The 57,671-nt window shown below is 39.7% G+C and carries 42 protein-coding genes and 1 riboswitch (2 of these 43 cut by a window edge); of the genes, 22 read left to right on the top strand and 20 right to left on the bottom strand.

All coding sequences use genetic code 11. The features are described from left to right. Both FPK91_RS20310 and FPK91_RS20305 read left to right on the top strand, forming a co-directional pair. On the top strand, positions 1-636 hold the 3' portion of the coding sequence (locus tag FPK91_RS20310) for a CoA transferase subunit A (RefSeq protein WP_144213841.1). The gene continues 78 nt to the left of window position 1, outside the view; 636 of the gene's 714 nt are visible here — the last part of the coding sequence; its start codon lies off the left edge, out of view; the stop codon is at positions 634-636. A gap of 11 nt (positions 637-647) precedes the next feature. Beyond that, positions 648-1,304, top strand: coding sequence for a 3-oxoacid CoA-transferase subunit B (locus FPK91_RS20305; RefSeq protein WP_144213839.1), 657 nt, complete (start codon positions 648-650; stop codon positions 1,302-1,304). Positions 1,305-1,687: 383 nt separating this feature from the next. Here the strand turns inward: FPK91_RS20305 and FPK91_RS20300 are convergent, their stop codons facing one another. The 5 genes from FPK91_RS20300 to FPK91_RS20280 all read right to left on the bottom strand — a co-directional run bounded on the left by FPK91_RS20300 (position 1,688) and on the right by FPK91_RS20280 (position 6,747). Then, positions 1,688-3,226: a S1 family peptidase gene (locus tag FPK91_RS20300; protein WP_144213837.1), complete on the bottom strand. Its 1,539-nt coding sequence runs from the start codon at positions 3,224-3,226 to the stop codon at positions 1,688-1,690. Between the two features lie 678 nt (positions 3,227-3,904). Further along, the gene (locus FPK91_RS20295; protein ID WP_144213835.1) at positions 3,905-4,411 is read right to left on the bottom strand and encodes a hypothetical protein; all 507 of its coding nucleotides are present in this window, start codon (positions 4,409-4,411) and stop codon (positions 3,905-3,907) included. Positions 4,412-4,856: 445 nt separating this feature from the next. Next, on the bottom strand, positions 4,857-5,201 hold the full coding sequence (locus tag FPK91_RS20290) for an FKBP-type peptidyl-prolyl cis-trans isomerase (protein WP_144213833.1): 345 nt from the start codon (positions 5,199-5,201) through the stop codon (positions 4,857-4,859). A 513-nt stretch (positions 5,202-5,714) separates the two neighbouring features. Next, positions 5,715-6,065, bottom strand: a complete 351-nt coding sequence (locus FPK91_RS20285; protein WP_227006638.1) for a hypothetical protein — start codon at positions 6,063-6,065, stop codon at positions 5,715-5,717. A gap of 166 nt (positions 6,066-6,231) precedes the next feature. Then, on the bottom strand, positions 6,232-6,747 hold the full coding sequence (locus FPK91_RS20280) for a DUF1097 domain-containing protein (RefSeq protein WP_144213829.1): 516 nt from the start codon (positions 6,745-6,747) through the stop codon (positions 6,232-6,234). A 479-nt stretch (positions 6,748-7,226) separates the two neighbouring features. On the opposite strand from FPK91_RS20280, the gene FPK91_RS20275 reads away from it, so the two are divergent. Next, on the top strand, positions 7,227-8,567 hold the full coding sequence (locus FPK91_RS20275; protein WP_144213827.1) for a coproporphyrinogen III oxidase family protein: 1,341 nt from the start codon (positions 7,227-7,229) through the stop codon (positions 8,565-8,567). Positions 8,568-8,772: 205 nt separating this feature from the next. Here FPK91_RS20275 and FPK91_RS20270 read toward each other — a convergent pair whose 3' ends face one another. After that, on the bottom strand, positions 8,773-9,294 hold the full coding sequence (locus tag FPK91_RS20270; protein WP_227006637.1) for a TlpA family protein disulfide reductase: 522 nt from the start codon (positions 9,292-9,294) through the stop codon (positions 8,773-8,775). A gap of 292 nt (positions 9,295-9,586) precedes the next feature. Between FPK91_RS20270 and FPK91_RS20265 the strand changes: the two genes are divergently transcribed. Both FPK91_RS20265 and FPK91_RS20260 read left to right on the top strand, forming a co-directional pair. Beyond that, a complete protein-coding gene (locus FPK91_RS20265) occupies positions 9,587-10,483 on the top strand; it encodes an alpha/beta fold hydrolase (protein ID WP_144213825.1) in 897 nt (298 codons plus the stop codon). Between the two features lie 159 nt (positions 10,484-10,642). Beyond that, positions 10,643-12,433 (top strand): acyl-CoA dehydrogenase C-terminal domain-containing protein, encoded by a 1,791-nt coding sequence (locus tag FPK91_RS20260; RefSeq protein ID WP_144213823.1) that lies wholly within the window; start codon positions 10,643-10,645, stop codon positions 12,431-12,433. 106 nt (positions 12,434-12,539) lie between these two features. Here the strand turns inward: FPK91_RS20260 and FPK91_RS20255 are convergent, their stop codons facing one another. Further along, positions 12,540-13,118: a thymidine kinase gene (locus FPK91_RS20255; RefSeq protein ID WP_144213822.1), complete on the bottom strand. Its 579-nt coding sequence runs from the start codon at positions 13,116-13,118 to the stop codon at positions 12,540-12,542. 305 nt (positions 13,119-13,423) lie between these two features. On the opposite strand from FPK91_RS20255, the gene FPK91_RS20250 reads away from it, so the two are divergent. Beyond that, positions 13,424-15,565: a M3 family metallopeptidase gene (locus FPK91_RS20250; protein WP_144213820.1), complete on the top strand. Its 2,142-nt coding sequence runs from the start codon at positions 13,424-13,426 to the stop codon at positions 15,563-15,565. A 124-nt stretch (positions 15,566-15,689) separates the two neighbouring features. On the opposite strand, the gene FPK91_RS20245 is transcribed toward FPK91_RS20250, so the two are convergent. The 3 genes from FPK91_RS20245 to FPK91_RS20235 form a co-directional block, all read right to left on the bottom strand. After that, the gene (locus FPK91_RS20245) at positions 15,690-17,246 is read right to left on the bottom strand and encodes a Na+/H+ antiporter NhaC family protein (protein ID WP_144213818.1); all 1,557 of its coding nucleotides are present in this window, start codon (positions 17,244-17,246) and stop codon (positions 15,690-15,692) included. Between the two features lie 76 nt (positions 17,247-17,322). Beyond that, positions 17,323-17,543: riboswitch (Lysine riboswitch) on the bottom strand. Between the two features lie 650 nt (positions 17,544-18,193). After that, entirely contained in the window at positions 18,194-19,117 is a 924-nt protein-coding gene (locus FPK91_RS20240; RefSeq protein WP_144213816.1) for an electron transfer flavoprotein subunit alpha/FixB family protein, read from the bottom strand. Between the two features lie 2 nt (positions 19,118-19,119). Next, entirely contained in the window at positions 19,120-19,869 is a 750-nt protein-coding gene (locus FPK91_RS20235) for an electron transfer flavoprotein subunit beta/FixA family protein (protein ID WP_144213814.1), read from the bottom strand. A 459-nt stretch (positions 19,870-20,328) separates the two neighbouring features. Between FPK91_RS20235 and FPK91_RS20230 the strand changes: the two genes are divergently transcribed. From FPK91_RS20230 to FPK91_RS20200, 7 genes are all read left to right on the top strand, one after another. Next, positions 20,329-20,736, top strand: a complete 408-nt coding sequence (locus tag FPK91_RS20230; RefSeq protein WP_144213812.1) for an H-NS histone family protein — start codon at positions 20,329-20,331, stop codon at positions 20,734-20,736. 136 nt (positions 20,737-20,872) lie between these two features. Further along, on the top strand, positions 20,873-21,268 hold the full coding sequence (rcsF, locus tag FPK91_RS20225) for an Rcs stress response system protein RcsF (protein WP_144213810.1): 396 nt from the start codon (positions 20,873-20,875) through the stop codon (positions 21,266-21,268). Between the two features lie 73 nt (positions 21,269-21,341). After that, complete coding sequence (tsaA, locus tag FPK91_RS20220) at positions 21,342-22,079, top strand: tRNA (N6-threonylcarbamoyladenosine(37)-N6)-methyltransferase TrmO (protein ID WP_144213808.1); 738 nt, start codon at positions 21,342-21,344, stop codon at positions 22,077-22,079. Positions 22,080-22,087: 8 nt separating this feature from the next. Beyond that, positions 22,088-22,702 (top strand): acyltransferase, encoded by a 615-nt coding sequence (locus FPK91_RS20215; protein WP_144213806.1) that lies wholly within the window; start codon positions 22,088-22,090, stop codon positions 22,700-22,702. Positions 22,703-22,837: 135 nt separating this feature from the next. Continuing rightward, the gene (locus FPK91_RS20210) at positions 22,838-24,553 is read left to right on the top strand and encodes a proline--tRNA ligase (protein WP_144213804.1); all 1,716 of its coding nucleotides are present in this window, start codon (positions 22,838-22,840) and stop codon (positions 24,551-24,553) included. A gap of 184 nt (positions 24,554-24,737) precedes the next feature. Beyond that, entirely contained in the window at positions 24,738-25,868 is a 1,131-nt protein-coding gene (locus FPK91_RS20205; protein ID WP_144213802.1) for a patatin-like phospholipase family protein, read from the top strand. A gap of 8 nt (positions 25,869-25,876) precedes the next feature. After that, the gene (locus FPK91_RS20200) at positions 25,877-26,296 is read left to right on the top strand and encodes a copper resistance protein NlpE (RefSeq protein WP_158638104.1); all 420 of its coding nucleotides are present in this window, start codon (positions 25,877-25,879) and stop codon (positions 26,294-26,296) included. 219 nt (positions 26,297-26,515) lie between these two features. On the opposite strand, the gene FPK91_RS20195 is transcribed toward FPK91_RS20200, so the two are convergent. After that, a complete protein-coding gene (locus FPK91_RS20195) occupies positions 26,516-27,052 on the bottom strand; it encodes a YfaZ family outer membrane protein (protein WP_144213798.1) in 537 nt (178 codons plus the stop codon). 316 nt (positions 27,053-27,368) lie between these two features. On the opposite strand from FPK91_RS20195, the gene FPK91_RS20190 reads away from it, so the two are divergent. Continuing rightward, positions 27,369-27,857 carry a glutathione peroxidase gene (locus FPK91_RS20190; RefSeq protein ID WP_144213796.1) on the top strand — a complete coding sequence of 163 codons (489 nt, stop codon included), beginning with the start codon at positions 27,369-27,371 and terminating at the stop codon, positions 27,855-27,857. Positions 27,858-30,634: 2,777 nt separating this feature from the next. Here the strand turns inward: FPK91_RS20190 and FPK91_RS20185 are convergent. Then, positions 30,635-32,425 (bottom strand): M1 family metallopeptidase, encoded by a 1,791-nt coding sequence (locus tag FPK91_RS20185; RefSeq protein ID WP_144213794.1) that lies wholly within the window; start codon positions 32,423-32,425, stop codon positions 30,635-30,637. Positions 32,426-32,580: 155 nt separating this feature from the next. Beyond that, a complete protein-coding gene (locus FPK91_RS20180) occupies positions 32,581-33,552 on the bottom strand; it encodes a PstS family phosphate ABC transporter substrate-binding protein (RefSeq protein WP_144213792.1) in 972 nt (323 codons plus the stop codon). A 1,012-nt stretch (positions 33,553-34,564) separates the two neighbouring features. Between FPK91_RS20180 and FPK91_RS20175 the strand changes: the two genes are divergently transcribed. Beyond that, entirely contained in the window at positions 34,565-36,370 is a 1,806-nt protein-coding gene (locus FPK91_RS20175) for a protein adenylyltransferase SelO (RefSeq protein WP_144213790.1), read from the top strand. 352 nt (positions 36,371-36,722) lie between these two features. Here the strand turns inward: FPK91_RS20175 and phoR are convergent, their stop codons facing one another. From phoR to FPK91_RS20160, 3 genes are all read right to left on the bottom strand, one after another. Continuing rightward, positions 36,723-38,018 (bottom strand): phosphate regulon sensor histidine kinase PhoR, encoded by a 1,296-nt coding sequence (gene phoR, locus FPK91_RS20170; RefSeq protein ID WP_144213788.1) that lies wholly within the window; start codon positions 38,016-38,018, stop codon positions 36,723-36,725. A gap of 218 nt (positions 38,019-38,236) precedes the next feature. Further along, positions 38,237-38,926 carry a phosphate regulon transcriptional regulator PhoB gene (gene phoB / locus FPK91_RS20165; protein ID WP_144213785.1) on the bottom strand — a complete coding sequence of 230 codons (690 nt, stop codon included), beginning with the start codon at positions 38,924-38,926 and terminating at the stop codon, positions 38,237-38,239. Positions 38,927-39,142: 216 nt separating this feature from the next. Further along, positions 39,143-40,096: a porin gene (locus FPK91_RS20160; protein ID WP_144213783.1), complete on the bottom strand. Its 954-nt coding sequence runs from the start codon at positions 40,094-40,096 to the stop codon at positions 39,143-39,145. Between the two features lie 343 nt (positions 40,097-40,439). On the opposite strand from FPK91_RS20160, the gene rdgC reads away from it, so the two are divergent. Further along, positions 40,440-41,351: a recombination-associated protein RdgC gene (gene rdgC / locus FPK91_RS20155; protein WP_144213781.1), complete on the top strand. Its 912-nt coding sequence runs from the start codon at positions 40,440-40,442 to the stop codon at positions 41,349-41,351. Positions 41,352-41,557: 206 nt separating this feature from the next. Here rdgC and FPK91_RS20150 read toward each other — a convergent pair whose 3' ends face one another. Further along, complete coding sequence (locus FPK91_RS20150) at positions 41,558-43,369, bottom strand: M61 family metallopeptidase (RefSeq protein WP_144213779.1); 1,812 nt, start codon at positions 43,367-43,369, stop codon at positions 41,558-41,560. A 150-nt stretch (positions 43,370-43,519) separates the two neighbouring features. On the opposite strand from FPK91_RS20150, the gene FPK91_RS20145 reads away from it, so the two are divergent. From FPK91_RS20145 to FPK91_RS20125, 5 genes are all read left to right on the top strand, one after another. Then, positions 43,520-45,676, top strand: a complete 2,157-nt coding sequence (locus tag FPK91_RS20145; RefSeq protein ID WP_144213777.1) for a tetratricopeptide repeat protein — start codon at positions 43,520-43,522, stop codon at positions 45,674-45,676. Positions 45,677-45,840: 164 nt separating this feature from the next. After that, on the top strand, positions 45,841-47,397 hold the full coding sequence (locus tag FPK91_RS20140) for a sensor domain-containing diguanylate cyclase (RefSeq protein WP_144213775.1): 1,557 nt from the start codon (positions 45,841-45,843) through the stop codon (positions 47,395-47,397). A gap of 46 nt (positions 47,398-47,443) precedes the next feature. Beyond that, positions 47,444-48,802 (top strand): nucleotide 5'-monophosphate nucleosidase PpnN, encoded by a 1,359-nt coding sequence (ppnN, locus tag FPK91_RS20135; RefSeq protein ID WP_144213773.1) that lies wholly within the window; start codon positions 47,444-47,446, stop codon positions 48,800-48,802. 336 nt (positions 48,803-49,138) lie between these two features. Continuing rightward, positions 49,139-49,897 (top strand): flap endonuclease Xni, encoded by a 759-nt coding sequence (gene xni, locus FPK91_RS20130; RefSeq protein WP_144213771.1) that lies wholly within the window; start codon positions 49,139-49,141, stop codon positions 49,895-49,897. A 27-nt stretch (positions 49,898-49,924) separates the two neighbouring features. Beyond that, entirely contained in the window at positions 49,925-50,404 is a 480-nt protein-coding gene (locus tag FPK91_RS20125) for a DUF3192 domain-containing protein (RefSeq protein WP_144213769.1), read from the top strand. Between the two features lie 73 nt (positions 50,405-50,477). On the opposite strand, the gene FPK91_RS20120 is transcribed toward FPK91_RS20125, so the two are convergent. Continuing rightward, positions 50,478-53,204 carry a S9 family peptidase gene (locus tag FPK91_RS20120; protein ID WP_144214625.1) on the bottom strand — a complete coding sequence of 909 codons (2,727 nt, stop codon included), beginning with the start codon at positions 53,202-53,204 and terminating at the stop codon, positions 50,478-50,480. A gap of 516 nt (positions 53,205-53,720) precedes the next feature. Between FPK91_RS20120 and FPK91_RS20115 the strand changes: the two genes are divergently transcribed. After that, complete coding sequence (locus tag FPK91_RS20115) at positions 53,721-54,731, top strand: isocitrate dehydrogenase (protein WP_144213767.1); 1,011 nt, start codon at positions 53,721-53,723, stop codon at positions 54,729-54,731. 227 nt (positions 54,732-54,958) lie between these two features. Here FPK91_RS20115 and FPK91_RS20110 read toward each other — a convergent pair whose 3' ends face one another. Both FPK91_RS20110 and fusA read right to left on the bottom strand, forming a co-directional pair. Continuing rightward, positions 54,959-55,855, bottom strand: a complete 897-nt coding sequence (locus tag FPK91_RS20110) for a 4'-phosphopantetheinyl transferase family protein (RefSeq protein ID WP_319593227.1) — start codon at positions 55,853-55,855, stop codon at positions 54,959-54,961. 172 nt (positions 55,856-56,027) lie between these two features. Further along, a protein-coding gene (fusA, locus tag FPK91_RS20105; RefSeq protein WP_144213765.1) for an elongation factor G crosses the window boundary here: on the bottom strand, positions 56,028-57,671 show its 3' portion. The gene runs 387 nt beyond the window's last position; only the last 1,644 of its 2,031 coding nucleotides appear in the window; its start codon lies off the right edge, out of view; its stop codon occupies positions 56,028-56,030.

The raw sequence follows: 57,671 nt of genomic DNA, 5'->3' as shown, positions 1-57,671 counted from the left end.
GGTGGCTTTGGCTTGTGCGGTATTCCAGAAGGTCTTATCAACCATATGGTTACCACAGGTGTAAGCGGACTTACCGCGATTTCAAATAATGCCGGCGTTGATGACTTTGGTTTAGGCTTGCTGCTTAAAGAGCGTCAAATAGCCACCATGATTGCCTCTTATGTGGGTGAAAACGCCACCTTTGAACAGCAAATGTTGTCTGGTGAGTTAAATGTCATCTTAACTCCCCAAGGCACTTTAGCTGAAAAAATTCGCGCTGGCGGCGCAGGCATTCCTGCATTCTTTACCGCAACAGGTTATGGCACCCCCATTGCTGACGGTAAAGAAACCCGTGAAATTAAAGGTCGTCACTACGTACTCGAAGAGTCACTAACTGCAGACTTTGCTTTAGTACGCGCGTGGAAAGCTGACACTATGGGTAACTTAATATTTCGCAAAACAGCGGCGAACTTTAATCCAATGATGGCCACTGCGGGTAAAATCACCGTAGTTGAAGCTGAAGAGATTGTTCAGCCTGGCGAGTTAGACCCAAACCATATCCATACCCCTGGGATTTATGTTGATCGCGTTATTCAAGCAAGTTTCGAGAAACGAATCGAGCAGCGCACCGTTAAAAATTCAGACAACAAAGCATAAGGAGCAAGAACATGGCTTTATCAAGAGAACAACTTGCTCAGCGTGTAGCACAAGAAATGCAAGACGGCTTTTACGTTAACCTCGGTATTGGCATTCCCACTCTCGTGGCAAACTACATCCCTGAAGGCATGGCAGTAATGCTGCAATCTGAAAATGGCTTATTAGGTATGGGCGAATTCCCAACTGAAGACACCATTGATGCCGATCTGATTAATGCGGGTAAGCAAACCGTTACCGCTGTAGATGGCGCTTCATTTTTCTCATCGGCAGAAAGCTTTGCCATGATCCGTGGCGGCCATGTGGATTTAACGGTACTTGGCGCTTTTGAAGTCGACGTAAACGGCTCAATCGCCTCGTGGATGATCCCAGGTAAATTGATTAAAGGCATGGGCGGCGCCATGGATTTAGTGGCAGGCGCTGACAATATTATTGTCACCATGATGCATGCCGATAAAAAAGGTAACTCTAAACTTTTACCTGTGTGTGAACTGCCGTTAACGGGTTATGGCTGCATTAAACGCGTCATGACAGATTTGGCCTTTATGGAAATCAAAGACGGCGCATTCCACTTATTAGAGCGCGCACCTGGTGTGAGTGTTGAAGAGATTCAATCTAAGACTGCAGGTAAGTTGGTCGTGCCAGAGCATGTACCAGAAATGGTATTTTAAATTGAATGGTTGATTCAATTTAACTTTAGATAAAAGATTAAAAGCGAGCTTCATTGAAGTTCGCTTTTTTGTTGGTGATTCTGAAGTTTTATGTGATTGCTTAAAGCCACAAAGATAACAGCAAGATCAAGGTCGTGGCGCTTCGCCCACACCAGACCAAAAGGGAGTGGACGGCAACTCCCTCTTGGAACACCCACCCGCTCCAACGAAGTGTCTTCCCTCTGACTACTAAGCAAATTCACTACCGCCTCAGATTCGCCATCCATAGCTCAATCTGAGGCTATGTCGGCGTCCTGCCTCCATCACGTGAATTGACTTAACGTCATCGGACACTTCGAATGGAGATTGTTGAGCCGGCTGACAAAGTTTAGTTAACTATAAAGTTACTCAGCAATTATAAGGACTACACTAGAAGATACTTTCTCAATCAACTTTTTTTTGCTCAGTTCTTTATAAGTATTTGCTTTTATGTAGGCAATATCATGATCTATCAATAAAGAAGCTACATAAGGTATTTTTATTGCGTAATTAACATTTTGCGCAAGGTTACCAGATATTTCTAGTGCTGTATCTTGCTTAAGAGTTGATGTCACTATGCCAATTACATTACCTTGATGATTTATCAATGGACTCCCTGAATTACCAGGTTGAATTGGGGCACTAATTTGATAGAACCTTGTATCACCTTGGGCTCCAGAGTTGGCATTCACAAATCCAAAAGTGGACTTTAACTCACTTCCTTGCATATCTATATTTGGATATCCTAATACAGTGATTTCAGTTCCTCTAGATGTTTTATTTGTAAGCTCTAACGGTAAAGCCATTTCGTCAAAAATCATGTCAACTTTTAAGAGAGCTATATCATTTAACTCATCCTGTTCAACAATCCGTACTGGTAATGGTATTTCTTCATTATCAAGAAATATTGATATATTTTTTTTACCTTTTAAAACATGGCTATTCGTTAAAATATACCCGTCATTTGAAATGATAAAACCAGTTCCAGAAGAAATTAAACTTATTATTTCTTTCTGGTTATCTTCGACCTCAGCGAATGTTGATTCATACTTACTTTTCATTGCTAAAGCTAAAGACAAGGAGCTTTTAGCTTTGGCTGCTGAACGCATTGCTTCACTGGAGATTTTAACTATTTCCATGTTATAGGTTGGTGGAAATGAATACCCCCCATTAAGAACTCCATGTTCATAATTGTTATCAGAAGTTCCTACTGAGTTTTCTACAATAACAAATCCTTTAGGTCTCTCGGATAAAACATCAACAAAACCCTTAAGTGTTTTATTTTTATATATTTCATCATGCCTAGTTTGAACTGTACCGAAAAATAGTTCACCTCCAAACATACCCGAATAATTCTCATCCCAACTAGAATACTTTTTATGCATAGTACCCTTTCCGATTCCGGTTTCAGGATCATATTCAACCGAGTAAAACACTTGTTCTGGTTCATTATTTTGATTGAACTGTACATAATTTTGAGTCAGATTAACTAGTTTTCCATTTTCTCTAATTTGTGTACCCAACACAGAAAAGTTAGCTCCTTTAATTCCTGTATAGTACAAGCCTGTAGATATTCCTTTATCGAAAAAGCTAACCAAGTACCCTTCAATTGAACCAAGATCAAAAGTAACTTTTCCTAAGCCAAATGCCTTACCATCTACACATTTTCCGTCCCATGTAATTGAAAGAACTGTAAAGTCGATTGCCTTATCTATATGTTCCTCTGCAAGGATTTGGCATTCTTGTGTTTTATTTTCTGGTTGAAGCCACTTAGGCTTATATTCAATATCTTGCTTTAAATCTTCATTTATTTCGGGAAAAACAAAAGTCTTTAGATTGTTTCCATTAGATTGGCACCCAAAAGAAACATTAATAGCAAGTAGCAACAGTATTTTTTTCAACATTAAATTAATCTTTTCTTATTCAAAATTATGGAACAAAAATCGAAAGTCCATTTCCACAATAGTCACCGAATCAATGACTTTTATTGATTAATAATGTATCAAACCATATTGTTATAGGCTCAGTATTTAGTAATTAAAAGTAGATTTACCCCTTTAATAAGCACACAATCGTACAATTTATCTACTTAACACCAAAGCTAAAGCGTATATTAACAATAAGTAAACAATTTAAATAAGTAGTAAATGCTGATCAAACTTCCACTATCCAGCATCATATGAAGTCGAAATCTAAATAATCTCCGTTGGAAGTGTCTGAATGCGTTAAGCTAATTTACGTGATGGAGGCAGGACGCCGACATAGCCTTAGTTGAGCCATGGATGGCGAATCTGAGGCGGTAGTGAATTCGCTTAATTAAGCTTGAGGATCAACACTTCGTCGGAGCGGCATGGGTGATCCAAGAGGGGGATTGCTGTTGTTTCCCCTCTTGGTCGGGTGTGGGTGGATAACCCACGATTTTGACTTTAGCAACCGTCAGGTTGTAATCAATTCAATCAAAAAATCAGCCACTAAAAAAGGAAAAATAACGAGGATGTCACTGTCGAATTAGACTAGATAACCTCCGTTGGAAGTGTCTGAATGCGTTAAGCTAATTTACGTGATGGAGGCAAGCCATTGCATTAATCATAAAGAGCTTGCTGATATGTTGAATCAAAGCCAACTAATAATTTTTCGACATAAAGTAGATTAAGCTCATTTGGCTTGAAATTTTTCCCCGTCGATATTTTGTCTCTGTACTTAATAAGAGCTTCTTTATCTCGCATTAAAAATGCAATATTCGCATTCACAAAGTCATTCCACATTAAAGGAAAATCATCCAAATTTTCCTCAATATCGATGACAGAGTTTGCATAAACAATTGCAGCTTCATATTCACCATTAAAGGCTTTCATTTGCGCTAGATGCCACCTTAAAGAACTTTTTTGGGATTGATTAGCAATGATATATAACTCTAAAAGTTCAGCAGCTTCTTTAAAGCAAAACATCTTCTCAAGTGGACGAAAACCGTTATTCTCAGTTTGATCGAACTCTTCATATGTAAAAGCTAATTCATTTTGAATTTTGCTTTTTAGCAAAAGTTCACATTCATTAGCAAGTAAATCACTGGAGGCAATCAGCACTAACATGATAATTAATCTTTTAAGCATAAGTTTGAACCATATCCTTTGCTTCATAAACTTAACAATATGATAAGACTATAGAATATTCACATTAGAGTAAACTAATTAGAAAATCTCCAATTTCACCTGCTGATTCAATGATCTCCGTTGGAAGTTGCTGAGGGCGTTGGAGAAAATAGCGTGAGCCAGACATGGATGTCTGGCTAGCTTTCGTTTGGCCATGGATGGCCTATCGAAAGCGTCAGCTATTTTTCGAATAAGACCGAAGGTGACAACTTCGCCGGAGCAGCATGGGTGATCCAAGAGGGGGATTGCTGTTGTTTCCCCTCTTGGTCGGGTGTGGGTGGATAACCCACGACTTTAGCAACCGTCAGGTTGTAATCAAATCAAAGTAAACTAATCCAATCGCTACAATGCCGCTGATTAATATCAGCAGTTAAACGTGCTGATATTAATCATCACGGGTTAACACTTCTAATAATTCAATTTCAAAGAATAAATCAGAATTAGGCGGGATTTTATCGCCAATTTTGCGCTCGCCGTAACCAAGATGAGCAGGAACTGACAGTTGGCGTGTTCCGCCTACCTTCATTGGGTTGTCGCCAATAATACCTTGATACCAACCTTTGATAACACGTTTAGCGCTGATCACCACTTGAAATGCTTCTGAACTATCAAATACGCTGCCATCGGCTAATTTACCGGTATATTTACAGGTGATTAGTGCACCTTTTTCTGCGGCTTTGCCTTCACCAACCGTGATGTCGGTAATATTAAGTTCTGCAAGGGAGGTCATACGAATGCCTTTCTATAAAAATAATGCCGATATGATAACAGCAAACCGGCATTATCCTGATGCTAAAAATAACTAATAGAATCCATAAATAACATGGCCATATATGGACGATCTCGGTGAGTCGAGATAATGCTCTGCTCACCCAATAATAACTGTGGCAGAGTAACCTTAACCATAACTCCAATTGAAACTGCTGATTAAACGTTCTGCATTGGAAGTGAACGTATTCGTTAAGCATGGGGTTTAACACTTCCACCGGCATGGGATTACTGCTGTTTCCCCTCTTGGTCGGGTGTGGGTGGATAACCCACGACGTAGACTTAATGTGGCGAAACGCCACGACCTTGATTTTAAATGTAGCGAAACTGATGTGGTCAAGTAATCCTGTAGGCATATACCAAGATGACATCAAAATTCAGCCACAAAAAAGGGAATACCAATGTATTCCCTAATTCAGCCTCTGCGGGTGAAAACCCATGACTTTAGCAACCGTCAGGTTGTAATCAATCGAACCTAGAAGTGGTATCTCACTCCACCAATGGCTTCTAATTCAACTTTCACATCAGACAACAGATACAAAGTCGGTTGCGCTTCAATAAAGAAAGTAAATTGTTCAACCCGAGTATGAGCACCAAATACTGCTCTCGCACCTAATTGCACATCATCTTTGTTCGAATCAGCAATTTTACCGCCAACACCCCAATAAAAATTTGGGTTACCTTTAAAATTAAAGGTTTTATCCATGGTAAAAGAGAGGTTGTCAAAACCGACACCGATTTTATAATCGTCTATTTTGACATTAATACCTGAGTCGCTACCGACCATGAAACCGACTTGTGGTGCAGCAATTACAGATGAACTCATTAACGTAGTCAATGCAATTAGAAGGAGGATAGTTCTCATGTTTTACCTGGCTAGATATGTAAAAGCCGCCATGCTAGCGACTTTGTATATTAGAGTAAAACGAATTGATGATGACAGCGCTAACGGATCAATTATTTAGTGAAAATCATCATTTTTAATAACAGTTTCATAGCTCTTTAGCTTCATTTTCAGCAACGTCAGCTGCATTACTACTTGAAAACAACCCTTGAAATTTAGGGGTAATGCTAATCAACTGAGCCGTTAATAAGCTCATACTGTAACCTAATACCGCACCCATGAGTAATGGTGGGATAATCGCAGCGATATCCGCTCCCATGGCAAAAGTGATACAACAACCAATAAACGCACCGGGGATAAAAGCGAGCTTTTTATAACTTGCCTGCAAACACATAGCCGCTGTAGCAATCCCGGTAAAGGTATAGCCTAATAATGGTGACACGAAAAAACTACTGCCAGAAATAATCAGCCAACCCCAGAATACGCCAGATAAATTAGTGCTCATGGCCATAAACATGCCTTTTATGCCAGATTCTGTTTGAGCAAAAAAAGTGCTACAACTTAGAAATCCAATCCAAGTCACTAAATGAAATACATCTGCCACACCTGCCCATAATCCAGCTAAAAGCCCTGCTGAAATGGCTATCTGCCAACGATTTTCCATAGCTATACCCTTTCGAGACCCTTATTCATTATTTAGCTTTAATAGGCTGCTTCAATATTTGTTATAAAAAGCAGTAATAGCACGCAAATAAAAATAGAGAGTTCATAATTAAATACAATAGAGAAGGTAATGTACGCTAAATCGAAACGAATAAAAAGCGATCTAGGCCAAGTTTTGGTGATTAAAAAACCACCTCAACAGTATTACCACCGTATTAATTCAATATTACTAATTCAAGATGTAGCTTGAGTTGATGATGATATGAGCACTCCCTGCCAAAAAGTAAAACTAAAATCAACAAACCTTTGAGATTAAAAAGCCAACAGATGAAATAAGGCAGTGATAAACATCAAATTTTAGTAACAAAAGTGCCTTCTATTTGTAGCTATTTGTATATTTATGCTTGAACCGACAGTTTGAGGGATTTGTCTGCATTACGCTGATATCAATTAAATATGATTAAGCTAATGAGGGCATCAATGAAACAAACACTCTCAACCACAAGGTTAAACCTTGCTACTAATAGCCTCGACTGGGTTATGGGGCAAACAATTAAAAGCTCATTAAGCTTAAAAGATGCGGTCGCATTAAATCTGCAAGAAAAAGAATATATTCCAGAAGCGCCAATTGAGACCCTTTATATTCATATTCCTTTTTGTCAGACATTATGCCGCTTCTGTTCATTCCATAAAATTAAGTTTGTAGAAGGCATTGCCAGAGACTATTTCAAGGCGTTGAGAAAAGAGATTAGAGAAGTTATTGCCAAAGGCTATACCTTTAACCGCGTTTATATTGGCGGCGGCACCACGACCATTTTAGAAGATGAGTTGATTAAAACCATCGAGATGATCAAAAGCATTACCAACATTCGTGAAGTCTCGTGTGAAAGTGACCCTATCTACTTTAAAGAAGGTAACCCACATTTACTTAAAGGCTTGGTCGACAGAATGTCAATTGGCGTGCAAAGTTTTGACGACAGCATTTTAAAAGCCAGCGGCCGCTTCGAAAAGTTTGGTTCTGGTTTACAGCAAGCTGAATATGTCAGCCGTGCTATTGAGGTTATCCCAACCGTTAACCTTGACATGATGTATGGTTTTAAGCAGCAAACACCTGATTCAATAGCTTGGGATCTTGAGCAAACCATTCGTTTAAGCCCAGACCAAATCACCACTTACCCGCTGACTATCGGTATCGGAAAAAACCGTAAAAAGGCTGGTGTTCTTGCTGGTGAACCCAATGACCTTTGGCCACAATTTTTAGCGGTTAAACAGGCCTTGGGTGATAAGTATATTATGGAATTCCCGTGGACCTTCAGCCGTAATTTCGGTCAACCGGTTGAGAATAAATATGTCCTCGATGGTGAAGATTGCTTCGGGGTCGGTTCTGGTGCATTTGGCCGTTTTGGTGAGCAATTTAATATTTCTAGCTTTGATATTCCAAACTACATTGAAAGAATCAATACGGGACATAGCGGTACCTGCTATACCAAGCCATTAGAACAAAAAGCGCTTATTCAGCATCACTTAATGATGATGATGGGTCACGGCGTATTAGATAGCCAACAATTCAAAGCTCACACTGGTAAAACCTTATGGCAGGCATTCCCATTAGAAATGAGTTACCTGCATGCGGCTGGCGCGATTAAGAAAGAAGGCAACAACTACCGCACGACAACTGAAGGACAGTTCATTGCTTTGAAAATGTTTTCAGGCTTCCTTGCGGGTATGGATTATTTACGTGAACAGGCTCGTGATTTGCCTTTATCGGTTCACGGTGAAATGCCAACGAACATTGAAACAGCGACTTGCTCTGCGAGTTAACGATTTAATTTACTTTTAAAAAGGCGCTATCGATTACTTAATGACGAGTAAAAGATAGCGCCTTTTTTATAAGTTCTTTTTATAAGCTCTTTTTATAAACATGTTTATAAGCACTTTTTATAAGCACTTGCTGCTAATAGTTTGGCTAGCAGCTGTTAATAGCATCAATTAATAACATCCGTTATAAAAATGAGTTCAATCTGCTTTATTCACTTAAAAGATATTCCACAGCTTGGGTTAACTTAGGCGAGTCAGGATCTGAGATTTGCGATACCCACACAATGTCACCAGCACGATTAATGAATACCGTCGTAGGCGTGCCTTTTACACCATATAATTGCGCAACCTTATCACCTTCTATTAGTGTTTTCATGCCAATGCCACGATCGGTTAGCACTTTAGCAGGCGTTGCAGCTTCATCTTCGTTAAAGCTAATGGCGATCATCTGTAAGTCTGTGTCTTGATTCGCGATGCGAATTCTTTCTAAACCAGGTTGAAGCTTTTTACAATATGGACACCAGGTTGCCCAAAAGTGAATCACGACCGGTTTGCCTGCCATAGCCTTTAATGACCAAGGGGTTCCACTGGCATCATTAAGCGTAAAATCATTAGCTTTAGAGAATTTAGGCGGTGCTTGTTCAGCGCTGATGTTGGCAGACATAACAAAAGTAAACAGGCCTAGCATAATGATAAATCCACGGGTTATTTTTCGAATTACTGAAAGCATGGGTTAATCCTTTAATTGTTTCACGTTAATCATTATTGATACTTAATTGCATCTTATGAGTGTAGACCGAGTTAACCCCCAAAACAGTTCACAACTCTACAATTATTTAGTCTGCGTTATCTCACTTTAGTCGCGTTAATTCAGAAGTCCTGTTATCACTGAAATACTCAAAATCGCATCAGCCATAAGTTTTAGTTAATGCCCTATCAAGGATATTTTACAAACAGGTTTAATCAGGTTAATTTATTAAATCGATACAAATACCAATAAAAAATAAAATAAATGGGGACGAATGGAAAAGTTGACTAAGTGGTTGAAGGAAGGTTATTTTCATCATCATGTTTTTGCTGAAGGATTTGCAAATAAGGTCTTTGTAAAACAAGCCGGCAAACTCAACAATCCAACACTGTTACTCATTCATGGTTTTCCCACCAGCAGTTATGATTGGCAGCCTATTTGGGACACATTAACAGCACATTTTCACGTTATTACCCTCGATATGATTGGCTTCGGTTACTCAGACAAACCCACCGACTTCCCCTACTCTTTTGCTAAACAAGCAGATCTCATTGAAGATGTTTTAGCCTCATTATCTGTCACTGATTACCATATTTTATCCCATGATTACGGCGACACGGTTGCCCAAGAATTATTAGCAAGACAGCAACAAGCTGAAGGTAACAGTAATGCTAAGATACACAGTACAATTTTACTGAATGGCGGCATTTTTCCTGAAGTGATCCAACCTATTCTCATTCAAAAACTATTATTGAGCCCTATGGGTTTTTTAATCGCTAAAGCAATGAGCTACAAAGCATTTAAGAAAAACTTCGATAAAATCTGCACTGTCACCATTGATGATATCGAGCTAAAAAAGTACTGGCAGTTGATCCAACATAATCATGGCGATCGTATTTTTCATAAATTGATACGTTATATGACTGAGCGAAAAAATAACCGTGAACGATGGGTTGGCGCACTTACGACATTTGATAAACCGATGTGCTTTATCAATGGCGAAGATGACCCCATTTCAGGCCTAGCCATGCTGCAACGTTATAAAGAGCTGATCCCGAACTCAGATACTGTGCAGCTTAAAAACATCGGTCATTATCCACAAGTCGAAGCGCCACAATTAGTATTAGATGCCGCTTTTACATTCTGGGAAAAGCATCAGATCCTAGTGTAAAAGCCCTGTGACAAGGGAGAAATAAATCAATTAAAAAAAATACTGAGTTTTTACTCCAATTTCGTTATGGTTAAGTCACTGTTCGATAGTCAGTCATCATTTTTGTCAGCTTATTAACTTAAATAATCGGCAAAAAGTGACATAATAAAGGATTCTATTATGCCGATTTATCAAGCCCCCCTAAGAGATTACCAATTCATTTTATCTGAGTTACTCAATATTTATCAGCAAACTGATTTACAAGGTTTTGATGAAATTGATCCCGAACTCACCGATGCAATTTTACAAGGTGTTGCTGATTTCACGACTGATATTATGCTGCCACTGAATGCCACAGGTGATCTAGAAGGCTGTAAACTTGTTGATGGTAATGTCATTACCCCAAAGGGCTTTAAAGAGGCATATCAAAAATACGTCGATGATGGCTGGGCAACGCTGACCTGTGATCCTGAATATGGTGGCCAAGGCTTACCTGAAGTCATTGGCACTTTTGCCACTGAAATGAAAACCGCTACCAACATGGCCTTTGCCATGTATCCAGGCCTGACTCATGGCGCTTACTCCGCTATTCACGTTCATGGCAGTGATGCACTGAAACAAAAATACCTCGAAAAACTCGTCAGTGGTGAATGGACTGGCACCATGAATTTAACAGAATCTCATGCAGGTACTGATTTAGCCCTACTGCGCACCAAAGCGATTCCTACCGAAGATGGCCAGTTTGCCATTAGCGGCGAGAAAATATTTATCTCATCAGGCGACCACGATCTTGCTGAAAATATTATCCACCTTGTATTAGCAAAGTTACCTGATGCTCCCGATGGCGTAAAAGGCATCTCTTTATTTGCAGTACCTAAATTCATGGTAAATGATGATGGCAGTTTAGGTCAGGCGAATAGTTTAAGCGCCACAGGTCTTGAGCATAAAATGGGGATTCACGGTAACTCAACTTGTGTGATGTTGTTTGACAATGCTATTGGCGAATTAGTCGGTGCGCCCCACCAAGGTCTTAAAGCCATGTTCACTATGATGAATCAAGCGCGCTTAGGTGTCGGTATTCAAGGCTTAGGTGTCTCTGATATCGCTTATCAAAACGCACTTGTCTATGCCAAAGACCGTATTCAAGGTCGGGCACTTTCTGGTGTTAAGCAACCTGAGCAAGCCGCTGACTCGATTATTGTCCATGGTGATGTGCGCAGAATGCTGTTGTCGCAAAAATCCTTCAATGAAGGTACCCGTGCACTAATGGGTCAACAAGCATTATGGCTTGATGCCGCAGAGCGTCATAACGATCCAGCACAAGCTAAACAAGCTTCAATGCTGGCCGCATTATTTACCCCGATTGTGAAAGGCTTTGTCACCGACCAAGGCTTTAAAGCCTGTGTTGATGCACAGCAGGTTTACGGCGGTCACGGTTATATCAATGAATGGGGCATGGAGCAATTTGTCCGCGATATTCGTATTGCGATGCTTTATGAAGGCACTAATGGCGTGCAAGCGTTAGATTTGGTTGGCCGTAAATTACTCTCGGATAAAGGCGCTGCACTGACATTGTGGTCAGGGATGGTTAAACAACTCATCCAAGAAAACAGCGCCAATTCAAACATGCAGCCTTATATTGCAGGCTTAATGGATGCCGCTGGCGACTTAGAAAAAGCCACTGGCTTTATTGTCAAATCTGCCACGACTAACCCAGATATTATTGGCGCAGCTTCTATGGCCTACATGCAGCTATTTGGCATCACCACGCTGGCGTGGATGTGGACCCGTATTGCAGTAACCTCGTTAGCCGCATTGGATGCTGGCACTGAAGAAACTGAGTTCTATAAAGGCAAACTTAAAACGGCTCAGTTTTACATGAGCTACTGGGGAACCCAAACTCGTAGTTTAAGAAAACAAATTGAAGCAAGTAGCAAGCATATTGCTAATTTTGATGAAGCAGATTTTTAACGGTGCTTTGTAAGTAACTGTCAAAAACAAGTTCAAACAAAAACAGCGCCTATAAATCAATATAGGCGCTGTTTTTATTTAAGAGTCACTCGTTAACAGCAACGAATTAGTCCCAAAGAAATTCTCTAAAATGCTTACGACAAACTGACTCGTAGCTTTCGTTACCGCCAATAGCAACTTGCTCGCCTTCGCGCATGGGTTTACCATTATGATCCAATCTAACAACCATGTTGGCTTTACGGCCACAATGACAAATGGTTTTCAGTTCCACCAGCTTATCAGCCCAAGCTAATAGATACTGGCTACCGTTAAACAACTCCCCTTGGAAGTCGGTTTTCAAACCGTAACACAATACTGGGATATCTAAATTATCCACCACATGGGTTAATTGCTTAACTTGCTCTTTGCTTAAAAACTGCGACTCATCAATTAAAATACAGTGTAACTTCTGCTTATTAAGTTCGTTTTCAATATATTCAGCTAAGTTATCACCGTCACTAAACACTTGTGCTTCAGTTTCTATACCAATTCGTGAAGACACTTTTCCGACACCATAACGATTATCAATTGACGCCGTCATTACTAAGGTATTCATGCCGCGCTCGCGGTAGTTATACGATGATTGCAGTAGCGAAGTTGATTTACCTGCATTCATAGCAGAATAGTAGAAGTAGAGTTGTGCCAAAACGGTGCGTCCTTATGATTATTTTCCGTGGCAGTTTATCATTTATTCAGCAGCGAAATAAGCGCTAGAATCGATAAACTCATGGCAATATCACAATAAATCGCCACCAAGCTACTGCAGCTTTAAGCGATTAACACCCCCCGCAGCAGTAATGACTTGTTAATTCCAGTTAACAAGTCACAGTTATTGAGCGATTAAAGTTATAAACGACTACAAGCTTCACAGATCTTGCATTACTTCAGATACGATTAAGAAACAATTGATAGATTGTTTGGACAAAAAACTATAATAGGAAGTCGAAAACAATGCATAAAACACTTGTTGCTGCAGCTATTGCTGCCACAATCGTTGTAGGTGGATGCACTATCTCAGATACTAATACAACCCAAGCTGAAAACGTCACAATGATACAAGCAGATAACCCTTTTTTTGCTCCAAGCAGCTTACAATATCAAACGCCTAACTTTGCTAACATAAAAAATGAGCATTTCTTACCTGCGCTTGAACAAGGCATGGCGGAGCATTATCAGCAAATTCTGGTTATTGCTGCCAACCCAGAACCAGCCACCTTTGAAAATACCATTGTTGCCATGGAAAAAAGCGGCGAGCTATTAGGTCGTACTTCGAAGGTTTTTTACAATTTAACCGGCTCAACAAGTAACCCTGAATTACGTAAAGTTCAAGGTATTATGGCGCCTAAAATGGCCGCCCATTCTGACAACATTAATTTGAATGCTCAGCTTTTTAGCCGAATTGAAACCATTTATGCAAGTCGTGACAGCTTGGATATTACCCCTGAAGCCAAACGCTTAATTGAAGTTTATCATCAACGTTTTGTACTGGCAGGCGCTAAGCTAACCGAAGCGCAAAAACAGCAAATTCGTGTACTTAATGAAGAGCAATCAACATTAACCAACGAGTTTTCTCAACGTCTAATGCGCTTAAGTAAAGAAATCGCCGTGGTTGTTGATCATAAGTCAGAGCTTGCGGGTTTATCTGCAACAGCAATTAAATCAGCAGCCATTGATGCCAGTGCTGCTGGCCATGAAGGCAAATATTTACTTAGCATTACCAATACCACTCGCCAGCCAGTATTAGCCCAACTAGACAATCGCCAACTGCGTGAACGAGTCTGGCAAGCATCTGCTAATCGCGGCTTAACGGGTGACAATGAAACCGCTTCGTTAGTGGCTCGTTTAGCACAATTACGTGCCGAAAAAGCTCATTTACTTGGGTTTAAAAGCTGGGCGGATTATCGCTTAGCACCACAAATGGCCAAAACACCGTCAGCGGTTTACGACATGTTTGGCTCAATGGTACCTGCTGTGGTTGAAAACACCCAAAAAGAAGCCGCTGACATTCAAGCAATGATCACCAAAATGGGCGGCGACTTTAGCCTTGAAGCATGGGATTGGGCTTATTATGCTGAGCTTGTTCGTAAAGAAAAGTATGACTTAGATGCGGCTTCAATTAAGCCATACTTTGAATTTGATCGCGTGCTTGAAGATGGCGTATTTTTCACCCTGAAAGAACTATACGGAGTGACACTAACACCGCGTCCAGATTTACCGGTTTACCACCCCGATGTAAAAGCCTATGAAATGTTTGATGAAGATGGCAGTAGTATGGCCATCTTTTATGCTGACTACTTTTCTCGTGAAGGTAAACGTGGCGGAGCTTGGATGAGCTCGTTTGTGGGTCAGTCTGAGTTATTAAACAACAAGCCTGTAGTGGTTAATGTAATGAACATTAAAAAAGCCCCTGAAGGTCAGCCAACATTTGTCAGCTACAGCGAAGTGACTACCATGTTCCATGAAATGGGTCATGGCACTCACGGCATGTTCTCAAAAGTCACCTACCCATCACTTGCAGGCACTTCAGTATCACGCGACTTTGTTGAGTTTCCATCGACATTTGAAGAAGACTGGGCTGCGCACCCTAAAGTACTGGCTAACTACGCCAAGCACTATGAAACGGGTGAAGTTATTCCTGAGGCGCTACTAGGAAAGTTACTGGAGTCTCGCAGCTTCAATCAAGGTTTTGATACCTTAGAGTATATGGCGGCGGCTTTAGTTGATTTAGAGTGGCATTCACTTACTGCTGATGCGCCATTACAAGATGTGGCCAGCTTTGAAGCTAGTGCCCTGAAAAAACACGGCGTTGATATTAAAGCGGTACCACCTCGTTACCGTTCAAGCTACTTTGCTCACGCCTTCCCGGGTGGCTACTCTGCAAGTTACTACGCTTACATGTGGAGTGAAATCCTTGCAGCAGATGCTTTTGCTTACGTTCAAACCCAAGGTGGACTAAATCGTGAAATTGGCATGAAGTATCGTAAGACCATTCGTGAAGTGGGTAACTCAGTACCACCAATGGAGGCTTATAAAGCCTTCAGAGGTCAAGAGCCGACCACTGATGCATTACTTGAACGTCGTGGTCTAAACTAGTGTAAATAAATTGAGGCGCTTTAGCTAAAAGCACCCTCAATAACAAACAAAAAAATGCCGCTCAATTAAGCGGCATTTTTGTTACTTAACACTTAACAGCTTCGTTGAAGCTAATTAGATATCACTATTTCGTTATCACTTTAAGTCCGATAACCGTCAGAATAAATAGCGCACTACAAGTGATTAAGCCCATTGCAACAGAAGCAGTAAATCCTAATACCAGATAACCAATTAAGCTTATCACTGCCACAATTAACGCATATGGTAATTGGGTAACAACGTGGTCAATATGATGACAACTTGCACCTGTAGAGCTCAAGATAGTGGTATCTGAAATCGGTGAACAATGATCCCCAAATACTGCGCCAGACAATACTGCTGCAAGCATAGGTAGCATCATGGTGCTGTCACTGCCCATCGCCATATCAGCAGCGATTGGCAACATAATACCAAACGTACCCCAGCTAGTGCCGGTAGAGAATGCTGTTAAACCTGCTAATAGGAATAACACCGCTGGTAGCATCGCAAACGGAATATTACCCGTCGCTAGGCTTGCCATGTACTTACCCGTTTCAAGATTGCCAATCACCGAGGAGATTGTCCAAGCAAAAACAAGAATGTAGATTGCCGGTAACATTGACTTAGCGCCGACTTTGATGCCAGTAAGCACCATCGACATGCCAATTTTTTGCTGCGCAGCAAGTGCTAAGGTCACAACTAGGCCCACTAATGAACCATAAAATAATGACTCACTCACTTCAGTGTTTTCAAAAGCACCTAGCAGACTAAATGGCAATGAATTCGCAGTAAGCGCATCTGCACCTGATGCCACCATGAAATAGAATGTTGCAGCCACTAATACGAAAATGGGTAGAAATAAGCCAATGATTTTACCGGTGTCAGCTTCAGGTAAATCAGCTGTAGCACCTGGTGGTAAACCTTTCGATTCGTCGAATAACTCACCTTTTTGTGCATTTTGTTCATGTTGACGCATAGGGCCAATGTCTAAACCGAACAAGGCTACACACAACAATAATAACAATGCGAAAATGGCATAGAAATTCATTGGGATCATTTGTAAGAAAACGCTTAAATGACCAGTATCAGCAAAGCCGTGAGCCGTTAAAATACCGCCGATTAGCGCAATAATGTATGCGCCCCAGCTTGATACTGGTGAGATAACACAAATAGGTGCAGCAGTTGAATCAAGAAGATAAGCCAGTTTTGCGCGCGAAATATGGTAGCGATCAGTAATTGGTCGGGCAATTGAACCAACCACAATACTGTTAAAGTAGTCATCAATGAAAACAACTACACCTAAAAACATGGTCATGAGTTTCGCGTCACGCTTATTACGAATGCGTTGATGCGCCCAATCGGCAAATGCGCGTGCAGAGCCACTGACGGTGATTAAAGCGGTTATCATCCCTAACACAACCAGGAAACCAATAATCTGCAAATTCCAGGCGTTAAGCGCGCCATCATCCCACACTAGGCTAGTCACAGTTGACACTAGGTTAGATGCAGCAGCACTAACAGAGAAGTCAGCTAGCAGGAATACCCCGGCAATAATACCTAGGCCTAATGAAAGTAAAACTCGGCGAGTTAAAATCGCCAATATAATTGCCACGACTGGCGGCAATAGAGAAAGTGCCGAATCGGCATAACTTGTTATCATCATTTTTATAATTTCTTCGTTGAGTACGAATGGAGGATAACTGATAAGGCAAGTTTACACAGATAGCGTAAACAAAAATCTTCTCAGTAGCACTCCACAGTAATATCGATATCATCATCGATATCTATTCTTTTATCCAAACGGACAAAAATTACTATGACAGTGCAGCCCCTTTCGGTAGCTGCCCCAGCAAATGGTTTTGATAGAACACATTCACTTCGGCACTAAATCCTTTCAGGTAAAGCTATCGGAATCACCCAACTCAACCATACTTTTACTTAATGCACCTCTACTTATGCTAACAACAGAAAGTCATCTGTGTATTAACACCACAACATACAAACATAAGCGGAAGGATCATTGCCAGATAAAACTAGCTTATCTTGTGATAAATAACATCACAACCAAAACTGAACACACAGGATTATCAGGTGTGTAACGATTTGTTAGCATCAGTTCATTATTAAAGCAGAGTCAACTTGATAATTAAAGAAGCAAAATATGCTCGATTGTTAACATTTAATTTATTCAATAAAAGTGAATTTTAATGGCGTAGATTATATAGCTACATACTAAATCAAGGAAATAAATGATTAAGCATCTAGCGGCAATAGAGTGAATACTCCACACATTTTATTCTAGTGACAAGTTAAAATGATGACTTACATATATTTAACTGCAGTATTTCAATGGCGCATATTATAAAGATATAGCCATAATGAATAAGTTATATCGTTATAATTAAATAGTAATGCAAAAGTATTCATAGTAAGTAAGCATAGTAACTAAAGTCTTAGCACAGATAAAAATAACAATAAGTCATTCGCTAAATAAAATTTTTCACATAAAAAAGGTTTTTACTTTGCAGTAAAAACCTTTTTTGATATCGATTTGCAATCTTACTTACAACATCAATTTACATTGTAAGCAGTGCAGTAATGATGACTGACTTATAATAAGTTAGTTAACTCTGGAATCGCATCGAATAAATCAGCTTCGAGACCGTAATCAGCAACTTGGAATATTGGCGCTTCAGGATCTTTGTTAATCGCAACAATCACTTTAGAGTCTTTCATACCTGCAAGATGCTGAATAGCGCCAGAGATACCGACAGCGATATATAAGTCTGGTGCAACAATCTTACCTGTTTGACCCACTTGTAAATCATTAGGTACATAGCCAGCATCAACAGCGGCGCGGGATGCACCTACTGCAGCAGTAAGTTTATCAGCCAATGCTTCTAAAATAGCGAAGTTCTCGCCACTGCCCATACCGCGGCCACCAGATACAATCACACCAGCACTACCCAGCTCTGGACGCTCTGAGACAGTCAATGTCTGAGAAACAAACTCTGTACTTGTTGTTGCTACAAAATCAACGTTTACCGCTTCTGCTGAGCCATCATTGCTTGCGGCATCAAATGCACTGGTTCTCACCGTTAGCACTTTCTTAGCATCTAAACTCTGAACTGTCGCTAATGCAGAACCCGCATAAATAGGACGCACAAAGGTATCAGCGCTAACCACTTCAATCACTTCTGATATTTGAGCTACATCTAATAATGCCGCCACTCTTGGTAACGTATCTTTACCAACGCTGCTAGCCGCAGAAATAATATGCTCATAATTGCCAGCAAGGTTCACAACTAATTGTGAAAGGCTTTCTGCAAGTTGCTCTTTATATACTGCGTTATCAGCAACTAATACTTTACTCACACCTGTTATTGCTTGAGCTGCAGTAACAGCGGCAGCGCAATCGCTACCCGCAACTAATACGTGCACATCGCCACCAATAGCAACGGCTGCGCTAACCGCTTTCGCTGTATCTAATTTTAAGCTCGCATTATCATGTTCAGCTAATACTAAAATAGTCATAATTAGATCACCTTCGCTTCAGTTTTTAACTTTTCAACTAGCTCAGCCACAGAGCTCACCATGATGCCAGCTTTACGCTCAGCAGGAGGAGTGACTTTAATAATTGTTTGATGTGCTTTTAAGCTAACGCCTAAATCATCAATTGAAAGTGTCTCTAATGGTTTACGCTTTGCTTTCATAATATTTGGTAAAGAAGCATAACGAGGTTCATTTAAACGCAAATCAGCAGTAACAACGGCAGGTAAAGGCATTTTTAACGTCTGTAAGCCACCATCAACTTCACGAATAACTTCAGCAGAGTCTGCAGTTAATGTTAACTCTGATGCAAACGTTGCCTGAGGCATATTCGTTAACGCCGCTAGCATTTGACCCGTTTGGTTATTATCGCCATCAATTGATTGCTTACCAAAAATCACTAAATCAGCTTGCTCTTTCTCTTGGACAGCTTTTAAAATTTTAGCAATTGATAATGGCACTAACTCTTCGTCAGTTTGAACATGAATCGCACGATCAGCACCTAGCGCCAATGAAGTACGTAATTGTTCTTGAACAGGCTTTGCGCCAATACTGACAACAACAATTTCAGTAACACTTCCCGCTTCTTTTAGTCGTACCGCTTCTTCAACTGCTATTTCGCAGAACGGGTTTAACGCCATTTTTAAATTAGTAGTATCTACATCTGTGTTGTCAGCTTTTACCCTAACCTTCACATTTGCATCGACGACGCGCTTTACAGGCACCAATACTTTCATGGGATTTCCTTCTTCACCTTCAATGTATGTGTTCGGTACATTGGCGTAAACCAATGCAATATGGCACAACTTTACGGCCTGTTAACGTTAACGTCAACCTAAGTCAAACACTTGTTTATATTTTTATTTAGATAAGTTTCTACTAATAAAGAACCACAATTCACTAACTTTTATTATTTATTGCACTTAAATTGTAACTTTAATTAAATTTTGTCCATTTATTGATGATTTTATTTGATCCAATCAAGTTTAGTTTCTATTATTAACAACGATTCAAGTAACTTTGTATTTTCTACAATTAAATATGTTAGTTAACACATGAAATAGTCAAATCAATTGATACTCTAATGCGAAAAAATTAAGCATTATTGATTTTTATTGATTTTTATTGGTATTACTTATTAACCAAAGCATTACTTGAAAAACTTATTATTTAAAATCATTAGGATGCAAATTGATATGAGTGACTTTTTAGAAGTACTAACACATGGTCGTCGTTTTAAAGCTGCTGTAAAAGAGTTAGCGCTTGAAGACTTACGTGAACTTTCAGTAAAACTTGAAAAAATCATTACAGAAAGAGAAGAAGACGAAAAAGCAGAATTAGAAGCGAATGCAGAAAGAAATGCACGCATTGCTGAAATTCTAGCGCAAATTGAAAATAGTGGTTTATCAATTGAAGACTTAGGTGACATTGCAGTTAATAAACCTGCCCCTAAGAAACGTGCACCACGTCCAGCTAAATATCAAATTGAAGTTGATGGCGAGTTAATTCAATGGACTGGTCAAGGTCGTATGCCAACTGTATTCAAAAAAGAAGTTGATAGCGGCAAGAAAATGGAAGCGTTTTTGATTCCTGGTATGGAATAAATATTTCTAGTACCACATTGCGGCGATAAAAAAGAGCTTACTATTGTAGGCTTTTTTTATATCTGCATTCTATATCCTCCAGTCAGTAAGCGTTGTAAACTAGAGCACTTACCATTGTTTAGTATTAGGCCACATTATGAATGTTTCTCGTCCCCTTTTATCTCTAGCGATAAGTTCAGCAGTATTATTATCTGGTTGTGCAGGTGAGTATTCTTTCAATACTAACCTCGATTCAGAAGCAATTGATGAGTATTTCAAACCAGCCAATGTCGCGCTATTTAAAGATAATGACCGCCCACAAAGTGCATTTAACATATTAGGTTTAGTTGAAGGTCACTCTTGTCAGGAAACTGAGAATGGCGTCCCCGCGACTATCGCAGATGCACGCACTGATGCACGTAAAAAAGCAGCAGAATTAGGTGCTAACGGACTTATCGTTAAAAAATGTATGCTCACTGAACAGAAAGTAGATAACTGTTTTAGCGAAGCCTTTTGCGTTGGACAAGCTATTACCATTGACGCTCCTCAGTAGTATTTAATCCTATTGTTATAAACAACATTTATTTGTATGAATGAAGCCAACCAGCTTGCGATGAAAATTAATAATGAAAAATGAGTTGACCCAACAATTTAATTCTCGAATAGACGCTGTCGCTTATTGCCGCACGCCCTATAAACAAAAGTTTGGGATTCCAAGACAACCTGGCCTAGTGAATATAAAAGGGCTTGTTGAATTAGCGCCACATGTTAATAATATCGATGCGGTACGCGGAATAGAGCAATACTCACATTTATGGTTACTTTTTTGTTTTCATGAAAATCTTGAACAGGGCTGGAAAAATACTGTTAGACCACCCAGGTTAGGCGGAAACGAAAAGTTAGGTGTATTTGCCACCCGCTCGACTTTTAGACCCAATGGTATTGGGCAATCCGTGGTAAAGCTGCATCGCGTTATTCAGCAAAATGGCAAAGTATGCCTTGAAATATCCGGTATGGATTTATTAGATGGCACACCGGTTATTGATATTAAACCCTATATCCCTTTTTCAGATTCCATTGATAACGCCGCTGGCGGTATTGCACAAGAAGCACCTGAATTAATTGATGTACAATTTTCACCGTTAGCGAAAACACAAATTGAAAGTTACGCAAACGAGAGTAACAGTCTTGAGTTATTGAGTGTCATCAGTGATGTTTTAGCCCAGGACCCTCGCCCTGCTTATAAAAAAGCTAAGGCTGATCCTAAAATATACCAAGTCGCCTTATATGACATCGATATATTCTGGCAGATCGAAAACGGTCACATTAACGTGATTGAAATTAAACCCACCAGCGTTTGCTAAATACTGATATGCATAATAAACCTGATTATCAAACCCAGCATAAAAAACGCTTATCTTGGATGCCGTGGTTATATTTTTCGTTAAAAGAAAAACAATTGGTTTGGGCCAAACCTTGGCAAGATGAAATACAACAGCAGTTTGAACAATTAGAAACCATCACATTTGGCGATAATTGTTTTATTGCCCCACAAGCCAATGTTTTTGCCGAGCCCGGTCGAGATATCACTATGGGCAATCAATGTATGATTGCTGCAGATGTCTTTTTGCATGGCCCAATAACCCTAGGTGATGAAGTAGCGATTAATCATGGTTGTTCATTTGATGGTGGCCGCTGCGGCATCAAAATCGGCAATAAAACCCGTATTGCCAATAACGTTACCATTTACGCTTTTAACCACGGTATGTCAGTTGAGCAAGCGATCTATCAACAACCGAGTCAATCCAAGGGTATAGTCATTGGCGATGACGTTTGGATTGGCGCACAGGCAGGTATTGTGGATGGCGTCACCATCGGGAACCAAGCCATTGTCGGCATGGGTAGCGTGGTCACTAAAGATGTTGCTGAATTTGCTATTGTTGCCGGTAACCCAGCCAAAATCATTGGTGATAGACGCGATAAATAGCCCCCTATTTGGAAACTCCCCCACCGCGTTTATCGCGATAATATTATCTTTTTCTTCCTAAACTAATTATCTGGTGACAACTCGATACAGGTGATAAAATGCCGCTCATTAATAGCTACTAAGTGGACATTGGGAATGCGAGTTAGCAAGTACCTGCTTTCAACACAAAAAGAAACGCCTGCAAATGCAGAAGTAATGAGTCACAAATTGATGTTACGTGCTGGTTTTATCCGCCGTAACGCATCAGGCCTATATTCATGGTTACCAAGTGGTTTACGTGTATTACGTAAAGTAGAAGCCATTGTTCGTGAAGAAATGAACAAAGTCGGTGCCGTTGAAATCCTAATGCCACTAGTACAACCTGCTGATCTTTGGCAAGAGTCTGGTCGTTGGGACAAGTTTGGCCCTGAATTGTTACGTTTCCAAGATCGCCATAACCGTGACTTCGTACTTGGCCCGACCCACGAAGAAGTGATTACTGATTTAGTGCGTAAAGAAGTAAGCTCTTACAAACAGTTGCCACTGACTTTATACCAGGTACAACATAAATTCCGTGATGAGGTTCGCCCTCGTTTCGGTGTCATGCGTGCACGTGAATTCTTGATGAAAGATGCTTATTCTTTCCATTTATCTCAAGAAAGCATGGATGCTACGTATGCTGAAATGCATGCAGCATACTGCAATATTTTCACACGTATGGGCTTAGCATTCCGTCCAGTTATTGCTGACACGGGTTCAATCGGTGGTGAAACTTCCCACGAATTCCACGTACTAGCTAATAGTGGTGAAGACTTAATCGCGTACTCGACTGAAAGTGATTACGCGGCAAATATCGAAAAAGCAGAAACTGCAGCACCAACAGCAACCTTGGCAGCTCCTTCACTAGAAATGAGTGTTGTTGAAACGCCAAATGCTAAAACCATTGCTGAATTAGTTGAACAATTTGATATTGAAATCACTAAAACAGTTAAAACCCTGATCGTTAAAGGCGCAACAGAAGAAGCACCACTTGTGGCGCTAGTTGTTCGAGGCGATCATGACTTAAATGAACTTAAAGCGGATAAGCACGAGCTTGTCGCTTCTCCTCTTGAGTTTGCAACTGATGCTGAAATTGTTGCCGCTGTCGGTGCTGGTCCGGGTTCTATCGGTCCTGTTGGCCTTACAATGCCAATCATCATTGACCGTGACGTTGCGGTAATGAGTGACTTTGCTGCAGGTGCTAACAAAGAAGGTCAACATAACTTCGGGATCAACTGGGAGCGCGATTTACCCATGGCGTACGCTATGGATATCCGTAACGTGGTTGAAGGTGAAGCGACACCAGATGGTCAAGGTACTTATGCTTTTGCTCGTGGCATCGAAGTGGGTCATATCTTCCAGTTAGGTACAAACTATTCTGAGGCTATGGGCGCAACCGTGCTTGATGAGAATGGTAAATCTAAAGTCATGATGATGGGTTGTTATGGTGCTGGCGTAAGCCGTATCGTTGCAGCTGCAATTGAACAAAACCATGATGACCGCGGTATGAAGCTTCCTGAAAGCTTAGCACCGTTCACTGTGGGCATTTTACCGATGAACATGCACAAATCTCATCGTGTAAAAGAAATGGCTGAACAACTTTACGCTGACTTAAGCGCCCAAGGCATCGAAATATTATTAGATGACCGTAAAGAGCGTCCAGGCGTGATGTTCAATGACATGGAGCTTATCGGCTTGCCACATGTGGTTGTGATTGGCGACCGTAACATTGATGCTGGCGTATTCGAATATAAGAACCGCCGCACGGGTGAGAAACAAGACATTCCATTTGATCAGATTGTAGACTTTATCAAGTCATCAATTAAAGGCTAATCAATAGCCTCTGACAAATGCAGTATTAACGCACCTTGATAGGTGCGTTTTTTTTGTTTTATATTTAAATCATCAAAAAGTTTCAAAATAAAAACGGTTACAATGATGTTATTTTGATTGGTATAACCAGTTAATATTATACATACTGATATCATCAGGTTATGTGAGTAAATGGAGATAGTCGTTGTCAGAGTCAATCGCACTGGTTTTAGGTGGTGGTGGAGCAAGAGCTGCATATCAAATTGGCGTTTTAAAAGCGCTGGTGCAATTTTATCCGCGTAATCATCATATTCCATTTGCCATATTAAGTGGCAGTTCTGCTGGTGCTATTAATGCGACCTCGTTGGCGACTCATGCCTCTTGCTTTCATTTAGGCGTTAAAAAGCTCGATTGGGTTTGGCGCCACTTTGAAACCAATAAAGTATATCGTTCATCATTTAAGGGCGTACTAAAACACTTAGCTAAAATGGCCTTAAAAGGTCTTCAAAACGACAAAGTGAATACTGAAGCTGGCAGCTTGCTCGATAACCAACCGTTACGAAAACTGTTAAATCAATTAATTGATTTTCAGCGAATTGAACGCAATATTGGCAGCGGTGCTTTGAAAGCCATTAGTTTAGATGCTTCAAGCTATACCGATTCTCACTCTTACAGCTTTTATCAAGCTGACCACAGCGTCGAAGATTGGCAAAGAGCACGTAGACAAGGCAATCGCGCCACGTTAACTACAGACCATTTAATGGCCACTTCAGCCATCCCGCTGGTGTTTCCATCGGTTAAATTAAACCAAGCCTATTTCGGCGACGGTTCAGTGCATCAATTATCCCCCTTATCTAGCCCAATTCATTTAGGCGCCAGCAAAATTATGGTGATTAATTTAGACAGTCCCCATAAGTTATTGCATAAAGACATTGATGCGCACCCAAAAACAGCAACCATTGCAGGTCACCTGCTTGATACTATCTTCTCGGATACGTTAAACAGTGATTTAGAGCGTTTAGAGCGAATCAATTCTACCCTAGACTTAATCCCTGAAGCTGATGCTAAAATGGTCAATTTAAAGAAAATTGAAACGCTGGTCATCAAGCCCAGCGAAGATTTAAGTCTACTTGCAGCGAGATACTTTAAAGAGTTACCGCTAGCAATCCGCTTATTATTAAAGCTTGTCGGTGTCGATAGCCAATCTGATTCGAGTATCGTATCTTATTTGCTATTTGAAAAAAGCTACACTGGTGCTTTAATTGATTTAGGCTATCAAGACGCAATGACGCAAATTGATACCATAAAGAAGTTTTTTGATATTGATAGTGAATAGGAATGAAGATGAATACACTAAGGATAGTGGCAATTTCGATATTACTCATGATAACTGCTTGTTCAAAAGCACCTTTAGATTTTGACCCCGATCCCTTAAAAGGCAGTTTACATACCGTGAACTGGATGGGCACATATCAAGGGACTTTTCCGTGTCCAAGCTGTGATGGAATGAAAACAACCCTCACCCTTTATCCTTCCAATAAATACCAAATATCAACAGAATATTTGGGTCAAGACCCTAACCCATTTAGGAGCCAAGGTTCGTTTAGATGGGATAGCACTGGTAACATTATCTACTTAGATAGAGGTCAAATTTACCATGTACTTCAGGATAAGATGTATTTACTTGATGTCGAAAGTCAGCGCATTGAAGGTAAAGATGAACAAAAATATCTCGTGACTAAAATTGCAGAGCTTGAACAATAAGCTTTCTTATAAGCTCTTCTTATAAGCTCTTCTTATAAAATGTTAGTGAGATTGTATCAGGCTCAATACCGTCGCAATAACCAATGATATTTCCCACAAAAAAAGTCACCTCATGGGGTGACTTTTCATTAAGTGACTTTTCATTAAGAGACTTTTAATCGCAGACTTTTAATAACTGGCTTTCATTAAGTGACTTATTCGAATAACTAAACAAGTTCTTTAAAAGCGAGAGATACCACCAATATAGAAACCATCTTCAAACGAGCTGTTTGAACGATCATCATATTTAAACTTCAAATTTCTATAGCCAAAAAAAACAGCCATATTAGGATTAAAATCAAACTGCACTTTAGCCCCTAATTCAGTATAGCCATCTAAGCCCGAGAACGTTAATACTGAAGGTGCGTAATAAGCATCACCGTGCAGAGAAATTTTATTCCCCAGCGCTAAACTGTAATGACCACCAACAGACACAACACTGCCACTAGGACTATTATCGAACCATACTCGGGTAAACTTTGGGCCAATTTCAATCGTATGTGGTCCAGTTTCATGGGTCATATGCATAGCAAATTCAGCTAAGTGACCTTTTTTATCGGAATAAACATAGCCCGCTTCAAGATTAAGGTTTGGATTGATATAAGCCTTAATGTCTGACGAGACAACATGTTCACTTAGCCCTAAAGAAAACTCCGTTGCATTTACATTTAATGACAATGCCATAGCTGCTAAAACAGCCAAAATCTTTTTTCTCATCTCTAACCCCAAAACCTAAGTGATACTATTGCCGAGATTATACTGACCAATAAGGTTTAGTCTTAATAAAAACACAGTTTTAAAGTTGCACAACTCAACATTCACACAGATTAAGTACATTAAAATAACAATAACAAAAACCTGATAATATCTGCCTCAAGTCTTGTAATAGTCATTTTTTATCTTCAACATTCTATTGCGATTAACTTATGTTATTAGTCACTTTTTTACATCAGATTCAATTTAAATTGCGCACAACTTAATTGACAAATTGCTCTATCGGTATATAGTGTAATTAATCAATAAGGAGTAATTCATGAGCCAATCATTTTTTGAACAAAGCGCAGTTGATATCAATGGCAACACAGTATCGATGGAACAATATAAAGATCACGTAGTGCTAATTGTAAATACGGCAAGTGAATGCGGCTTTACGCACCAATACAAACCACTAGAACATTTGTACCAGCTATATAAAGAGCAAGGTTTTGTTGTTTTAGGTTTCCCGTGTAATCAATTTGGCTCTCAAGAAAAAGGTGATGAAGCCACCATTAGCCAATTTTGCGAACTGAACTTTGGTGTCAGCTTTCCGCTTTTTAGTAAAATTGACGTTAACGGTGAAGATGCTGCGCCTTTATATAAATTCCTTAAACCTGCAGCAAAAGGGTTATTAGGTAGCCAATCAATCAAATGGAATTTCACCAAGTTCTTGATCAACAAGCAAGGTAAAGTGTTGAAGCGATACTCGCCAACGACTAAACCTGAAAATCTAATGGATGAAATCGAACATTTATTGAAAGAATAATCTCAGATCAAAACTTATAACTTATCAGATAAATGTAACAGCTAAATTTAAGCTGTTGATTCAATGCTATAAAATTTATGATTGATAAAAAAATAATTTATTTGTACTTTTTTTGAACTATTTCACTTTGTGATGCTCTGAGTATATAGACAGTGTTTTCACTTTCATCATCTCCCTGGGACTTCTAGCGCGGTCCCCTTGATCTCAAAGTGGATCAATAGGCAATCAATTGATTGCCTTTTTTTATGGCTTTTTTTATTAAAAAATTAAAGTTAACAGAAAAAATAACTGAAAATAAAAAATATTAATATAAATTAAATCAACAAGATAAAAGTACCTCTTATCAAGATTGAATGAAAACAAAAAAAATCACAACTTTTCTTGAACCTTTTTAAACTCCACAGCTCTTAGTAACTGTAGCAAGTCATTAATGAACTTACCCCTCATCAAGGTTTCATTCATTATTGAGCTTTAACAGAATTAATCTCCCCAGTTAAATTCGCTACCCGAATTAGGTTAAACTTTTTCATTGTTCATCATCACTCCCAATTGGGACGTTGTTAATACGCTAGCGCACCATTAACAGCAACCCGCAAAGCAATACTTCTGGCAACCCATTTGGGTTGCCATTTTTTTTGGTTAATCATTACCACTAAGCTTAAACAATCTATTTACCCAACAAAATCACAATTTGCAGCCAGATTAAATCCAGTATGATTCACTTTCGAATCAACTGAGCAAACATATATCGTCAGCATTTGATGTTGAATCTTGATGTTAGTGTTGATGTTAGTGTTGATGAGAATTAGACGGGTTAAGCCGATCATGTTTAAGCTGGACTTAGCCAGTCAATATTTTAGCTAAAGTAAAGCCCCTAAATATGGGCGCTTAACTATGGACACTTAACTATGCCGACTAAACACGAGCAACTTAACTTAAAAGGTTAATCACAAATTATTTTAAAAATATTTGGAATTCCTTTGAACCTTTTTAAATACAGGCACTCATAGTAACCGTAACAAGTAGATAATGTCATTTTCGTTTAAATACTGATTGTTTAAATACTGATTTCAAAGACTCTTCATCACAGTTAGAGAAATTTAAATTACATTGTCGCTAACCGAATTTAGTTTTACCCGGTTTTATTGTTCATCATCATCCCCCATTTAGGGCATTGTTAATACGCTAGCGCATTATTAGCAAAACCTACAAAGTAATACTTCTGGCAACCCATTGGGTTGCCATTTTTTTTACCTGCTTTCCCCCGTGAACGTCCTATTCATTTCGTATACAACTGGGTTCAGGTTCAACTTTTCTGCAGGATAAAAGCCAGCTAACAGCATTTCTGACAGCCAAACCAATTCAAAAGTGACTGAACGATGGACTAAAAGTACCTGTGAATAACCTATGCAATTTAATGGAAAGTAAAATAACTAAATAATATTAATTATTTTTGAATTAATTTGAACTTTTACTGATCCTGCCACTCATAGTAATCGTAACAACTAGATAATGTGATTAAGTTTTTAACGATAGTGAAGTAACCGCTTCTAGTATTTTAAAAACTAATTTCAAAACTCTTCATCACAGTTTATGAAATCGATATTCATGTTATTGCAAATCGAAACATTGTTTACATAACCATTGTTTACATGATTTGGTTTCACCTAGTTTCATTGTTCATCATCATCCCCCTATTTAGGGCATTGTTAATACGCTAGCGCATTATTAGCAATTACCTACAAAGCAATACTTCTGGCAACCCATTGGGTTGCCATTTTTTTTGACTTAATTTTATCTTCCACTAATCACCTTAATAGAACTCAACCGAATACCTAAATAATACCAAATAAATCATGTAGATAAGAACAATTCGTTAATCATTACATGCACAAAGGGGAAGTTATTTGAAAAAAAGGATAAATTATTTTGAACCTTTGCTGATCCTGCCACTCATAGTAACCGTAACAAGTAGATAATATGACAAAGGATTTGATAGTAGTGAAGTAACCGCTTCAAATATTGTTAAAGCTGATTTCAAAAACTCTTCATCACAGTTTATGAAATATACGTTCATATTATTGCTAACCGAATTATGTTTCATCCGGTTTCATTGTTCATCATCATCCCCCTATTTAGGGCATTGTTAATACGCTAGCGCATTATTAGCAATAACCTACAAAGCAATACTTCTGGCAGCCCATTGGGTTGCCATTTTTTTATCTATCTTTTAGTTCTTCTTACACACAATCCCATTAAGCTTCAGTCCATTGCAAATATCAACTGGACTCAACAAAACTGAAGATTAAATCAGGCTGCTTGCAGCATTCGAAACTTAACACCTAACTGTACTAAAACAGTAACGGGCCAACTCTAAAGGCTGCAAATTAAAGACTAAAATGTGTTTGTGAGGTGCTTATTGAGATGAATGGATCTGAACGAAGATGAAAGGAAAGAAACTATTTTTAATTTAATTTGAACCTTTGCTGATCCTACTACTCATAGTAACCGTAACAAGTAGATAATATGGCAAAGGATTTGATAGTAGTGAAGTAACCGCTTCAAATATTGTTAAAGCTGATTTCAAAAACTCTTCATCACAGTTTATGAAATATACGTTCATATTATTGCTAACCGAATTATGTTTCATCCGGTTTCATTGTTCATCATCATCCCCCTATTTAGGGCATTGTTAATACGCTAGCGCATTATTAGCAATAACCTACAAAGCAATACTTCTGGCAACCCATTGGGTTGCCATTTTTTTTACCTTAAGGTTAAAGTTCAATCTGTTGCATCATCAAGTCGAGTTGAACCTGCAACGAAGGATGATAGCCTGCCCTAGCCTGTTCAAATATCGCTAATGCTTGTTGCTGATAACCCGCAATTAATAACTCGCTATAAAGTGGCTTAACAAATTTGGCTCGGCCAATATTTTGTAAAAACTGATCAACTTTTGGCAATATAATCTCGTAATGGTTACGTATCGCGACCCGATACCACTCACAGGCTAGTTCAGCATTTTCAGACTGCGAAAGCTTAAACACCATATCCAAATCCGTGAGTTGCGGTTGCGACAATTGAAATGGCAACTGACTAATGAAATATTGCCAGTGATGCACTCGCCAGTCTGAAATAATCAACTTACTGGCGCTTTCACCTTGTTTGATTTGTTGTAACGCCAGTTCGACTTTATCTAAGCTGGTCGAAGTAGGCCCGACAAACCATTTGGGAAGGCCTTCACCATACACCCATGTCATGAGTTCAGTTTCTGTAATAGCTTGAGGGTACTCAATCAATAACGTCTGCTTGACATAGTCTATAAATGTTTCTGTGGTAATCGCTTCGAATTTAAAATGCTGAACGTAATTAAATAAAAATTGGTCAAAATCTTTACGGCCTAAACGTTGCTCCAATTCGTGAACAAACATTGAAGCCTTATCATAGGTGAACCGATTAAATGAATCATTCGCATCTTGATGTTGTACGTTCGCAGGTAAGGTTTGAGCTTCGATAGGCATCGAATGCATCTCTTCTTTAAGACGACCAAACTCAATCACCCACTCCAATTCAGCTTGCTCTTCACCATATATTTTTTCAACTAAACGGTTAGTAAAATAGGTGGTAAAGCCTTCGTTAAGCCATAAATCACGCCATGTTGCATTACTCACGAGGTTACCGGTCCAGGAGTGCGCTAATTCATGAGCAACTGTAGATACTAGGCTCTTATCTCCCGCAATTAATGTCGGCGTAATAAACGCAAGTCTTGGGTTTTCCATACCACCAAAAGGAAAGCTGGGCGGCAATACAATCATGTCGTAGCGGCCCCAAGGATATGGGCCTAATAAAGACTCTGCAGCCAATATCATCTCTTCGGTATCTTCAAACTCTTTTAATGCCTTAGACAGCATTTCAGGTTCAGTGTAAATACCGCAACGTTCACTAATCGCGCCATAAGCTAAATCACCCACAGCCAGCGCAAGCAGATGCGTTGGGATCGGTTTTTCCATCTCAAACTGAAATACACCATCTTTTGGCATCACATCGCTATTGGCCGCACTCATCACGGCTCTTAAACCATTATTGACTGTCACAGTTGCAGTGAACGTAATACGGGCTTTAGGCGTGTCTTGCAAAGGGATCCAACTTCGGGCATTAACCGGTTGTGATTGACTGAATAAATAAGGGGATTGTTTACCTAAGGTTTGTTCTGGGGTTAGCCATTGCAAGCCTTGTGAATTCGGTGAGGTGCGGTATTGAATAACAACTTCATCAATCATCATGCCGATGTTGATAACGATTTTATCCCCTTGCAGAGTATCAACATGCTCAGTGTCATATTCAACTTTATTGCCTTGGTTATCACTGATGGTATCAATAATAAGATCGCGGCCATCAAGTACCAGTTGCTCACAAATTTGCAGTCGCTTGAACTGCAATATCACCTGCCCAGTCAATTGCTGTAATTCGAAATCAACTGCCAATGTCAGCTGCATATTGTGTACTTTAATCTCATCAGTATTGGCTACTGAATGATAGTCACGATTATTGTCCCAAAGCGTTGTCAATTTGATACCTATTCATCAACAGTATGATGTGCAACAGAATATACCAATGCACGCTTTTCATCGAGAAGTTAGATTAAATTCATATATATCACAGGTATAAAAAAAGCCTCAACTATATGCATAATTGAGGCTTTAATCATTTGCAGGCGATAAGCTTAAAGCTTGATACCTGCTTTTTGTAAATCTTTTGCTACGACACTGCGAGGTAATGGTACATAGCCGTCTTTTTCAACAATTTGCTGACCCTGCAGAGATAACACGTAACGGATGAACTCGCGATCCATTGGTGATAAGTCTTTGTTAGGGTGTTTGTTGATGTAAACGTATAAGTAACGTGATAATGGGTAAGTTCCATTCGCTGCATTCGCTGCTGTAGCTGCGATATACTTAGTGCCTTTCTTAGAAAGGGCTACTGCTTTAACACCTGCAGTTTTATAACCGATACCAGAATAACCGATAGCGTTAAGACCTTGAGAAACCGATTGCACTACAGAAGCTGAACCTGGTTGCTCATTTACGTTTGGTCTGAAATCACCTTTACAAAGTGCTTTCTTTTTAAAGTAACCATAAGTACCAGAAACTGAGTTACGACCGTATAACTGAACATCTTTCTTTGCCCAGTTACCTTCTAGTCCAACATCACCCCAACGCGCTACATCATCACCACCACACTTTTTAGTTGATGAGAAAATTGAATCGATTTGTTCGATGCTTAACCCTTCAATTGGATTATCTTTATGAACAAATACAGCTAATGCATCAATTGCAACACGAATGGCTGTAGGCGCATAACCGTAATGTTTTTCAAAAGCTTCAACTTCGTTAGGCTTCATTTGACGGCTCATAGGACCGAACTGCGAAGTACCTTCAGTTAATGCTGGCGGCGCAGTTGAAGAACCTGCTGCTTGAATTTGGATATTCACGTTAGGGTAAATATGTTTAAAATCTTCAGCCCATAACGTCATCATATTCGCTAGTGTATCTGAACCCACTGATGACAAGTTACCTGAAACACCACTTGTTTTTTCGTATACTGGTAATGCTTTATCAATCGCTGCCATAGATGTTGCAGAAAATACTCCAACTGCAGTAATTGCAATCGCGCTAACTAGCTGTTTAAGTTTCATTTTAGTGCTCCGGTATTGTAAGCGTTGTTATTTAAGACAGGCTCAGTATCAATGACTATGATGACAAGTCTATGACTCTTATGTGACAAGGGGATGACAATTAACACTTTTAACAATTACCCTGCAAACATATCAATTCAGTCAAAAAACAAAGCCTAACCATTAAAATCAATAACTTAAGCGAAACCCCGCACATTAACTCATCTCCCACTGCTTGAATTATTGATGATCAATTTATTACAGCTCAGTTTTTATACCTAACAATAACGCAGGCCTGTCTACAATAATCACCCATTTAGCAAAAAAACGTATCAACGGAATGGCCATTATCATTAATCATGTGAACAACTTAATTGATGCGACATATCACTATCGCCTTGTAGCTGATTTATTTATTGCTTTAAAGCAGATTTATATTAACTAAATCGAAAGGTGAAAGTTGTAGTCTAGATAATTGCAATGAAGATAGCTGCAAAGATTCCAGTGCACTCAAGCTATGGTTAAATCAGCCAGCTTTAAACCCCATCAATATGAGAAAGTAACTTAAACATGCCTAAAACTCATTACTGCTTCATTGTGAATATCAGGCAATAACAGCTCAGGTCAGTAACTAGTTGTTGAATTAGTTAAGCTACTCTTACCAATCGATAAATGATCCTTGCTGATGACTTGAGTAAGACCTCAATATCAATACCCACTTTTCAATTTACGCTGCTCGTTTGTTCAGCCCCACTCTGCTAGAGTGCTTAATAATCAATAGCTTTGCTGTAGCAGAGCTTAAATAATAGCTTGGTTAATTGTGTAGGCGCGTTTTGCCAAATATATGCGCATCATCCAAATGTTAGGAGTTTCTATGAGTTTGCTACCCATGTCTGATGCAAACCCAGAAAATACATAAAAACCAGTTGAAATGCGCTAAAATTAAGCAGCTTGCTGGTTTATGCAGTACTACAACGTGGATTTTGATACAAATTATTAGAATTTATCTTTACGAACCTTGGTATAAACACTTATGACAAAGCGACTTCAGCAGAAAACCGCCCCGACGATATCGACGTTCAATGATCTTGCAAAATTAGCAAATTATTCCCTGATGGACACTCTCAACTGTGATCCTGATGCGACAGAAAACGGGGCAGACTATGCGCCGCGACAAGTCTTCTCTGGTCATTATGTCCCGGTCAATCCGACGCCAATCAAAGATCCTGAATATGTAGCCCACAGCAAAACCTTTTTTTCTGAGCTTGGCTTTGCAGACAGCATGGCTGAGTCCAGCGATTTTGTTCGCATGTTCTCCGGCGACATTTCTCAGGTGCCAGATCCGATGCGCAAGTTTGGTTGGGCGACTGGGTATGCACTTTCCATTTACGGCACCGAATACATCCAACAGTGCCCGTTTCAAACCGGTAACGGATATGGAGATGGTCGAGCTATTTCTGTATTTGAGACTGTCATCAAGGGGCAACGCTGGGAAATGCAGCTAAAAGGTGGCGGCCGCACGCCTTATTGCCGAGGAGCTGACGGCCGCGCGGTGTTGCGGTCTAGCATCCGAGAATTCTTAGCTCAGGAGCATATGCATGCACTGGGCGTGCCCACATCACGATCGTTGAGTTTATATGTTTCTAAGACGGAGAAGGTAAAACGGCCGTGGTACTCACAGGGCTCGCTATCGGAGAACCCCGACATGATGGTATCTGAAGCTGTCGCCATCTCAACACGTGTCGCACCGTCGTTCATACGCGTTGGCCAACTCGAGCTTTTCGCTCGCCGTGCTCGTATACAAGCACACCCGAAAGCCATGGAACAACTCGAGAAGATTGTGCTGCACTTGATTGAACGTGAGTACGCTGACGTTGTCGATAAGCAACTCACCACGCCAGAGAAAGTACTGCTGTTGGCGAGCGAGTTTCGAAGCCGCCTCACGTCATTGATATCAAGTTGGATCAGTGTCGGCTTCTGCCAAGGTAACTTCAACAGCGACAACTGCGCAGCTGGTGGCTTTACACTGGATTATGGCCCCTTCGGTTTTTGCGATGTGTTTAACCCCCATTATCAACCTTGGACGGGTGGTGGTCATCACTTCTCGTTTATGAACCAACCCAATGCGGCGCAAAAAAACTTCGAGATGTTTTGTTCAGCATTACGTCCTTTACTAGCATCTAATCAGCACGACTTGCTGCAACTTGATGCGCTTCAACATGGATTTTCGACAGTCATGCACACACAAATGCAGAATATGTGGGCTGCTAAGCTGGGACTGGATCGGGTAATAGATTTAGATAATTTAGGCACTTTGAACACAGAGTCTCACCAGGCACCTTGTAGCGAACTGATAAGCGAGCTAGAGACACTGATGGTGCAAACGCCTGTCGATTACACTATTTTCTTTCGAGAGCTCTCGTCGATACCTGATGATATAACCCCTCTCAAGAAAAGCTTCTACAATGGTTTATACAATAATAGGGCTCAAAATACAGCGCCCGAAGAGTTAGAAAAGCGCTGGGAAGAGTGGCTCGAGAAATGGAAAACACTCCTAAATATCGCCATTGACGCAGATGCGACTTCGTCACGTTCCATTGACCAAATATCGAGAGAAATGAAGCTTGTTAACCCAAAATACATTTTGCGAGAATGGTTTGTTATGCCAGCTTATCAGCAAGCCACTGCGGGCAATTACTCGCTAATTCGTGAGCTGCAGCACGTGATGACACAGCCATATGCTGAGCACTCAAAGGACATTGAGGATAAATACTATCGGTTGAAACCGGCTGAGTTCTTTGAGGTGGGTGGATTATCCCATCTTAGTTGCTCATCGTAATTATTTTGAGTTAGTAACCGTGCGCCAAAAAAACTTTACTGATTGGACTTTATTGATTGGACTTTACTAATTGATCTTTACTGATTGAGCTTTACTAATTGAGCTCTACTAATTGAGCTCTACTAATTGAGCTCTACTAATTGAGCTCTACTAATTGAGCTCTACTAATTGAGCTTTACTCATTGAGCTTTACTAATTGTGCTCTACTGATTGAGCTCTATTTATGAATGAATAACCACTAATAATGTCAGTAAACACATAAACCAACACCTATCCAGCGCCATAAACAACAATGCAGACATCAATGTCTGCATCGTGGTTTATGGGGGGATCTTAATCAATATGCTAGAGGTTAACGATTCACCAACAAATGAGAAGGAATGATAAAACTAAAACAACTACCCTTTTCTAACTCACTGGTGATATGCAGTTCACTGTAATGATGGTTAAGCGCATGCTTCACAATCGCAAGGCCTAAACCGCTACCACCGGTTTTACTGGAACGGGCATTATCAACTCGATAAAAGCGTTCAGTTAGGCGGCCAATATGTTGCGCTGCAATACCTAAACCATTATCGGTAACACTGAATTTAGCGCCACTTGCCACTTGCTGCCATCGAACCGTTATTTTTCCACCGGGTTCGGTATAACGAATCGCGTTAGAAATTAAGTTAGTGCAGGCACTTCTTATTTGTACTTCATTGCCATGACAATCAAGATGTTCTTCACACTGAAACTCAACTTCATATTCATCCATCGCTAATGCGGAAGCTTCGTCTTTTAATATATCGAGCATCGCTTGCATATTAATGGTCTTTTCAAGGTCAATATCTGCCCCATCTTCAATACGAGATAGCACCAATAACTGCTCCACCATTGATTGCATGCGCCGAGTTTGTTGCTGCATGAGTTTAAGCGGTTTTTGATTCATACTGTCAGCTTCCTCCATGCTTTGCATTATCTCGAGGTAGCCTTGTAGCACTGTTAGCGGGGTTTTTAGTTCGTGGGATACATTGGCAACAAACTCTTTTCGCATACCCTCTAACTGGTTTATACGGGTAATATCACGGGCAATGAGCAGTAGTTGCCTATCGCCGTAGCTCATTAAGCGAATTTCTAATAAGCGATTTTCTGATAGAGGGGACGTTAACTCAAGTGGTTCATTGAATTTGCCTGTTTTGAGATAGGCTGAGAAATCGGGATGTCGAATAAGATTATCAATCCGCTGACCATTATCCTGTGGCCATACAAAACCCAGTACCAGTTGTGCAAGTTTGTTGCACCATAAAATATTGTGGTCAGAGTCTAATACCACTGCCGCATCAGGTAATGCCTCAGCGCCTTGTCTAAATCGGCTTAATAAGGATGCGAGTTGACCAACTCGGCGTCTATTTTTACCTTGGAGTCGGTAAATACCATTAAATATACCTTCCCAGCTCCCTGTACCTTGCGGCGGCGTGAGTTTGCGGTCTTTCCAAAGCCAATAGTTTAAACGGGTGATTTGTCGGTAATGCCATCCTAATAAAGCAATGCAACCAACAATAATGGAGATGATAATTTGATCGATAACGATGCCAATTACGGCAAAAACCAACAAGAATCCTACGAAGCGAAGAAATAGCCTGGATCCAGAATAAGCTCGAAGCATAAGCTGCCTAATAATTAATGTAAATAAACCCTTAGGAATTTTTACCTAATTGCTGGTAGGGAAATAATGGCTCACAAGATAGCTTAAAACCTGATTACTTGCTATAGCCATGGGTGTAAATTACTGCCAAAAGGTGACTCAAGCATAATAACCATTTTCGTTGGTTTGCATGACGTTAACCATTCAGCAGTCATTTAATATTCAACAAACGTAAGCGATTACATTCTTGTTGAGAAACGATAACCTGCACCACGAACCGTTTGAATCAGTTTATCATGGCCAGAGTCTTCAACCGCTTTTCGTAAACGACGAATATGTACATCTACAGTACGATCTTCAACATACACATTAGTACCCCATACGTTATCGAGTAGCTGTTCTCGGCTATAAACACGCTCAGGGTGTGTCATAAAAAAGTGCAGCAATCTGAATTCTGTTGGGCCCATCTCTAAAACAGACTCGCCAACCGAAACGCGATGACTAACAGGGTCTAAAAGCAAACCTTGCACATCAATAGTTTCTTCAAGTCGAGTAGGCGCACTACGACGTAAAACCGCCTTAATACGAGCCACTAACTCTTTCGGTGAAAACGGTTTAGTGATGTAGTCATCAGCACCGACTTCTAACCCCTTCACTTTATCTTCTTCTTCACCGCGCGCAGTGAGCATGATAATCGGAATTTGGCGAGTAAACTCATCTTGCTTTAAACGCTTAGCTAATTGTATTCCACTTCCACCAGGGAACATCCAATCCAATAGAATCAAATCTGGATACGGTTCTTGCAGTTGGTCAATTGCCGAATCAAAATCTTCAGCTGATGTGGTAGTAAAGCCATGTTGTTCCATAACAAATGTCAGCATTTCACGAATAGCTGACTCATCTTCTACAATTAAAATCTTAGCTGTCATAATAGTTTCTGTGATTAGTATGCCGTGTGAGTATTATTGGTCAGTTTTATTACAGTAATATGATCTCAAGGCCGAAAATGGAATTAAAATCATATTTCTGACATAAATCTATCATGTTACATCATAAATAATATGCTTAAACAAACAAAGGAGACTTTATGCCTCCTTTGTCATTCATTGAATGTTTTTCTTATCTGGCTTTATTAACTGGCCGATTTAGAATTTATGTTCGATGCCTACAGCAAAGTAGCTTTCATCAACAGAGAACTCAACCATGTCGCCTTCTTCATCTGAGTAATCAATGGAAGTACGGTCAGTATAAAAAGCAAATAACTTAGTTGGTTTACCTAGTGAGTAATCAGCACCGACAGACCAAGAATCACCTTTGTCTTCCATGTCTTGATACTGTGCTTTTAAGGTCACATTCTCAATTTTATACGCTGCGCTCAGTAAGTAACCATCAATACTAGCACCGCTATCAACTTTTTCTTCTTGCTGGTACATAGCGCCCAGTACGAATCCAGCAACTTTACCCTGAACAGTACCACGAATAATGTCGTAACCCGCAACTTCTGAATCGTAAGCTACAGATGCATAAATAGGACTTTTCTTCAGACCAGAATCACCGTACATAGCCGCAATACTGAATCCATCATCAGCTTGCTTACTATCACCTTCTGCGGCATATGTAACACCTGCTTGGAAGTCACCAAACTTAGGCGTTAAATAAGTTGCTGTTTGTGCAAGACGGTTCTCACCTTTGAAAAGGCTTTTTAAATCACCAGAATAATCATTGAACTGATCAACTTTACCTTGTGATTTCTTAAGCATAGTGTCGTTACGTCCGACAGCGAAAGAACCGAAGTTACCTTTTAAACCGACAAACTGATTACGTGCAGTGAAGTTGTCTGAATTTTCATTACCTGTATCGACTTGATACTCGATGGTATAAAACGCTTCTAAAGAGTCACTTAATTCGAAACCACCTTTCACACCAAAACGAGACGCATTACTTTGAATTTCAGTTTCTGAACCTGTGCCATTATCATTTGATTGGATACTGACATTTAACTTACCGTAAACTTCAAGAGGCTCTGCAGCGTGGGCAGTTGATAGCGTAGCGGTAGCAATAGCAGAGGCAACTAAGGTTTTATAAAAAGCGTTCATCATTTCATCCTTTAGACATAATATATTGGTGTTTTACACCTTTGTAAGTGCTGTTATCAGTTGGAACTAGCAGTCATCTGCTATCTAATAACTTGGGAACGAGGCGAATTCTGCACGGCTTTTGTTGCAGTAATATTTCAACTCACTGGCTTTATTTCGAAGTGGCTAAATTAGCGGCGCAACAAAACAATTAACTCGCTGTAAAATAAGGAATAATTACTTACTCAGCCTTTTGTGACATTTTTATGAATTCTGAAATGGCAACAATCAAATTGCGTTAGGTGATGGTTTACCCGAGCGGCGCGATACCGTAAACTGCATTTTTAATTTTCGAAGAGTGTCTTTCATGTGGTTTAAAAATCTCACCCTATATCGTTTTAATAAGCCTTTCAGTACCGATACAGAGGCACTTGAGACAGCATTAGCTGACTTCACCTTTTCACCATGTAATAGCCAAGACATCAGTAAGTTTGGTTTTTCAAATGCATTAGGTAAAAAAGGCCAAGCTTTAGTCCACACCGCAGAGAATCGTCATTTAATTTGTGTCACTAAAGAAGAGAAAATTCTTCCTGGCCAAGTGATCAAAGAAGCGCTTGATGAAAAAGTGGCTTTAATTGAAGATCAAGAAAGCCGTAAAGTGACCAAAAAAGAAAAAGACACCATGAAAGAAGAAATCACCATGACGCTTCTGCCTCGTGCCTTCTCTCGTCGTAGTCAAACCCATGCTTTGATCATGCCTGAGCTAGATATGATTTTGGTTGATAGTTCAAGTGCTACTAAAGCGGAAGAACTTTTAGCACTATTACGTAAAGCATTGGGTAGCCTTCCGGTTGTACCGCTGCACTTTGCAACCCCAATTGAAACTACCATGACTGAATGGTTAAGAAATGGCGCATCTCCTCAGCCTTTTGAAATGCAAGATGAAGCTGAACTAAAATCAGATTCTGATGAAGGTGGCATTGTGCGTTTCAAGCAGCAAGTGTTACAAGAAGATGAAGTATTAGCGCATTTAGCCACAGGCAAACAAGTGCATAAATTGTCACTTCACTTTGGCAAGTCAATTGCGTTTTTATTGCAATCGGATGCTAGCGTTAAGCGCCTTAAGTTCTCTGAAGAGTTCAGAGCAGAAACTGACGATGTTGGCACTGAAGATCCATTAGCCAAACTTGATGCAGATTTTGCATTAATGGGTGGCGAATTAGTGGTGTTTATTAATGCGATTAAACAAGCATTAGGTCCAATTGAAGAAAGCGTCTAATTTTTTTAGTCTGGACGTTTAGTTTGATACTTTTAGTTTGATTAAGCAGAACTCCGACTAGATTCAAGTTTGAATAAACTTCTATTAGTTAAAAAGCCCAGTTAATGAATTTTAACTGGGCTTTTTTAATACGTAACTTTAGACGTATTATTTTTGATACCTTGCTAAAGTTATTGCTGTAATCACAGCAATATTTTCATCACTCATTAATCAGCTTTAACAAACTGACCTTTTTCATCAAATGGCCAGTCAATCCCTAACCAGGCTTTAAGAAACGCTTTTTGCTCATCAGTCGGCGCATCGACACCAACAATAGCCAAATCGCCCTTTGGTTGCTCTGCCAATGTAAGCTTAACTTCTTTTAAGCTGTCGTTATTAAACAATGTAACCATAATCGTATCTTTTGGTTTAAAGTCTTCTAAACGTTTCTTAAATCCGCTCGCTGTCACTTTTAAACCGTTTATAGCCACAATCTCATCACCGCTAACAATGCCAGCTGCCCAAGCAGGACCTTTACTGTTAACGTTGGAAATCGTCAGGTCATCATGTGAACCACTAATCTTCATGCCACTATAAACTGTAGTTTTAGCTTCTTTACCATTAGAAAGTGCCAAGCCAGCATTTGCTAACAAGCTGTCAAAATCTAAACTAAATGGCTGAGTGACATGTTGTTGCCACCAAGGCTGGTAATCTTTACCTGATATCGACTTTAAAATCCCCTTAACATCATCAACGTTATAACCATTAGGTAATTTATGGTCGCGATATAACTGACGATGAACATCACGGTAAGAATGTGCTAGTTGCGTGTCTTTAATCAGATTAAAATCAAGGGACAATGAGGCTAAATAACCTTCAGAGTAGATATTTACGCCATGATTAATCGCATAATCCCCACCGGTATTAGTCCATTCATTCAAACTTGCTTCAGCTACAGACTGAATTTCACGACCCGGCTTATGAAGATTACCATTAATGCGCTTGGCTAAATCTTCAAAAAACTCTTTCGGTGTAATCACATCAGCACGTAATAGTAATTGATTTTGAAAATAACTGGTTGAGCCTTCTGCCATCCATAACAGCTCTGTCATGCTGGCATTCTGATAATCGTAAGGCACTAAGCCTTGAGGACGATAAGCTTTAACATTCCAAGTATGAATAAACTCATGGGAGGCGGTGCTGATAAAGCGTAGGTAATCTTTACGTTCTCTAAAGTTAAATCGAGGTAGCTGAATAATGGTGGAATTTAAATGCTCAGTAGCGCCTCTTGCGCCACTTGTCGCATGCACCATATAAACATAACGCTCAAACGGGTAATCGTCCCAAATCACTTCAGCCTGACTACTTATTTTAGTGAGATCTTTAACTATTTGCTGCGCATCGTAGTTGCCCTCGCCCCAAAATACCAACTCATACTCACGGCCATCGGCTTTAAAGCGGTAATGAGAATTTTCACCGGTTTCTATCGGTGAATCCACTAAGACATCATAATTTTTGGCGATAAAGGAGTTTGAATCAGTGCCCTTATTCATGCCAGAATAACTGTTCCAACCTTGTGGAACATCCATGGAGACCGAAATGGGTTCACTACGAAACTCAGGGCTATACATGAATACACCGCTAGCATCTAAATATGCATGCGAACGGTCAATGTGACGAACACGCGTGCCTAAATCATTAGCATAAAGTTGATAAGAGATATTCACTGCCGTAGGCTTTGACAATTGCACTTGCCACTCACCAGTTTCAGTTCGCTGCCATTGTAAAGCTTGGCCATTGTCATCAGTGGCGTTAAATGAGCGCACACCATCAGCAAGTGGCAACACAACATATTTACCCGTTCGCCAAACAGGCAGGTTCACGGTTAAATGATCTTTAGATGTCTGAGGAAAGCTAACATTAACGTTAGCAAGATGATGTTCCGGTTGCGTTAAATCAATGGTGTAAGTCACTTCAGCAAGGCTGCTTGCACTAAAAAGTAAGCATGCGGATAAAACAGTCAATTTTGTTGCTTTCACTCTGAATTCCTTCTGTTATTATTCTTGTTATATTTTTTAATGACTTGTGATTGATTTTTATACCTTTAAAGGCGCATCATAACAAGTTAACGATCTTCGCTCACCTAAATTATAATAAAAGCTTACAAAAAATAAGGCTACTTATCAGTCATGCTAAAAGTTATCACTAGAGTATTAACCCTACTGTTATTTATAAGTTTTCCGAATTATGCTGCCGATTTTGTTGAGCGAGAAATAGCATTCCAGGAAGACCCCAACGACTTATTTGAAAAGCTTTCGAACAAAACAAAATTCCCTTTGTCGTTTAATGGCATCGCTGAATTCGAAAAAGTAGCCAAAAATTTAAACTATCAGCCCCAGCAATTGCAAAGAGACTTAGGATTACTTGCGCGACTTTATTTGCATTCTCCAATCAAAACCGACAATAAAACATCCCATGCTCGCTTGCTGACTCAGCAACTGCAATCAATCGCCACCACTCCAATACATGAAGCCATTATTTTATTATTAGAAGGCAGGATCCGCGGCGTAGATGCTCAACAGTACAAGCAAACCATCATTCTTTACAAAGAAGCGCTGAATAAAATCAATAACTTGAAAGATGATGAAGCCATGACGCTTAAGTTTATTATTCACGGTGACTTGTGCACCTTATTTCGATTGCTTAAGCAAGATAGTCCAGCTTTGCATCACTACAAGCAATACCGTGACCTCGCCTACCAAATGAGAGTGGAGTATTTTATTGCGCAAGCTGAAACCGCGTTTGGAAAGTATTACGTTCACAAAAACCAACTAGCTAAAGCGTTACAGCACTATAATGAAGCATTTAGAATTACCAACAGATTAGATGCGCCGGTATTACATGCCCATACACAGTTTCAACTAGCGCGGGTTTATCGTGATTTAGGCCAATGGGACGATGCGCTTAAAAATGCCAATGAAGCAGCGATTAGTTTTCAAGCATTAGGCCAAGAAGCACTGCAATCAAAATTAATGACTGTCATCGCAATGATTTACGCCCACCAAGAGCAATGGAACAAGGCCCTTGATTACTATTTGAATGCCCAACAAATAGACCAAAAGAACGGTCATAAAATCAGCCAAGCACTAAATTTCAATAATATTGGCGAAGCATACTTACACTTAAAAAATTACCAATCATCAGTCAGTTATCTAGAAATGGCCAATAAGGTCTTTAAAGAAAGCAAAGTATTACATTACCTTGTTTACAACGAGTTATTACTGGCTCAGGTGGCACTTGAGCAACAACAATGGACGCTTTCAACATCCCATGCCCTAGTGGCATTAGAGATTGGCGAAGTCAAAGACATCATTGATGCACAAGAAGAAGCCCTAGAATACCTCTCGATTAGTTACAGAGAAACTAATAATCTGCCTGCTGCACTTAAGGTGATGGATAAAATCATCGCCCTTAATCAAAATACCCAAGCAACTCCTGATGATGGATCAGTAATATCGAACTTAAATGAAGAAAAATTAAAATTAGACGTTAGTGCCTTACAACATAAATTGAGTGTTTATGTTGATAACAGTAAAGATCAGCAAATGGCGATAATTATTTTGCTTATCACCATCCTCATTTTATCTTTTGTTTGGCTGTTTTGCCTTAAACGACTGAATACCATGAAAGTCAGATCAGCATCGCTACTAGAACAATCTATCCAAGAACCACTCACCGAGCTTAAAGGCTACCGAGGGGTAATATCACAGCTTAATAAACAACATCCGCCTAAAACGGTTGCACTGGTGAATATTGAAGCACTTACCGATATCGATATTGAATTTGGCCTTACCGAATCAAAGAGCATCACCGCCAATTTGGTGGAACAATGTGAACAAGAAATTAAATGCGATGTGTTTGTCATCAGAACCGGGGAAGTGGCCATTTGTTGCTCTGAGAGTGTCAGTGCACAGGATATTTTAGACAAGGTTGAAGCGGTGTTATCAAGAATAAACATCGCTAGTAAAAGTCATATCCCACATTTCTCAAAAGTAGGTAATAAACCATTACATGCCACTGTAGGGCATATTAATTTACCCCTACTGGCAGATCCTGATTTAAGGTTAACGGCAGAACTTAAATATGAAACTGTGCAATACGCCCTTGCTGCTGCCAAAAGTATTGATTCAGAACAAACCTATGTCAGCATTCGCACGCTAAACTTCGCACCAGCAGCCATATTTTTTAAACCACTTTACTTAAATCTTACCCACGCATTACAAAGAGGGATAATTAGGGCTGAAAGTAATCGTTCTGCGGCCGATATAAAGTGGCCAACTAATTAAAATATTTTCTTTAGACTAACTATACTCAATGAAGATTAAATGTTGATTTTTATTAATGAACATTTAAAAAGTAGGGTTTTAGCTATATAATAAGTGGTATTACATAATCAGATATCTGATTGATGTTATTAAATTTTTTGGTTTTATCTAGGAAGCCTATTTACATGAAAGATTCTTCAACGGCAGTGTCTCAAGTTTCACTTTTAAAACAGAAGCTTAACGCGGCAAAATTAGCGTTAGAAGAAACGAATGAAGACCGTAATCAAAAATTGCGCACGTTAATTCAATTTCTAGGTCATTTAAGTCTAGCGTGTAAAGGTCAAAACCTTGAATTAGATAACCGTCTAGCAAAATTAAGACATCATTTGCAAGGCTATGACCAAATTGATGAAGCTTTACCTGAATTAGTCGGCATTGAGCGGTTATTGCAAGGTCAGTACAATATTACCATGACCAAACTTGAAGAAAGCCGAAATAGCCTTTCGCGGGTTATCAGCCAAATTCAACGAGTCGATACTGCGCCAGACAAACTCAAAAAAGAAATAAACTACTTCAAGAAAGACCTCAATAAACCGATTCATACTATTTGGGAATATATTCCAAAAGTTGAACAAGTGATTGGCTTTTACGAAGAAATTTTACAGCAGAAATTTGCTAATACTGACGAGCATGTCATTCTGCCGCAGCATCTGATTTTAGCAAAAGAGTTAGCCCAAAAAATATCTGAAATCGAATTCAGAAAAGAACAACGCGATCAAATATTGGTGATGAAAGAATTACTAATGGGTGATATCAAACTCAACACGCTGCTTGAGTCATATCAAACTATTTTGAGCTTACTACTCAACAATATCGCCCGAGAAAAAACCGCTTCACAGGATTTCCTTTATACCCTGAATGATGCCATTAGCACTGTAAGAGATGTGGTTAACAGTACATCCAATAATAATGATCGTTCGCAGCAAATTAAGTCTCAGCTTAATAAAGAGATAAACCTTCGGGTAGACAATGCTGATGGTATTGTTATTGAGTCTCTAGACATCGTCGATTTAAAAGCAGAATTAACAGTGCAACTTGCCTCGCTTCGAGACGCCCTAAGCCGTAAAGAATCACTTGAAACTAGAGAACAAGCACTACTGCGTAAATCGGTAGATTCGATGCGTAAAGAACTTACATGCATAACCAAAGAAGCAAACAACTATAAAGAAAAGTTGTTTGAGCATCAGAAGCTAAACCTGTTAGATCCATTGACCCAACTGCCAAATCGCGCGGCGCTAGAAGACCGTATGGAGCAAGAGTACAGAAACCATAAGCGTTTTAATACGCCACTTTGGGTTGCTGTTACCGATATTGATTACTTTAAAGCAGTCAATGACAACTTCGGCCACAGTACAGGTGATAAGACTTTACAAGTGATTTCAATGGCACTAAAAAACTCATTACGAGAAAGTGAATTTGTGGCTCGTTATGGTGGAGAAGAGTTTGTTTTAATTCTTCCTGAAGTCACAGAGGACCATATTGGTCTATTGTTAAACCGTGTAAAAGAAAAAATAAAAAATATACCGTTTAAATTTAAAAATCAGAGAATTACCGTTACTTTGTCAATCGGTGCAGCACAAGTTATGGAAAACGAACGTATCGAAGAAACCTTTGAACGCGCCGATGCTGCACTGTATAAAGCCAAAAATAGTGGCAGAGATAGAGTTGTAATCGATATTTAATTATTAGCCTAATATCAACTGCAACTCGCTCTTTTAGGAGTTGCATATGATAGTAAAAATTAGCCCCAGAGGCAGTTTAGACCAACTTTCACAGCTTGAAGTTAATCGACTAAAACAAAGCTCTAAAAGTGAACTTTATCAATTATTTCGCAACTGCTCATTGGCAGTATTAGCATCTGGCCTTCAAAGCGATAATGCCGAAAGCTTATTCGAGCAATACGCAAATTTTCATATCAATGTACTCCAACGCGAACGCGGCTTATTACTTGAATTAATCAACCCACCAGCGCAAGCTTTTGTTGATGGTGAAATCATTGCAGGTATTCAAGAGCACCTTTTCGCGGTGCTAAGAGACATTGTTTATATTGATAATAAATACGAAAACTTAACCCACATCAATCTCACTAATGCCAGTCATATCACTAATTTCGTCTTTGACATTCTCCGTAATGCCCGCGTTATTTCCCCTAAAATAGATCCTAACGTTATTGTATGTTGGGGCGGACACAGCATTAATCCTATTGAGTACCAATACACCCGAGAAGTGGGCTATGAATTAGGCCTAAGAGGATTAGATATCTGCACAGGTTGTGGCCCTGGCGCAATGGAAGGCCCAATGAAAGGCGCAGCGATTGGCCATGCTAAACAACGTATAAAAAATGCCAGATATATCGGATTAACAGAACCCAGTATTATTGCCGCCGAGCCGCCTAATCAAATAGTCAATGAATTGGTTATTTTACCTGACATAGAAAAGCGCTTAGAAGCCTTTGTCCGTTTAGGTCATGGGATTGTGATTTTTCCTGGCGGTGCAGGCACCGCTGAAGAATTATTGTATATATTAGGGATATTACTCAACCCCGCCAATGAACAACTGCCCTTCCCGCTGATATTAACGGGTCCAAAAGTCAGTGAAGATTACTTCTTAGAAATTGATGCTTTTATCGCTGCTACATTAGGAGTAGAAGCCCAAGCAAAATACCAAATCGTTATTGATGATCCTGAAAAAGTAGGAAAGTTAATGAAGCAAGGCATGGTAAAAGTAAAAGACATGCGGAAACAATTGGGTGATGCCTATCAATTTCAATGGGCGTTAAAAATTGAGCCAGAATTCCAATTACCTTTTGAACCAACACATGAAGTGATGAAAAACCTGCATTTGTTTTTCCAACCTAACAAAGCCGAGCTAGCAGCAAGCTTACGTCGAGCATTCTCAGGCATTGTCGCTGGGAACGTAAAAAGTAACACCATAAAGTTAATCGCTGAAGATGGTCCATTTCATATCACTGGTGATGCGAAGTTAATGGCAATGATGGATAAACTGCTCGCTGCTTTCGTATCCCAACAACGCATGAAACTACCAGGAAGTGAATATATTCCCTGCTACCGAATCGTCAATGGATAACCAAACCTGCGGGAGTGAATACTTCTCAGCTTCCGTAGCAACAATAAATATTCAAACTAAACGGGGCTAAATACATTTCGGTCTCCTTATCAACAATAAATAATGAAGCAAGCAAGGAGTGCATATATCCCCTGCTACCGTATCGCCAATGAATAATGAAATCCTTATCCAGTAATCATTTTATCGAGGTTAGCTTATGCATAATTATCAATTATGCATAAATAGCTGTTATTTCGACTATTAAAAAACATCAGTAAGGTTTAAGCTCAACAATATAAAATATAATAATCCTCTACAGCAGCTCCTTAGCGCTGCGTTACAGCAAACGAAGATGACATGAATAAACTATTAATTATCGATGGCCTTAACCTTGTTAGGCGTATTCATGCGGTGTTGCCAGATGAAACGGACATCACCAGTGTCAAAGAGCGTACGCAATCTGCTTGCAAAAAACTGCTCAAACACCATCAACCCACCCATGCCATTATGGTGTGGGATGGCGATGAAGAATCCTGGCGTAAAAAACTCTACCCTGACTATAAAAAAGGCCGCAAGCCGATGCCTGCAGCATTAAAAGCAGGACTTGAAGATATCAAAACCGCCTTAGCACTTGAAGATGTTCAATCCCATGATGCCGCCTCAGAAGCCGATGATGTTATTGCGACGTTGGCCACCAAAATTGCTGAAACCAAGGGTGAAGCCATTATCGTATCCACAGATAAAGGTTTTGGCCAATTGATGAACCCCAACATTGTCATTTGGGATCATTTCAAACAGCAATATTTTGATATTAAAGCCTTTGAGAAAAAGCTTGCCGTACAACAAAATCAAATTTTAGATTTTATTGCTTTAGCGGGTGACTCAGGTAACAAGGTGCCAGGCATCGCCGGTATTGGCCCCAAGTCAGCTGCTGACTTATTAAATAAATTCAGAACACTCGCAAACTTATATCAATCACTTGATAATATTGGTGCTAAGCAAGCTCAAAAACTGCAGGATGGAAAAGAGATGGCAAGGCTGAGTTATAAATTAGCCCAACTGCAATGCCATATGCCATTAAACATCAATCTCAAACAGTTTAGAGTCGCAAGTTAACTGTTCAAGCCAAAGGACTTAACACCAATGAAATCAAAAATTTCATATATTATTGGCTCACTGTTTGTTGGCTATATTATTTTCGTTGTCATCGTTGTTTTCGTGTATGAAACAAGACCGGAAGATCGCAGCTGGCAAGAGCGCCAAGAATTTAATCATAAAATGCTCAGTGAAATTACCATTGGGCAAACCATAGAATCTATTCGACAAGTAATGGGTAGGGCTGATTTTTCTGAGGCAAAAGCCTCTACTGAAGGCAGTTTTCAAATTATGTTTTATCGTACCCACCATGTGGCTTCTGATGGTAAAACCACCAAAGATGAATGCACCCCATTATTATTTAAAGATGGACAACTCATTGCTTGGGGACAAGAAACCTATGACCAATTTCTGCAAATCCCTATTCTTGCCATCATAGGTCAATCACAACCTATTACGGTTTCAGAACCCAATAATACATTACCTTCAGAATTGAATCTTGATGACAACTCATCAACCTCCCAATAAAAGTATTAGGAGTCAGAGATAAAAATGCCACATTAATGTGGAATTTTTTATTCGTATTGGACAAGGTCAAAGACTAGTCTTTACTGTACTCTCTGTAGGCTTCACCCTCTTTAAGCCACTGCGGAGCAGGTAAGCCTTTTAAGTAGTGATCGAAGTACTGTTTCATACGAATAGTATAATCCAACTTGTTAGGATACTTTTTCAAATGATGCGGCTCATCCTCATATTGAAGAAACACCACATCTTTACCAGTTCTGCGCATTGCAAGATAAAGCTCTACACCTTGTTCCCAAGGCACCGCATCATCTTTGTCACCAAACATGATCATCATCGGTGTTTGAATGCGTTCAGCATAAAATACCGGTGAGTTTTCAATATATTTTTGAGGTGCTTGATACAAGCTTTGTGCAATTCTGCTCTGACCCGTCTCATACTGGAACTGACGCGCTAAACCTGAACCATGACGAATACCACTATAAGCACTGGTCATATTTGACACTGGAGCACCTGTTACTGCAGCTTTAAAGATATTGGTTTGAGTCACAGCAAAAGCAGTTTGATAACCACCCCAAGAGTGCCCTTGAATACCTACAGCATCAGGATCTGCTATCCCCATATTAATCAGTTTTTGCACCCCTGAAGTTAACCCTTTAACAGCTGATGCTCCTGGGTAGCCTACTTCAAAACGAATGTCGGGTAAGAATACCGCGTAGCCGTTATCTGCATACCAAGCAAAATTAGGACGATGATTAATTGCCATATGCGGGAATGAATGTAAACGATCGCTCATGAAACGATAGAAATACACCATCACCGGGTACTTTTTACCTTCCTGGTAGTTGGTCGGTTTAATCAATACACCATCAGTGGCACGGCCATCAGCGTCTGACCAACTAACCAATTCAGCGGAGCCCCAATTAAATGCGTTTTTTTGGCTATCTAAATCAGTTTGCTTTGTTGCTTCATTAGGCGTGTTAACACTTGAAGTATACAAATCAGGATATAAATCATATCGCTGTTTGGAATAAATGATGGTGTCGCTATCTTTACTACGTGCAAGCACCTTGAGTTTAGCTTCTGCATCGACCTGTAATGTAATTCCAGGTATACCTATAACGGCACTGTAAAAGGCGTCTGCTTTGGTTTTTTCATTATAACTGTGCAGCAACACTTGCTGATCTAGTGTTACAGATGCGGGAGCATTAGGTTCTTCGTAAAGGCCTGCAATTCTAAACTGTTGCTGATGCTTACGCCCTTCACCGTCAGTGAGCATAAAACCATCAAAAGATGAGCTACTGAATTGCCAAGTATCAAACTTGTCATAAACAATAATCCCCGAACCATCGGCTAACCATGGACCAAAGCCATAACTCGGTGCACTACCTGGATAATCATGATCTTCATCAGCAAAGCTGGTATTTATATCTTTCGATAATGTGTGTCTTCTCACTCCAGCAATATCATATAAGAATACTTCGCCTTGCTGATAATAAGCCACAAAACGTGCATTCGGTGACAATGTTGGCATTTCACCCGATGAATGCTGGGTAAGAATTTGAACTTTACGGCCGGTATTTAAATCCACTAAATAAACGTCTTGATAGAAACCTGCCCACGTAATCATTTTTTGATATGGCACATCAGACGTTGCTAATAAATAACGTTGCTGTTCGCCGTAATGGACATCAGGAACGGCTTTATCTGCTAATTGTACAATACGGTCAGCATTAACATGTAAAACCGCCAGATAAGTTCTTTTGAGCTCTTTGGCATATTGCTTTACTTCGTGGGGCTTAATCTTTGGGTCATCACCATGCCAGACTTTTAAATCACGTAAACCAGTAATGACTTGTTGATCAAACAAATCGTCTTCCGATTCAATTGAAGCTAGCGTAACAATTTTATCAATTTGCGGGACTCGGCCAATAAATAGTCTTAAGCTATCTTCAGAAAAGAATATTTTAGAATATTGATTAAGTGTCCAATATACATCCTGAGGTGTGTCCTTAACCGTGTCAGATTGCAAGTTAACCAGTTTCAATTGGTACTCACGTTCATCACGTTTAACTGCAACTTTACCTTCGGTAAACCCTAACCATTTACCATCATCAGCAATACTGAGTTCGCCAATCTGAAATTCTGCCGACTTGTATAACTGCTTTATTGTATTGTTGATTAAATTTACTTTTTTAATCACATGTGATTTAGCCGAGATATCATTAATAGCAACGGCAAAATGCTGGCCTTGTCTGTCAAAGGCATATTGAGTGACATTGTCAAAATCATGTGATTTATCACTGGCTAAATGAATAAGCTTAAACCCACTGCCTTTATCTGCTTCAGCAATTTTTTCATCAGAGGCTGACTCTTCGCTCTTTTCAGCATCAGTTTCGCTTTCATCAATATCAAACCAAATCGCTAAGTAGTCACCTTTGGTGCTAAATTCCGCGTTTTTTACTTTCTGAAACTGTTGTTTTTTACCGGTTTCAGTATTTAATAACGTTAAACCAGAACTGAGTTCAGACTTCTTCAAGGTTTCTTGTTGTAACAGGCTTGGCTTAATAGTAGCGATAACAAACAGGCCATTACTGCTGACTTTAACGTCAGAACCGCCTTCTATTTGATATTGCTTGTTAGTCGCAACTTGATTGACCAATGCACGACTATCGCCCCGATCAGGCATAGCTTCTACAGCTAACACCTTGCCGTTATCAGAGATAACCGGGGTTTGTAGTGTTTCAAAATGCATGATGTCATCGAGTGATAACGGCTTAATTTGTTCAGCTGACGCAGCTGACATCGACACTGCTAACAGTGTCAAAGGAATAAGTTTATGTAACTTCAAAATCTTCCTCGTTATATTTATTTTTGCGGAATGGCACTATTCTAGCGTAAAAAATAGTCTTGAATCATTTTTGAAATGAATTCTTACTATTAGCCATTACTGAAGAATAGTCATTTCCAAATAATCATTAGTAAAAAATAATTTTAGACCAAAGTCGTCTGTTAAAAATCTTCTACCTGAATATGCTATGCAGACAAAATAACGCTACACATTAACGTTTTAGCAACATACAAAGGTGAATTATGACTGCAATTGAATCTTTCAATTACGTTATTGTGAATATCTTAAAGCAATCACCTGAGGTTTAGCTTAATAATTTCAAAAAAAACGTGATTAAACTCACTAAAAACTGTAAAAAAATATCAAAATTCGTTAAAATGCGCCGCAACGAAACCGTGAGTAAATAGTCCTGTTAAAGTGTTGTTAACACAAACAGGATAATGCAGTAACCACTAAGTGGAAGGACTATCCATGCCAAAACGTACTATAACCGTAATCCCAGGTGACGGGATTGGACCAAGCATTATCGATTCGGCTTTAAAAATTCTCGACAAAGCGGGTTGCAACTTCGAATACGAATTTGCAGACGCTGGTTTAGCCGCATTAGAAAAGCAAGGTGAATTAGTACCTCAGCGTACCCTAGACCTTATCGAAAAAAATCGTATTACGCTTAAAGGTCCATTAACCACTCCTGTGGGTGAAGGCTTTACCTCTATTAACGTAAGCCTACGTAAAAAGTTCAGCTTATACGCTAACGTACGTCCTGTAGTATCATTTAAAGGGACTCAAGCACGTTACGAAAACATTGATATCATTACTGTTCGTGAAAATACCGAAGGTATGTATTCTGGCCTAGGTCAAAAAGTATCTGACGATGGCGCAACAGCTGAAGCGACAAGTATCATTACTCGTCAAGGCGCTGAACAAATCACCACTTTCGCTTACGAACTTGCTCGTAAAGAAAACCGTAAAAAAGTAACCATTGTTCACAAAGCTAACATCATGAAGTCTACTTCAGGTTTATTCTTGAAAGTCGCTCGTGAAGTCAGTGCTCGTTACCCAGATATCGAAACTGAAGAAATGATTGTTGATGCGACGTGTATGAAGTTGGTCATGAGCCCTGAAATCTTCGACGTTATCGTGACGACCAATTTATTTGGCGATATCTTATCAGACCTTTGTGCTGGTCTTGTTGGCGGTTTAGGCATGGCGCCTGGTGCTAACATTGGTAAAGATGCGGCAATTTTTGAAGCGGTACACGGTAGTGCACCGGATATTGCTGGTAAAAATCTAGCAAACCCAACATCAGTGATTCTAGCCTCTATCCAAATGCTTGAATATTTAGGTATGGCAGACAAAGCGGAAATGATCCGCTCTGCAGTAGCCGCTGTTATTGAAGAAGGCGATCGCACTACGCGCGACCTAGGTGGTACTCATGGTACTACTGACTTTACCCAATCAGTGATTGACCGTTTATCATAAGATAAGCAATCAATACAGATATCAAAAAGCCCCTAGTGATTCACTAAGGGCTTTTTTAATGGCTGGTGACTGATAATTATTAATAGATAGATAGATAGATAGATAGATAGATAGATAGATAGATAGATAGATAGATAGATAGATAGATAGATAGAGATAAGCCTCTACTCATTAGAGCTAATAACAATAAATATATCGGTAAGCATAAATAGAAAACTAAAAGCCTTTTAGCTATGAGGCTTAACAGCCTTAATAAGCTCAGCCCAATCAATTTCTTCTGCAATATAGTCAGGTGTTTGATCGCTTCCAGCCTGAAAACTAATCGCAAAGCGATACGCCTCATCAAGCTGACCTAAGCAACAATGCCATTGACTATCAAACTCAAATCTTTTTATATCATCATTTAACAGGCTCAGTGATACCTTAGATTGCAGCTGCAGTACATCACCTTTTAACACCTTGAGAGTGTGTAATTCAACAGCGTTAAAATCAAACGAAAATGATTTTAAAGACAATGATAACCCTAAGCCTTTCGCTTTAATATATGACTCTTTTAAGGTCCATAAATCAAAGAACCGCTCTCGATGCTCTGCTTCTGGTAGAGCTAATAATGCTGCTTCTTCTGGTTTTGAAAAATAATGACTTAATATCGAATGAATATTGGTGCTTTCACGGCGACGTTCAATATCAGCGCCTAATTGAATCTGCTCATATTGATGCGTGCTTTCAGTGGCATTATCATGCTGATGAATTGCGACGAATAACCAATCACCACTATGACTAAGATTAAAGCGTAATCCTGTTTGGTTGAAATGCTGTTCACTTAAGCGTGGTTTACCTTTTTCACCATATTCGAACGCCCATTCATTCGGTTTTATATCGGCAAAACGAGACAGCAAAACCCTCAAGTAACCCCGCACCATTAAACCTTGTTCACGAGCAGAGAGTTGAATGTAGCGATTAACTTTCAGCGTTTCATCTTCAGGTAACCAAGATGTCACCAGTGAAGCGGTTTCTTCATCCAATAATCCCGTCTTAAGTGGGCAGAAAAATAAGTTAACACTGGCAGCAGGTTTCAAATTGAACTCGACCAAAAGGTAAAAAGCTATTGTCGCTTTTTTCACAGTTAATTTATAGCTTTGAATAATTAACCTTTAAATAAATGGCTTTTATATGAATAGCAATGAATCCAGTAGCCCCAATAAAAAAGGGATAAACCTTGTTAGATTTATCCCTGATACACATGTGCTAATTTCAAAAGCTAATTAAAAACTCATTAAAGAGCTAAATAAAAAGCTAACTAACAGCAAGTGGCTTTACGACTTGTTTAGGCTGCACATCATAACGACTAAAGCTCATCGAAAACTGACCTTCGCCACCGGTCATCGATTTAAGTCTAGTTGAATAGTGACTGACATTGGCTAATGGGACTTCAACCTCAACAGTCACCATGCCATTACTATCAGCTTGAGTTCCGCATACCATGCCTCTTTCACTGCTTATATCAGCGGTAATGTCCCCTACATGATGTTGTGAAACGCAAATACTCATTTGAACAATAGGTTCTAAAATTACCGGTTGGGCAAGCTTTACCGCTTCAATAAAGGCTTTTTTACCCGCCATAACAAAAGCTATTTCTTTTGAGTCGACACTATGATGCTTACCATCTAGAACCGTGACTCTAATGTCCTGCACAGGAAAACCACCTAACTCACCTTCAACCATGGCCTCTTTAATGCCCTTTTCGACAGCAGGAATATATTGAGTCGGCACACTGCCGCCAACAACGTGACTGACGAACTCAAATCCTTGACCTCGTTTAAGCGGTTCAACTTTAAGTTCAACTTCACCAAATTGCCCAGAACCACCGGACTGTTTTTTATGACGATAGCGAAAACTCGCCTCACCGAGTATGGTTTCACGGTAGGCAATCGCTGGCGTCTCGGTTTCCATATCTATATTAAATAGCTTCTGCGCCTTTTCTAAAGCGATTTGCAGATGTAAATCCCCTTGTCCTTGTAGCACAGTTTGCCCTTCAGCTTCATTACGGGAAATTTGTAAACTCGGGTCTTCTGCCACCAGCTTATGTAACACTTCAGATATTTTCTGTTCATCACCTCGGCGCTTAGCCGATACGGCTAAGCCAAAAATAGGTTTTGGCAAGCTAAACTCTGGTAGATGAAACTCATCTTCATCATGGCTGTCATGCAATACTGCACCGACTTCTAATTCTTCTATTTTTGCGATGGCACAGATATCACCAGGAACAGCTTGATTAACACTGGTATGTTGATCCCCTTGTAACTTAAGAATATTGGTGACTTTAAAAGGTTTACGCCCATGGCCAATAAACAACTTCATTCCTATCTCAATAGTCCCTTGGTATAAACGAAATACCCCCATACGACCTAAGAAAGGATCTATCGACACTCTAAAAATATGGGCAAGTACATGGTCGTCAGCACGTTGGTTCACATCGATAGGCTGTGCATTTTCAGCAAAACCTTTAATAAATTGTGGAGGGTTAGCTTCCAGTGGGCTTGGCATCAGTTTGATCAACAATTGCAATAATGAGCTAATACCAATGTCTTGTTCGGCGCTGGTAAAACACACTGGCACTAAATGACCCATGCGCAATGCCACTTCTAGCGGCGCATGCAATTGTTCGGTCGTTAATGAGTCGCCTTGATCTAAATACAGCTCCATGAGCTTGTCATCTTCTTCAAGTACCGTATCAACCAACTCATCGCGCGCACTTTGGAGATCACTGAACAATGTTTTAGTCATTAGGTCACCATCGAAATAACAATCAACCACATCATCGCCATTAGCACTCGGTAAATTGACCGGCAAACAACGATGACCAAATTGTTGTTGAATATCCATCATGACGTCAGACACTAAGGCTTCATTTCCGTCTAAATGATTAATGGCAATAAT

It is taken from the genome of Shewanella donghaensis (genome assembly GCF_007567505.1).
GTDB lineage: Bacteria > Pseudomonadota > Gammaproteobacteria > Enterobacterales > Shewanellaceae > Shewanella > Shewanella donghaensis.
Note: the sequence above shows the minus strand (reverse complement) of the source record. Positions and strands in the feature narration are given on the sequence as shown.

What these genes read in the sequence shown, in the direction of transcription:
- FPK91_RS20305 (WP_144213839.1), top strand. Translation starts at nt 648, where the DNA reads ATGGCTTTATCAAGAGAACAACTTGCTCAGCGTGTAGCACAAGAAATG.
- FPK91_RS20300 (WP_144213837.1), bottom strand. Translation starts at nt 3,226, where the DNA reads ATGTTGAAAAAAATACTGTTGCTACTTGCTATTAATGTTTCTTTTGGG.
- FPK91_RS20295 (WP_144213835.1), bottom strand. Translation starts at nt 4,411, where the DNA reads ATGTTAGTGCTGATTGCCTCCAGTGATTTACTTGCTAATGAATGTGAA.
- FPK91_RS20290 (WP_144213833.1), bottom strand. Translation starts at nt 5,201, where the DNA reads ATGACCTCCCTTGCAGAACTTAATATTACCGACATCACGGTTGGTGAA.
- FPK91_RS20285 (WP_227006638.1), bottom strand. Translation starts at nt 6,065, where the DNA reads ATGAGTTCATCTGTAATTGCTGCACCACAAGTCGGTTTCATGGTCGGT.
- FPK91_RS20280 (WP_144213829.1), bottom strand. Translation starts at nt 6,747, where the DNA reads ATGGAAAATCGTTGGCAGATAGCCATTTCAGCAGGGCTTTTAGCTGGA.
- FPK91_RS20275 (WP_144213827.1), top strand. Translation starts at nt 7,227, where the DNA reads ATGAAACAAACACTCTCAACCACAAGGTTAAACCTTGCTACTAATAGC.
- FPK91_RS20270 (WP_227006637.1), bottom strand. Translation starts at nt 9,294, where the DNA reads ATGCTTTCAGTAATTCGAAAAATAACCCGTGGATTTATCATTATGCTA.
- FPK91_RS20265 (WP_144213825.1), top strand. Translation starts at nt 9,587, where the DNA reads ATGGAAAAGTTGACTAAGTGGTTGAAGGAAGGTTATTTTCATCATCAT.
- FPK91_RS20260 (WP_144213823.1), top strand. Translation starts at nt 10,643, where the DNA reads ATGCCGATTTATCAAGCCCCCCTAAGAGATTACCAATTCATTTTATCT.
- FPK91_RS20250 (WP_144213820.1), top strand. Translation starts at nt 13,424, where the DNA reads ATGCATAAAACACTTGTTGCTGCAGCTATTGCTGCCACAATCGTTGTA.
- FPK91_RS20245 (WP_144213818.1), bottom strand. Translation starts at nt 17,246, where the DNA reads ATGATGATAACAAGTTATGCCGATTCGGCACTTTCTCTATTGCCGCCA.
- FPK91_RS20240 (WP_144213816.1), bottom strand. Translation starts at nt 19,117, where the DNA reads ATGACTATTTTAGTATTAGCTGAACATGATAATGCGAGCTTAAAATTA.
- FPK91_RS20235 (WP_144213814.1), bottom strand. Translation starts at nt 19,869, where the DNA reads ATGAAAGTATTGGTGCCTGTAAAGCGCGTCGTCGATGCAAATGTGAAG.
- FPK91_RS20230 (WP_144213812.1), top strand. Translation starts at nt 20,329, where the DNA reads ATGAGTGACTTTTTAGAAGTACTAACACATGGTCGTCGTTTTAAAGCT.
- rcsF (WP_144213810.1), top strand. Translation starts at nt 20,873, where the DNA reads ATGAATGTTTCTCGTCCCCTTTTATCTCTAGCGATAAGTTCAGCAGTA.
- tsaA (WP_144213808.1), top strand. Translation starts at nt 21,342, where the DNA reads ATGAAAAATGAGTTGACCCAACAATTTAATTCTCGAATAGACGCTGTC.
- FPK91_RS20215 (WP_144213806.1), top strand. Translation starts at nt 22,088, where the DNA reads ATGCATAATAAACCTGATTATCAAACCCAGCATAAAAAACGCTTATCT.
- FPK91_RS20210 (WP_144213804.1), top strand. Translation starts at nt 22,838, where the DNA reads ATGCGAGTTAGCAAGTACCTGCTTTCAACACAAAAAGAAACGCCTGCA.
- FPK91_RS20200 (WP_158638104.1), top strand. Translation starts at nt 25,877, where the DNA reads ATGAATACACTAAGGATAGTGGCAATTTCGATATTACTCATGATAACT.
- FPK91_RS20195 (WP_144213798.1), bottom strand. Translation starts at nt 27,052, where the DNA reads ATGAGAAAAAAGATTTTGGCTGTTTTAGCAGCTATGGCATTGTCATTA.
- FPK91_RS20190 (WP_144213796.1), top strand. Translation starts at nt 27,369, where the DNA reads ATGAGCCAATCATTTTTTGAACAAAGCGCAGTTGATATCAATGGCAAC.
- FPK91_RS20180 (WP_144213792.1), bottom strand. Translation starts at nt 33,552, where the DNA reads ATGAAACTTAAACAGCTAGTTAGCGCGATTGCAATTACTGCAGTTGGA.
- FPK91_RS20175 (WP_144213790.1), top strand. Translation starts at nt 34,565, where the DNA reads ATGACAAAGCGACTTCAGCAGAAAACCGCCCCGACGATATCGACGTTC.
- phoR (WP_144213788.1), bottom strand. Translation starts at nt 38,018, where the DNA reads ATGCTTCGAGCTTATTCTGGATCCAGGCTATTTCTTCGCTTCGTAGGA.
- phoB (WP_144213785.1), bottom strand. Translation starts at nt 38,926, where the DNA reads ATGACAGCTAAGATTTTAATTGTAGAAGATGAGTCAGCTATTCGTGAA.
- FPK91_RS20160 (WP_144213783.1), bottom strand. Translation starts at nt 40,096, where the DNA reads ATGATGAACGCTTTTTATAAAACCTTAGTTGCCTCTGCTATTGCTACC.
- rdgC (WP_144213781.1), top strand. Translation starts at nt 40,440, where the DNA reads ATGTGGTTTAAAAATCTCACCCTATATCGTTTTAATAAGCCTTTCAGT.
- FPK91_RS20145 (WP_144213777.1), top strand. Translation starts at nt 43,520, where the DNA reads ATGCTAAAAGTTATCACTAGAGTATTAACCCTACTGTTATTTATAAGT.
- FPK91_RS20140 (WP_144213775.1), top strand. Translation starts at nt 45,841, where the DNA reads ATGAAAGATTCTTCAACGGCAGTGTCTCAAGTTTCACTTTTAAAACAG.
- ppnN (WP_144213773.1), top strand. Translation starts at nt 47,444, where the DNA reads ATGATAGTAAAAATTAGCCCCAGAGGCAGTTTAGACCAACTTTCACAG.
- xni (WP_144213771.1), top strand. Translation starts at nt 49,139, where the DNA reads ATGAATAAACTATTAATTATCGATGGCCTTAACCTTGTTAGGCGTATT.
- FPK91_RS20125 (WP_144213769.1), top strand. Translation starts at nt 49,925, where the DNA reads ATGAAATCAAAAATTTCATATATTATTGGCTCACTGTTTGTTGGCTAT.
- FPK91_RS20120 (WP_144214625.1), bottom strand. Translation starts at nt 53,204, where the DNA reads ATGTCAGCTGCGTCAGCTGAACAAATTAAGCCGTTATCACTCGATGAC.
- FPK91_RS20115 (WP_144213767.1), top strand. Translation starts at nt 53,721, where the DNA reads ATGCCAAAACGTACTATAACCGTAATCCCAGGTGACGGGATTGGACCA.